The sequence below is a fragment of the Photobacterium rosenbergii genome (assembly GCF_033022775.1).
In the GTDB taxonomy this organism is placed as follows: Bacteria; Pseudomonadota; Gammaproteobacteria; order Enterobacterales; family Vibrionaceae; genus Photobacterium; species Photobacterium rosenbergii_A.
In genome coordinates this window covers 1-55,907 of the sequence record NZ_JAWJZI010000011.1, presented here as the reverse complement: position 1 = coordinate 55,907, position 55,907 = coordinate 1, and the positions used below count along the sequence as shown (strand labels likewise).

The window sequence follows — 55,907 nt, the reverse complement described above, 5'->3', positions numbered from 1 at the left end:
CCTGACTAGCCACTAGCCACTAGCCACTAGCCACTAGCCACTAGCCACTAGCCACTAGCCACTAGCCACTAGCCACTAGCCACTAGCCTCAAGCCACATCTATACCGCCCCTTTGAAACCAAGCTGGCGCCAGGCCTCGTAGCCGATGATTGCCGCGGCGTTGGACAGGTTCAGGCTGCGGCTGTCCGGGTGCATCGGGATGCGCAGGCGCTGCTCGAGCGGTAGGCTCTCGATCAAGTCGGCAGGCAACCCGCGGGTCTCCGGGCCGAACAGCAACACATCGCCGTCTTCGAACTTGGCATTGGTGTGGAAGTTGGTGGTTTTGGTGGTGCAGGCAAAGATCCGGCGCTCGCCGATGTAGGCAAGGAAAGCCTCGAAATTGGCGTGGCGGTGGACGTGGGCCAGGTCATGGTAATCGAGACCGGCACGGCGCAGTTTCTTCTCTTCCAGATCGAAACCCAGTGGCTCAATCAGGTGGAGGTTGGCCCCACAGTTAGCGCAGAGGCGGATGATGTTGCCGGTGTTCGGGGCGATCTCCGGTTCGTAAAGGGCGATATCAAACATAGTAGACAATCCGTGGTGACAATCGCGCTATTGTAGCGGAAAGCAAGCGCAAGAGCACAGTGGTCAGTTCGGAAGGAAATACGGCCCTGTCACGATTGGCGAAGGGCCGGGTATTGGTATTATTTGGAAAGCGGCAGGGTGATGGATACTTTTAGGCCGCCCAGTTTGCTGCGCGAAGCCTTGATAGTGCCGCTGTGCTGGCGGATAGCGCTTTCGGTGATGGCAAGGCCGAGGCCGGTGCCGCCGCTGCTGCGGTCCCGCGCGGTCGAGACGCGGTAGAACGGGCGGAAGATATCCCCCAGCTCATTGTCAGGGACGCCTTCGCCGTTGTCTTCAACCGTGATACACAGGCGCATTGCCTGGGTAGTAAAGCGGATAGTGATCTTGTCATCCCCGTACTTGATGGCATTGCGCACCACATTTTCCAGCGCGCTGATCAGCAGGTTGGGATTGCCGTGCAGCGGCCACTCTTCCAGCGTGGTATAGCTGAGTGCCTTGCCACACTGCTCAGCTTCGAAGCGGGCGTCTTCGAGCATGTCATACCATAACGAGGCCGCATCCGTTTGCTCCCGTTGCTCATGGCTATTGACCTGCATCCGCGACAGTTCCAGCAGCTCGCCGATCATGGTTTCCAAGCGTTCGGCCTCGGTGTCGATCCGGGTCAGCTCGTTGCTCTCGCCCTGTTTGCGTTTGGCCAGCGCGGTGGCCATGCGCAGGCGGGTCAGCGGCGAGCGCAGCTCGTGGCTGATATCGGACAGCAGGCGTTGCTGGCCGCCTATCATATGGTTGATAGCCTGCACCATCTGGTTGAAGCTGGCGCCTGCCTGCTTGAACTCCTTGGAGCCGGATTCGAGCTTGGGATCGGCCTCGAATTCCCCCTTGGCAACTCGCTCGGCAGCATTCTGCAGGCGGCGGGCGGGCAGCGAAATCGCCCAAGCCAGCCACAGCAGCAACGGGGTGCTGACCAGCATGGTCAGCAGCAGGAGCTGGAAGGGCTTGTCTAGGATCTGGATGAAAAACGGCGGTGGCTCCCTGACAATCCGACCGATGTACATCAGCAGGGTATCGTCCTTGTGCCTGACCTCGAACGGCCCGGCCATCATCCAGCGGCCGTAGAGCTTCTGTTTGGGATGACTCGGGCTGTCAGCCATGGTGATGAAGTTACGCAGTGCCTTGCTGTTGCGCCGGGGTGAGATCACATCGCCATCGGTGGTGGTAAAATAGAGCTGGAATCCCTTGTGGCGCTTGTCGTCAGTGAAGCGGCTGAGCTTCCTTTCCAGCGAGCCGCCGTCGTGGGAGATCTGGCTGGATATGCTGGCTGCTGATTCCTGGAACCGCTCTTGCTGCGGTTGGGGGATCGTGTGCTGGGTCCGCGGGTCTAGGTTGGGCAGCAACAGCAGTATCAACACCACCAGCAGCAGAGTGAGCCAGAACACCGCAAAAATACGGCCATACAGGCTGGAAAAGCGCGGCAGCTTCATTAAACGTCCTCGACCAGTAGGTAGCCCTTGCCACGCAGGGTCTTGATCCAAGGCTTGCCGTCATCACGCTCGGGCAGTTTCTTGCGCAGGTTAGAAACGTGCATATCGATGGCACGGTCGAACGGTGCCAGTCTTTTGCCCAGTACTTCCAGGCTGAGCTCGTTCTTGGCGATGATTTTGCCCGGATGCTGGACGAAATAGCTCAGCAGGGCCAATTCAGTACCCGTCATTTCAATGGGATTGCCGTGGCAAATGACTTCCTGTCGACCCGGGTAGATTTCGATGTCCTGATAAGTCAGGCATTCGGGGCCAGCTTTGGTGGTGTTGCTCTTGCTTTGGGTTCGGCGCAGGATCGCGCGGATGCGGGCCAGCAGCTCACGGTCGCTGAAGGGCTTGGGCATATAGTCATCGGCACCCAGCTCAAGCCCGAGCACGCGGTCAATTTCTTCGCCCTTGGCGGTCAGCATCAATACCGGGGTTTCATGCTTTTCACGCAGGCGGCGCAGCATCTCGGTGCCATTCATCACCGGCATCATCACATCCAGTAAGATCAGGTCGATACTGTCGTCGACCTTGGCCAACCCTTGCTCGCCATTGTTGGCTTCTACTACCTCGAAACCTTCCATATCGAGAATATCGGAAAGCAGGGAAGTCAGTTCGGTATCATCATCAACAAGAAGGATTTTGGCCATAGTGTCTACCTTTAATAAGCAACAGCGATAAGGTAAGTATCCCTAATCGTTGCAGGGTCGCCAAGTAAAACTGGTTTAGCTTTACGCAGTTTTACGTTTGCCAGACAGCCCTTTACCTTGCAGGGGGTAAGCTATATCCGTACTTGAGATTACGGCGCTGCAATAGCAGCCTTTATTGGAGAAGAACATAATGATGACTTTCAAGAAAACAATGGCGCTAGCAATTGCCCTTCCTCTGGCCCTGGGCTCTGCTTCAGCACTTGCTTACGGTGGCGGCAAGCACCATAACGGCCACGGCGGTAAAGGTGGCTGCGGTATGGATGACAGCCGTATGTTCCGCCAACTTGATCTGACTGATGCGCAGCAAGCCGAGTTGAAAGAGCTACGCCAAGCCAACAAAGAAAACATGCGCGGAAAAATGGGCGAGCGCCATGCTGAAATGCAGGCCCAGCACCAGAAAATGCAGCAACTTGTGTTGAGCGAAGACTTCAATGAAGCAGAGGTTCGCGCCCTGGCCGAAGAGATGTCCCAGCAGCAGGTCGAACGCCGCGTTTCTATGCTCAAGCAGCGCCATGAAATGATGCAGGTGCTGACTGCCGAGCAGAAGACTAAACTGCAGGAGTTGCAAGCTGAGCGTGCACAGAAGTGCCAGGCCAAAATGGAGCAGCGCATGGAGCGCAAGCAGTCTAACTAATTGCTGACAACCGATTTACGAAAGCCGCCCAAGCAAATGGCGGCTTTTTTGTTGCCTGTTGTTGGGCGCAGCGGGTTTGTAAAACATCGATTTGAATGATTTTGTTATTAATTTTCGTCATAAAACAGCTATACTGCGGGGTATTGCCCAGCCCTGTGCATTATGTCAGGTGTGATTATCATGGATGAGTTCACAATCACCCGCGGTCTTCCTCCTCATTTGGCACAACTGGAGGCTCCGGTGCCAGCCGTTATACTGAATAGGTATGGTATTCGGCTAAGCGCAACATTGCTTGCGGCACCAGCCTATAGGCTAACTGTTTTGCCGATCCCGGTAGCCCTATGAGGCGGCGATCATTCCCGCGTCATGGTGAAGTTGCAGGCTATCGTGATATGAATCAACAAAATTTTTTATCAAAATTGTAATACTCCTACATTAGTAGGAAAGTTACAGTTTCGTGAGTTAGGGCCGTGATGGCCCGTGTGTCGGGAGGGGAACCCCGGCCGCTCATGTCGGATTTGAATTTTCATTTCCCAAAGTCAGAGGGTAACCATGATTAAGAAGATTGGTGTATTGACCAGTGGTGGTGACGCACCTGGTATGAACGCGGCAGTTCGCGGTGTTGTTCGCGCAGCATTGTCTGAAGGCCTAGAAGTATACGGTGTCTACGACGGCTATCAGGGCCTGCACCAGAACCGTATTGAAAAACTGACTCGCTCAAGCGTATCAGACGTCATCAACAAAGGTGGTACATTCCTAGGCTCTGCGCGTTTTCCTGAGTTCAAAGAAGAGAAAGTGCGCCAGCAGGCTATCGAAAACCTGAAGATCCACGGCATCGACGCGCTGGTTGTGATCGGTGGTGACGGCTCGTACATGGGTGCGAAGAAGCTGACTGAAATGGGCTACCCATGTATCGGTCTGCCGGGTACTATCGATAACGACGTTGCAGGTACTGACTACACTATCGGTTACCTAACGGCACTGAACACCGTTATCGACGCGATTGACCGTCTGCGTGACACGTCATCTTCGCACCAGCGTATTTCTATCGTTGAGGTGATGGGCCGCCACTGTGGCGACTTGACGCTGATGTCTGCGATTGCTGGCGGTTGTGAGTACATCATCACACCGGAAACTGGCTTGAACAAAGAAGAGCTGCTGGCGAAGATCAAAGAAGGGATCTACAAAGGCAAGAAGCACGCTATCATTGCACTGACTGAATTGATGACCGATGCCAACGAACTGGCGAAGTACATCGAAGACGAAACAGGCCGTGAAACCCGTGCAACGGTTCTTGGTCATATCCAGCGTGGCGGCCAGCCAACAGCCTTCGACCGTATCTTGGCATCTCGCATGGGTGCATACGCGGTTGACCTTCTGATGGAAGGCCAGGGCGGTCGTTGTGTGGGCATCCAGAACGAGAAGATGGTTCACCACGATATCATCGACGCAATCGAGAACATGAAGCGCCCAGTTCGTAAAGATCTTTACGACTTGGCTGACAAGCTGTTCTAAGGGGATTCCCTTAAAGTAAAAAAACCGGCCGCGGCCGGTTTTTTTGTGCCGATATTGAACAAGCAGCAATAAAAAAGCTACCCGGAGGTAGCTTTTTCATCAAACTGTGTCAGTCAAAGAAGTGAATTACTTCTTCGCTTCAGCAGCTGCTTTTGCGATAGCCGCGAAGCTTTCAGCGTTAAGGGCAGCACCGCCTACTAGCGCGCCGTCGATGTCTGGCTGTGCGAAGTAAGCTGCCGCGTTTTCTGGCTTAACAGAGCCGCCGTACTGGATCACAACTTTCTTAGCCATTTCTTCGCTCTTCTCAGCGATGTGAGCACGGATAGCCGCGTGGATGCGCTGTGCGTCATCAGCAGTTGCTGCTTTACCTGTACCGATAGCCCAGATTGGTTCGTAAGCGATGATCGCACCTTCAAGCGCTTCAACGCCCTGAGTGTTGATCACAGCGTCGATTTGACGCGCACAAACAGCTACTGTTTCGCCAGCTTCGTTCTGTGCTTCAGACTCACCGATACATAGTACAGGTGTTAGGCCGTGCTCTTTTAGGAACGCGAACTTCTTAGCCACGAACTCGTCTGACTCGTTGTGGTATTCACGACGCTCAGAGTGACCGATGATGATGTGGCTTGCACCAAAGTCTTTCAGCATTTCTGGAGAGATGTCACCAGTGAATGCACCGCTCGCGTTAACGTCAACGTTCTGTGCACCTAGGATGATTTTGCTCTCACCTTTGCCGATCAGTTGCTCAGCCAGGTCAAGGTACATAGCTGGTGGCGCAACGGCAACGTCTACACCTTCAACGCCTTTAAGTTCAGCATCAAGGCCTTTAAGAAGGTTAGATACCATTTCTTTGCTACCGTTAAGCTTCCAGTTACCCATAACCACAGGATGGCGCATAGCTTTTCTCCATATCAAATTGACTTAAAAAATACTCAATAGCTTAGTATACAGCTCTTGGGCGTAACCCGTTAGGCGGTGCTGAACACTAGGCTATAAAGTATCACCGGACTGTTTGGCTTGCGGTCTTATCTGTTAACACTTCAGCAGCGCCAACATTACCACAGCTTAGGAAATCAATTTCCTGTCCGAAATCATATCTGTGCTCGGTTGTACCCTTTTCCCCGGCAAAAGTGAACCGCTGCGCGGGAATTTTTTTCATCTTGATGCTATTCGCATCAGGCAGAGTAGAAAAAAGACAGTGATCCGTGATTGAAATATAGCCTGTATCTTTGGCGCTGTGGGACAAGATCCGCTAATGTTGATGCCCATTTCAGGATAAAGCCATGCCAAGCATGACTTTTCCCAACAAAAATAAGTGAAGTGTAAGGCGCAAGGAGGAGCGGATGCCTAACTTAGTGATGGAATACGCCGAACCCGTTGTTGAGCGGGTCAATATCCCGGGTCTGTTGGATGATTTACATACGGTGTTGCTCGAGTGTGGGATTTTCGAGCCGGATTCGGTGAAATCACGCAGCTACCGCTGCCATAACTGGCAGGTGGGTGAAAACCGCGATCTCGAGACCTTTATCCACATTGAGCTGAGTATGCTGTCGGGCCGTAGTGCCGAGACCAAGCGTGAACTTTCCCGTGCCTTGATGACGGTACTGGAACAGCATGCCAGCACCATCAACAGCCTGACCATTGATATCCGAGATATGGACAGCGACTGTTTCCTCAAGGTCAGCTGCTAGGCTGACTTGTCATGTGAGTCCGGCCGGGCAAAGGGTTTTATCTCGGCCTGGTGCTCGGTCAGGGTCTCCGGCGCGTTGAGGGCCTGGGCAAAGCGCTTGAGCTGCTGCTGCAGTTCGGCCATCAGCATGATGTTGGTATGATTCGGATTCTTGCCTTTGGCGATGACCTGATTGATGTGGCTCATCTGCGCCCGCAACCGCGGCTGCATGTCGGCGCTGGCATTAATGATGATTTCCTCGCTCATTGCCAGCCGCAAGGCGTCGAGCTTCTCCGGCTCGTTCTCGGCCATGGCTTTCAACTCATCGAACGGTGGCAGTGTTTGCATCGTGCTTCCCCTTGTTCCAACCTCTCTCGGACTGACGGCATTTGGTACAAACGCCATGCAATAAAGTTAGTTGTCAATAAGCTCGGAAAGCTGACTCAGGAGTGAGACAAAAAGAAGTTAAGTCCTAGGGGATTGCTTGTGATAAAAGTAGAACAGGTGCAAGCCCGGGAGTGGGCCTGCAAAAAGTGGTCCGAGAACCTGATTACCAGTAATGCTCCATGGTGATGTTTCCCGGTTTGCGGCGTAGGTTTTTGGTGAAGCCTTTCCCTTCTAAAACCGCTTTGGTCTCCCTCACCATCTCCGGGTTACCGCACAGCATAATTTGGCTTTGCTCAGGCGTCAGGCTTAAGCCGACATGGCGCTCCAGCATGCCGTCTTCGATGGCATGCGGGATCCGGCCCGGCAGTGCAGGCGGCGCTGGTTCACGGCTGACAAAGGGCTGGACAATCAGCTGCTCAGGATATTGCTCTTTGAGCGCGTTGATCTCGCCCTGATAGCTTAAGTCGGCCGAATAGCGCACCGCATGGACCAGCACTATCTTGCGAAAGCGCTTCCAGGCATCGGTCTCGCGTAAAATTGAGAGATAGGGCCCGATAGCGGTGCCTGTTGCCAGCAGCCAGAGCTGTTCGGCATCGGGGACCTCCTCAAGGGTAAAGTAACCGTTGGCACGGGCAGAGATATACACTTCCTGGCCCGGTTCGAGGGCGTGCAGCCGGGGTGACAGCAGGCCATCGGCCACCCTTGTGGCATAGACTTCGATTTGGTCGCTCGAGGGAGGGTTAACGAAAGAGTAGGCGCGCTGGATCATCTTGCCGTCAATCTCCAGCCCTAGCTTGGTGAACTGGCCAGCTTTGAACGGCTCAATATTGGCTTGCAGCACCAGGCTGAACAAGTCATTGTTCCAATGTCGGTTATTGATAACTTTCGCAGGGATCCAGTCAGCCATAATAGTCTCCTCGTTATGATTTTATTATTCGATACGCGCAGCGCCTCTCTCCGGCAATGATGTGCTCTTGCCTATTAACTTGGTATTCGTTGCCCAGTAAACGTTGGAAAACCGCCAGCTCGGACTGGCAGAGGGATGGGCAGCGTTGGGCCGCGTGGCAAATAGGGCAGTGGTTTTCGATCAGCACGAAATCTTCGCCATCCTGGTGAAGTTCGGCCATATAACCTTCCCGCTCCCTGAGTGTAGTCAGGATCTGCAGTTTTTCTGCGATATTTTCTACCCCGGCCAGCTGGGCTTGGTATTGTTCAAAGGTTTGATCCTCCCGTCGATCGACAACCTTGCCCAGCCCCTCCTGGCCAAACAGCTCCTCGACAGAATCAAGCATTTGAATAATAAGATCGCCATGGCGGTCGGCGAAGCGACGGTGGCCTTTCTGGGTCAGGTGCCAATGGCGTGTAGGTCGGCCGACTTTGGCCTTGATATCTTCGAAGTCGACCAGGCCATCTTCTTCCAGTCCCTGCAGGTGTTGGCGTACCCCCATGGTGGTGAGCTGGAATTCCTCGGCCAGTATCTTGGCGGTGACCGGGCCCTCGCGCTTCATCCGGTAGAGTATTTTGTCGATGGTTTTCATAGTTACCTATGGTCACAAGTTGGCTTAGTTAATTATGTAGCCAGCTTGCTAAATAAAGCAACAACTTTACAAAGTCAAAATGTGCTTAAGCTCTGCAAGTGGAGCTGGGGAAGAAAGGCGACAGGAGAAAAATGCGCTGGAGGTTAAAAATAGAAATAAAAAAGCGCGCCAAGTGGCGCGCTAGAGAGTTTTTCCGAAGCCTCAAAGGATATGGCCCTTGATAGCGTCGTCTTTGCGATCCAGATAGTGGGTCGACTTGATGCGGCGGATAGTACGGCACTTACCGCGGATCAACAGGGTTTCTGTGGTCGCGATATTGCCCTGGCGGCTGATGCCATCTAGCAGATCACCCTTGGTGATACCCGTGCCGGCGAAGATCACGTTGTCGCTCTGCGCCATGTCTTCCATGCGCAGTACTTTGTTTGGCTCGATGCCCATCTCGCGGCAGCGGTCGATTTCCATCTGGCCATGGTCGCGGTTTTCCGGCGTGTCGCCTTTGACTTCGTGGCGAGGCAGCAGGCGGCCGTGCATGTCACCGCCCAGCGCGCGAATTGCAGCCGCAGAAACAACACCTTCCGGAGCGCCACCGATGCAGTACATGATATCAACTTCGCTGTCAGGCATACAGGTCAGGATAGACGCTGCTACGTCGCCATCTGGCACGGCGTAGACACGGATACCCATCGCCTGCATCTCGGCAATAACAGCGTCATGGCGAGGTTTTGCCAGGGTGATCACAACCAGGCTGTCCAGAGTCTTGCCCAAGGCTGCTGCTGTTGCTTCCAGGTTTTCAGCCAGCGGCTTGCTCAGGTCAATCGCGCCTTTGGCACCCGGGCCAACAACCAGCTTTTCCATGTACATGTCAGGTGCTTTGAGGAACGAGCCCTTCTCGCCAGCAGCCAATACTGCCAGGGCGTTGTTCTGGCCCATTGCCGTCATGCGGGTACCTTCAATTGGGTCTACCGCGATATCTACCGCGTCGCCGCCGGTACCGACTTTCTCACCGATGTAAAGCATAGGCGCTTCATCAATTTCGCCTTCACCGATTACGATTTCACCTTCAATCTCGGTTTGGTTAAGCAGAGAGCGCATAACCTCAACCGCAGCACCGTCTGCTGCATTCTTGTCGCCACGGCCTAGCCATTTGTAGCCAGCCAGTGCAGCGCCTTCAGTGACACGAGAAAATGCCATCGCCAAATCGCGTTTCATGATTACTCCAGAAATAGAAATCAGTGGGCTAGGGCCTGTAGGCTACAGGCCCGAATAAATCTGGCGGCGATTCTAACACAGGTTGCAAGGAAACGTTTGCGTTAGCGCAAAAATGTTTATTTCTTGACGGTTCGCCGTCAGTCGACGAAAAAAGCCTGCTTGCGCAGGCTTTGGTAGGGGGAACTTGGGTAACGCTTGAAGCGTGCTTTAGGCGCGTGAGTTAGATGTCGTCTTCGACCGCCCAACCCTTGGCACACTCGACTGCGCGCTTCCAGCCGTTGTAACGGCGATTACGCTTACCATCGTCGTTGCAGGCGATGAACTTGCGATCCAATACTGCTTTGTCTTTCAGCTCATCAATGCTGCCCCAGAAGCCAACCGCCAGACCGGCAAGGTAGGCAGAACCCAGTGCGGTCACTTCGGTCACCACCGGACGATGGACTTCGGTATCTAGGATGTCTGACTGGAACTGCATCAGGAAGTTGTTGGCAACGGCACCACCATCGACACGCAGGGTACCCAGCTTGATGCCGGAGTCAGCCTGCATCGCATCCAGTACGTCACGGGTTTGGTAGGCGACACTTTCCAGTGTTGCACGGATGATGTGGTTACTGTTGACGCCGCGAGTCAGGCCGACGATAGCACCACGGGCATACGGGTCCCAGTATGGCGCGCCAAGGCCGGTAAATGCAGGAACGACATAGACACCATTGGCACTGCCGACTTTTTCGGCGAAGTACTCGGAGTCTTTGGCATCATCAAGCAATTTCACTTCGTCGCGCAGCCACTGGATAGAGGCGCCACCCATAAATACCGCACCTTCCAGGGCATAGGCGACTTCACCGGTCGGGCCGCAAGCCAAGGTGGTCAGCAGGCCGTTGTGCGAGGTCACTTTTTCCTTACCGGTGTTCATCAGCAAGAAACAGCCGGTCCCGTAAGTGTTCTTGGCCTGGCCTGGTTCCACACACATCTGGCCGAATAGGGCAGCCTGCTGGTCACCGGCAATACCTGCGATTGGGATACGGGTACCGCCTTTACCACCGATGTTGGTTTCGCCGTAGACTTCAGACGACGATTTCACTTCCGGCATCATAGAAAGCGGGATATCTAGCGCTTTGAGGAGCTTCTCGTCCCACTCCAGGGTATTGATATTGAATACCATGGTGCGCGAGGCATTGGTGTAGTCGGTAACGTGGACACGTCCCTGGGTCATCTTCCAGATCAACCAGGTATCAACGGTACCGAACAATAGGTTACCGGCTTCGGCCTCTTCACGAGCACCTTCGACATTGTCGAGGATCCACTTGATTTTAGTGCCTGAGAAATAAGGGTCGACAACCAGACCGGTGTTGTCGCGGATATACTCTTCAAGGCCGGCTTTTTTCAGCTGTTCACAAGTATCGGCGGTACGACGGCACTGCCATACAATGGCGTTGTAAACGGGTTTACCGGTGTTCTTGTTCCAGACAATGGTGGTTTCACGCTGGTTGGTAATACCGATACCAGCGACTTGGTCCGAGCGGATCCCTGCTTTGGCCAGTGCTTCAACCAGTGTTGAGCTCTGGGTTGCATAGATTTCTAGAGGATCATGCTCGACCCATCCAGCCTTTGGATAAATTTGGGTGAATTCACGCTGTGACGAGCACACAATGTTGGCGTTGTGATCAAGCACCACGGCACGGGAGCTGGTCGTACCCTGATCGAGTGCAACAATGTACTTTTGCTCAGTAGTCATAACGGTTTCCTCTCATTGTCATTATATAAGGGTAGTAGAGTGTGGTGTTCGGATCGGCCTGTGCGGGGGCAGGCCGATAATGTTCTCTTTTTATGAATTTGTTACTAGGCGTTTGCTGCTTCTTCTGCCGTGTCTTCGCACTGGTTAGGTAGGGTGCAGCGGTTGCCTGGCAAGTAGGCGCCGATGGCTTTCGGATATAGCCAACCACCGAAGGCGGCACCCATGATTGGAGCAAGGATAGGTACAATCATGTACGGGATATCTTTACCGCCAGTCAGTGCCATATCACCCCAGCCAGCTAGGAAGGCGAAGAACTTAGGGCCAAAGTCACGGGCCGGGTTCATCGCAAAGCCGGTTAGTGGGCCTAGCGAACCACCGATAACCGCAATCAAGATACCGATCAGCAAAGGTCCCATCGCGCCGCGTGGCGCACCGTTTTTCTCGTCGCCAATCGCCAGAATGGCAAACATCAGCACTGCAGTGATCACAAACTCCACCGCGAAAGCACCGGCAAATGACAGTGCCGCATGTGGGTAGGTAGAGAAAATACCGGCAGTCGCCAAGCTGGCTTCGCTACCTCGAACGATACCGTTGGCAGCTTCGAACTCAACAAAAAGGTTGCTGTATAGGCTGTAGATCAGCGCCGCGGTACAGAATGCACCCAGCAGCTGGGCAACAATGTACGGCAGTACTTTGCGTTTGTCGAAGCCGTGGAAAAGGGCAAGAGCAATGGTAACGGCAGGGTTGATATGGGCGCCGGACACGCCAGCGGTGCAGTAGATGGCGATGGCAACGCCAAGGCCCCACATTATGCTGATCTCCCACTGGCCGAACTCGGCGCCGGTCAGTACCAAGGCGGCGACACAGCCGACGCCGAAGAAGATCAGAAGCCCAGTACCAATGAACTCGGCCAGGCATTCGCCGAGCAGGGTATGTTGTTTTTGGGTAGTCATGTTCAGTCCTTTTGTCAATGTCGTAGGGGTATAGCTTTTTTTGTATTTATGTGGGGCTAATGTACTCGAATCTACAAAGAATAAAATTGGACTGCGCGAAAAGTGTGCGTTCGAGCATAAAATGATTTTAATTTTTGCGCGTTCGCGCAAACGGTTGCCATTTTGCGGGAAATTTCCCCATTGCTACTGGTTGCGTAATTGGTGGGGTGGGGCAAAAATGTGCTTTGATGGTATGTGTTTGTTTCTAGAATAAAAAATCCGACCTAAAAAGGTCGGATGTGCCAGAGGGGCAAATTCTTGGAAAATTCCAAGAGAGATACGATCAAGATAAAAATTAGCACGCTGTTGGTGCATTAAAATAGAGTTTGATCGCAATTCTACGCATTTGACGAAGAGGCCGGATGAATTTTGCACGGCTTGCACATTTCTTTTGCCACACATTTCCTTATTGCCCTGATAAGCGCCTGCAATGGCAGGGAAAGCAAGGATTTGATTAAATTCGTGCAAAATTTCCCCATTTACGACAAAGCATGGTATTTGTAGATGTCAGAAGGCGGTAGCCTCGTTAGAATAGGTGGTAATTAATCGTAAACGTGCCTGTGGGACGTTGCCTTAAACGGTTAGGGCAAACTGATAGGCTGAATACAGGTGGACAATATGTCATTAGAAATGTTGGAAAAGCTGGAAGCCAAAGTACAAATGGCTGTTGATACAATTTCTCTGCTACAGATGGAAATTGAAGAACTAAAAGAAAAAAATGATAGCCTGGCTGGTGAAGCACAGGCACTGCGTTCAGGTCGTGAAGAGCTGGAGCAAGAGAACAACAAACTGCGTCATGACCACCAGGCGTGGCAGGAGCGTGTTCGCGCGCTACTGGGCAAAATGGAACACGTGGAATAATCATGTTCCCACTGGCAGCCAATGTGGTGCCAGTTCTCAGAAACAAAAACAGAGCCGATTGGCTCTGTTTTTTTATGTCTGCAAAATAGCTGCTATTGCGGTAATGACTAGTCGATATCCAGCGGCTCTGGTGAGAGGATCACCCCGGTGTTGTCGGCATAGATATGATCTTCTGGCAGGAAAGTCACTCCGCCAAAATTAACCGCGACATCCATCTCGCCGATACCGTTTTCATCGGCACCGACCGGAATTGAGGCCATTGCCTGGATGCCGATATCCAGCTCGTCGAGATCATCGACGTGGCGGACACAGCCATAAATGATCAACCCTTCCCACTCGTTGTCAGCCGCCAGCTGTGCTAGCTCGGCGTCAACCAGAGCCCGGCGCAGCGAACCGCCGCCATCAACCAGTAATACCCGGCCAGCCCCGCCTTCTTGCAGTGCGGTGCGGATCAGGCTGCTGTCTTCGAAGCATTTAACGGTAGTAATTTGGCCGCCGAAGGAGCTACGACCGCCATAGGAGCTGAACATGGGTTCGACGACGTCAACTTTGTCGAGATAGATATCGCATAACTCGGACGTATTGTATTCCATAAGCGCGCTTCTTCTGTGGCAATTGAAAAGGGTTGTCTTGGCCGCCACCAAGGGCGGCCAAACTTAACTTGTTGAAAGTATAACCAGTTATTTAGCCTTCGTACAAGGATATATCCCTGTAAGAGCTAGGGTTAATTAGGCTGCTGCCAGCACCACACCGGCAGCGAACAACACGTTGGTCAGCAGTGCGCATTTGACCATGGTTGCCATCATCGGGCGTAGGGCTGCGCCGTCTGTCGATTGCAGTACCTGCTTACCGTGCTTGAACAGCAATGGTGCGCTGAGAATAAACAACCAACCGAACGGCGAGTGCAGCTCTAGCATGGCAAACAGTGCCAGGCAAAGTACGCTGCCAACCAATAGGAACAGGTGATACTTGCGGCCCCATTCCGGCCCCATGCGTACCGCGAGGGTCAGCTTGCCGCATTCTCGGTCATTGTCGATATCGCGCAGATTGTTGATGTTCAGTACGCCTACCGCCAACAGGCCACAGGCGGTCGCCGGCAGCATAATGATCGAATCAATCTGGCCGGCTTGTAGGTAGTAGGTCCCTGCTACGCCCAACCAGCCAAAGAACATCAAGACTGACAGATCACCCAAACCACGGTAGCCATATGGCTTGTTACCCACGGTGTAGGCAATGGATGCTGCAATCGCCATCAGGCCAAGCAGCATGAAACCCACCATATCCTGCAGGTTGTTGGTGGCGATGAAAATCAGGCTCAGGCCACTGATAGCGGTCATGATGATATTGAGGATCATCGCCTTGCGCATCGCGGTCGGGGTGACGAGGCCTGACTGGATCGCACGCTGGGGGCCCAGACGTTGATCGTTGTCCGTTCCTTTCACCGCATCACCGTAGTCATTGGCGAGGTTGGAGAGAATTTGCAATAACAGTGCGGTCAGCAGGGCCAAGCCTGCAATAACTGCGGAGAAACTTCCTTGCCATCCTGCTACTGCACTGCCACAAACAATTGAGGCGATGGCTAGAGGCAGGGTTTTCGGTCTTGCTGCATCGAGCCAAATTGCGAGAGAAGATGATTTCATAATGTGATCTTAAACCGATAAACGAGTAGGTGCCTATTATGGCGTAACTGTAGCAGGGGGCAACTTTATCGCCACTTTGTTTGTTTGAGAACAAAAAAACGGCACCCATTTGGGTGCCGTTTGCGAAAAGATTTGAGGCCGGATTACAGGATAAAGCGGCTTAGATCTTCGTCTTCGACCAACTCGCCCAGGCGGGAAGTCACGTAGGCATCATCGATCACAATCTTGTCGCCAGACTTTTCGGAAGCGTCGTAAGAGAGCTCTTCCATCAAGCGCTCCATCACAGTGTGCAGACGGCGGGCACCAATGTTTTCGGTACGCTCGTTGACCTGCCAAGCAGCGTCAGCCAGCTTGTTGATACCGCTTTCGTCGAACTCGATATCGACAGATTCGGTTGCCATCAGGGCCTTGTACTGCTCGGTTAGAGACGCATTTGGCTCGGTAAGGATACGCTTGAAGTCATGACTGGTCAGGGCTTCTAGCTCAACACGGATTGGCAGGCGGCCTTGTAGCTCAGGGATCAGATCCGATGGTTTGGCAACTTGGAAAGCACCAGATGCAACAAATAGGATGTGGTCAGTACGAACCATGCCGTGTTTAGTCGAGACAGTGCTGCCCTCAACCAGTGGCAGTAGGTCGCGCTGGACACCTTCGCGAGATACATCTGGGCCTGACGTATCGCCACGCTTACAGATCTTGTCAATTTCGTCTAGGAATACGATACCGTTGTTCTCAACCGCGAAGATAGCCTGCTCTTTTAGCTCTTCTTGGTTGACCAGTTTCGCAGCTTCTTCTTCGGTCGCGGCTTTCATCGCGTCCTTGATCTTCATCTTGCGCTTCTTGGTGGTGTTGCCCGCCAGGTTCTGGAACATGCCCTGAAGCTGGTTGGTCATCTCTTCCATGCCAGGAGGTGCCATGATCTCCACGCCCATTTGCGGCGCGGCAACATCAATTTCGATTTCCTTGTCGTCCAGCTTGCCTTCGCGCAGCTTTTTGCGGAATGACTGACGTGCCGATGAGTTGTTGTCGGCTTCTTCGTTCTGGCCCCAGGCATCACGTGCTGGTGGCAGCAGGATATCGAGGATACGATCCTCCGCCAGCTCTTCGGCGCGGAAACGGACTTTATCCATTGCCTGCAGGTGGGTCATCTTCACCGCGACATCAGTCAGATCGCGGATAATGGTTTCCACTTCTTTACCGACATAGCCCACTTCGGTGAACTTGGTCGCTTCGACCTTGATGAACGGCGCGTTGGCCAGCTTTGCCAGGCGGCGGGCGATTTCGGTTTTACCGACACCGGTCGGGCCGATCATCAGAATGTTTTTCGGGGTTACTTCTACCCGCAGCTCTTCAGGCAGCTGCATGCGGCGCCAGCGGTTACGCAGGGCAATGGCCACCGCACGCTTGGCTTTGTCCTGACCGATGATATGACGGTCAAGCTCGTGGACGATTTCGCGAGGGGTCATTTCAGACATAGCCATTCCTTATTATTCTTCAAGCTCTTCAATGGTGTGGAACTGGTTGGTGAAGACGCAGATGTCACCGGCAATGGTCAGTGACTTCTCGGCGATTTCACGAGCGCTGAGGTCGGTATTCTCAAGCAGGGCGGTAGCTGCTGCCTGGGCAAAGTTGCCACCAGAGCCGATAGCGATCAGATCGTTTTCAGGCTGAACCACATCACCGTTACCTGTGATGATCAGTGAGCCCGTTTCATCGGCAACGGCCAGTAGGGCTTCCAGTTTGCGCAGCATACGGTCGGTACGCCAGTCTTTAGCCAGTTCCACCGCCGCTTTTAGCAGGTGGCCTTGGTGCATTTCCAGCTTACGCTCGAAACGTTCGAATAGGGTGAAGGCGTCCGCTGTGCCGCCGGCAAAGCCAGCCAGAACTTTGTTGTTGTATAAACGGCGCACTTTGCGGGCGTTACCTTTCATAACGGTGTTGCCAAGGGAAACCTGGCCATCACCAGCGATAACGACTTTACCGTTTCGACGAACAGATACGATAGTTGTCACGGTCTTACCTCTTTTGGTCTGCTCCGGCCAATATGCCGGTCTCGATATAATGCAGATCTGGGGACGGGGTGAAGAAGTTTCAAGGGGGAAAAGAAAAGGATGCAGTGGTGGAATTTAGCGGCGGCTTGTAGCTGGATAAAATTTTAAGCTCTACCTGCCAGGGATGGCTGGTTGAAGCTACACGGATGTATTAATGCGTGATTAAAATTTTAATCCAGCTACTAGCGGGATTGGGTGACGCTGTTATTCCCAGAACCAGATCGCACACGGTTCGATACCGGCACGGCGAAGCTGGTTGCGATCGCTCTCGGCCTTACGCTTTTGCGGATAAGGGCCAAGGACCACCCGGTACCAGTTGCCTTTTTCGCCTTGGCTGACCTTGATTTGGCTGGTCAGTCCCTGGAAGGCAATCATAGCCTTGCGCTCTTCGGCTTGGTTCTGGCTACGGTAGGCACCACACTGCATCAGGTATGGCCGGGTAGGGGCTTGCTCTTTTTTCGCCTCAACCTGTACTTCTTTGTTTTCCAGTTCTTCGATGTAGCGCCATTTCTCCTCCGGTTTCGGCGGGAGGGGTTTGGCTGCCTTCGGTGGCGTCACCGGTGCCGGTTTTACTGGCTTCACGGGTTCGGGCTTGGTGGCCGGAGTGCTCTGTTGCGGCGGTGATTGCGGGGCCGGGTTCGAGGACAGGAAATAGAGCCCATAGCCGAGCGCTCCAACCAAACACACGGCAATAGCAGCCCACTTGAACGGGAACCCATTGCTTGGGGCTTGCTTGCGGTTGCCACGGGGTTTCTTGGCGGCGGCTCGGCCGCGTTTGACGTAATCTTTGGTAGCCACGGTGTCGATCAGTATCAGGTGAGTAGGATTAACCTATGGTACAAATTTGCGCCAGCGCTGACCAGACCTTGCGATGCATCCTGACTTTCAGGTTGCACCGTAAGGCATGGGTTTTGTGAGCTTGCCCCCAAAATCAGGTGGTTTTCTGACTTTGAGTTAATTTGCCGGCGGCGCAGCACTCTCACGGATCACCAGCTTGGCATCAAGCAGGCGTGAGCCGGAAGCAATGTCTTTACCCTTGAGAATATCGAGCAGCATCAGCATTGACTGGCGGCCGATCTCATAGCGAGGCTGGGAGACCGTGGTCAGTGGTGGATCGCAGTATTCGGCAAACTGGATATCATCGAAGCCGACAATCGACAGATCCTGCGGTACGCGGAAGCCCAGGCGCTTGGCCTGCTGCATGGCACCAATGGCCATCACATCGTTGTGGCACAGCAGGGCCGTTGGTGGCTCTGGCAGTGACAGCAAGGCAGTAACGGCACGGGCGCCTCCGGCAAAGCTGAAGTCACTCTTGACGGTATAAGCCGGATTCAGCTCTGCACCGGCACGGCGAAGTGCCTGCTGGTAGCCTTGCGAGCGGAATTGACATAACGCAGCACTGTCAGGCCCTGCTATTTGGGCAATACGCTTATGGCCCATCTGGGTGAGGTAATTGACAGCTTCGAAAGCGGCAGTCAGGTTATCGATATGGACGGTAGGCAGTTCGAGCTCTGGGGCGAACTCACAGGCCATGACCATCGGCGGCAGGTTTTTCTGCTCGGGTTTGCTGACATCAAAGGGCAGGTCGGTGCCGAGTAACAGCATACCGTCGGCTTGCTTGGTGAATACTAGGTTTACAAACGAATTTTCGCGGGTTTTTTGCTGTCCGCTGTCGCCAAGCAGGACAAGGTAGCCATGTTCCATTGCCGCTTCTTCGATACCGCGGATGATCTCGGTGAAATAGGGATCACAGATATCGGGTACGATAGTGACGATGGTTTTAGATTCGTTGCGACGTAGATTCCTAGCCAGTGAATTGGGTGAATAGCCAGCATCCATGACAGCCTGTTCGACCTTTTTACGGGTTGAGGCTGACACTTTTTCCGGGTTCATCAGGGCACGGGAAACCGTGGCCGTCGAGACACCGGCGAGCTGGGCAACATCCTTCATTGTCGCCATAGTTAAGGTTCCTCTCTATTATTTTTCTCTCTTTTGCCGCTGGGGGATCATGGCCAAAACGGCCGATACCTGAGCCAGCGAGCTTGTTATTGTAGGCTGTCTGCCGGGGATTAAACATGCTTTAAACAGCATAAATTACATCCGATATGTGACGCACGTCGCATTGTTCATTTTAAGTTAAATCCTGCGGCTCGACATCAATTGACCAGCGGATCTTCTTGGCAAGGGGGAGCAAAGCAATCGCCGGCTTGGCAACGGACAGCCATTGCTGCAATGCCTTGCGGCTTGGTGCTTGCAGCAGCAATTGCCAGCGGTAGCGGCCTGCCCGGCGCGATAGCGGGGCGGGGTTAGGACCCATTACCATGGTGTCCTGGTTGGCGATCGGACTGGATTCGAAAATACCGCGTACCTGTTGAAAAAACTGCTCGACCAGCTCGCTTTGGTTGGCTTCGGCACGTAGCAGGGCCAGGTAGGTAAATGGCGGCAGCCATGCCTGCCTGCGCTCGCTCAGCGCCCCGCTGGCAAAATTGTCATACCCTTTATATAGCAGCGCTTGCAGCAGGGGATGTTCGGGGTGGTGGGTTTGCAGGACCACTTCACCGGGTTTACTGGCGCGGCCAGCCCGGCCGGCCACCTGGATAAACAACTGGGCGAGGCGTTCGCTGGCGCGGAAGTCATTGCTAAACAATGCGCTGTCGACGTCGAGCAGGGCAACCAGGGTCACATCGGGGAAGTGGTGCCCCTTGGCCAGCATCTGGGTACCAATGAGTATTTGGTATTCGTTATTGCGGATCGCCTCGAGGTAATTCTCAAGGCTCCCTTTGCGCCGGGTACTGTCGCGGTCGATGCGAACCGTTTTGTAGGTTGGAAACAGGGCTTCGAGCTGCTGCTCGAGCTGCTCGGTGCCGACTCCCACCGCATTGAGCTGGGTTGAACCGCATTGGCCGCACTGGTGCATCATCGGGCGCTGCGTCCCGCAGTGGTGGCAGCGCAGCTCGCCGCTTTGCTGGTGGAAGGTATAGTAGGCATCACAGCGCTTGCACTCGGCCAGCCAGCCACAGTCATGGCAGATCACCGCAGGTGAAAAGCCGCGCCGGTTGAGGAACAGCATGACCTGGTTACCCGCATCCAAGTGCTGACGCATGTTGGCGATAAGCGGGGCAGAGAGGCCTGCTTCGAGGTATTGTCCTTTGAGATCGAGTACACCATGGCTGGCGGCCTGGGCATTACCTGCACGGCGAGACAGGGTAAGGTGATGGTATTTGCCGCTTTTGGCATTGTGCAAAGTCTCCAGGGCCGGTGTGGCCGAGCCGAGGATGATCGGGATATTGGCCTGGCTAGCCCGCATGACGGCTAGATCCCTGGCATGGTAGCGGAGGCTATCCTGCTGTTTGTAGGAGGCATCATGTTCCTCGTCGACTATAATAATGCCGAGGTTGGCAAACGGGGTGAACAGCGCCGAACGGGTACCGATGATGATCCCGGCTTGGTTATCGCGCCCAGCCAGCCAAGCAGATAGCCGCTCGGTGTCGTTGAGCCCGGAATGGATGGTTTCCAGCGGCACATTGAAACGGCGACGGAAACGGTTGATGGTCTGTGGCGTCAGGCCGATTTCCGGGACCAGGATCAATGCCTGCTTACCGGCTGCCAAAACAGGCTCGAGCAGGTTGAGGTAGACCTCGGTCTTGCCCGAGCCCGTTACTCCCTCGAGCAGGTAGCAGCCGAAATCCGGGTTGGCATTGACGCTGGCAATGGCCAGCGCCTGTTCCTCGTTGAGCCGGGGCTTTTCTTCATTAATCGCAAATTCTTTCTGCCAGCTGTGATTGGCTGGAGCCTGTTCAATGGCTTCTATCCAGCCTTTGTCTGCCAGCGTTTTCAACGTTGCGCTGCTGACTTCTTCGGCAAGCAGGGCTTCGTGGCTCAATGCGCCCTGGCGCAGCATGGTCAGCGCCTGTACCTGACGCGGAGCACGCTTGAGGGCTGTCAGGGGCTGGTTGTAGCCGACTTCGGTGAGCTGCCACATCTTCAGTGCCGATGGGGCGGCTTCGCGGCCTTTTCGCAACAAGGCGGGTATGGCATTGGCCAAGCTGTCGCCCAGCGGGTATTGGTAGTACTGGCTGGCCCAGGTTAGCAGTTTGAACAGGCTTGGCTCCCATAGCGGGGCGCGATCCAATACGGTATAGATTGGCTTGAGTTGCTCTACGGGAAAATCGGATGTTGTGGTTAGGGCCATCACAACCCCAACTAGCTGCTGGCGCCCGAACGGAACCTTGACCCGAGCGCCGACGACAGGCTGCTGGCCCTGCTTGACCAGGTAATCAAATTGCTTGTCCAGGGGAACAGGAAGGGCCACTCGGGCAATGTTGGGCGTCATATCTAACCGCTAAATCCGCATGTACTAAGATAGAGAAGTGTACCTTGCCCAGCCTCGGGCGGCAAAGCGGCGAAAAAAGGCGCATATTGGTTGATCTGGGAAGTATGATTGATTACTATACGCCGCCTGAATTTGGCGTATTGGTAATGTAACCGTTACGCTCTTTTATTAACGACGTGTGGTGCCCGGCTTAGGATCGGGAGAGCGACACGGCCTTACTTTTGAGGTTATCCCATGAAACAAGGTATTCACCCAGAGTACACTGCAGTAAACGCTCGTTGTTCTTGCGGCAACACTTTCGTATTTAACTCTACTATGGGTAAAGACATCAACCTTGATGTATGCGACAAGTGTCACCCTTTCTACACTGGTAAGCAGCGTCAGGTTAGCTCTGGTGGTCGTATCGACAAATTCAACAAGCGTTTCGGTGCGCTTTCTAGCAAGTAATTGCCAGATGAATTTCGAAAAAGGGGATGCGCATGCATCCCTTTTTTTATGCCTGCTCTAACCCTGCTTTTATTCCATTGTTTCGCTTGTTTTATTCCTTATCTGCATACCAGAACCTGCAATAGTGGTGAATCCGTCTTGCTGCTTTTGATCCCGCCGCGCTATTCCCCCCATTGATGTTGAACATTCGCTCCTGGAATCATTGGATCGACCAGATGTTCGGTGCTAGGATTTTGTGCTGCCATAGAATATGATCTATGTCCAAATTCCAAAATAAAGTCACCTCCAGTCAGGATTTCGAACACTATGTCTGAAGATTTTCGCCAACAGGCCCTTCACTACCACGCATACCCAGTACCAGGAAAAATTGCTGTCGAGCTCACCAAGCCAGCCAATACCGTAGAAGATCTCGCTCTTGCTTATAGCCCGGGCGTGGCTGAGCCGGTACGTGAAATCGCGCAAAACTCAGAAAATGTCTACAAGTACACAGGTAAAGGCAACATGGTTGCCGTTATCACCAACGGTACTGCTATCCTTGGCTTGGGTAACCTTGGCCCGCTGGCTTCGAAACCTGTGATGGAAGGTAAGGCGCTGCTGTTCAAACGCTTTGCTGGCCTGGACTCGATTGATATCGAAGTGAAGCACCGCACCATCGACGAGTTCGTTGATACGGTGGCGAATATTGCTGATACGTTCGGTGGTATCAACCTGGAAGATATCAAGGCCCCTGACTGTTTTGAAATCGAAAAACGCCTGATTGAGCGTTGCCATGTTCCTGTTTTCCACGATGATCAGCACGGCACGGCGATTGTGACGGCAGCTGGTATGCTCAATGCTCTGGAGCTTCAGGGTAAGAACATCAACGAAGCCGTGATTGTTTGTCTGGGGGCGGGTGCTGCGGCTGTAGCGTGTATGGAACTGCTGATTAAATGTGGTGCCCAGCGCGAGAAAATCTACATGCTGGACCGCAAGGGTGTTATCCACACCCGTCGTGACGATATCAACGAGTACAAGCAGCTGTTTGCCAACAACACGGATAAGCGTACGCTGGAAGATGTGATTGAAGGCGCGGATATCTTTGTTGGTGTATCTGGCCCGGACCTGCTTGCGCCTGAAGCGCTGAAGCTAATGGCCGACAAGCCAGTGGTGTTTGCGTGTTCTAACCCAGATCCTGAAATCAAACCTGAGCTGGCCCATGCGGTACGCGATGATTTGATCATGGGTACTGGCCGTTCGGATTACCCGAACCAGGTGAACAATGTTATCTGCTTCCCGTTCATCTTCCGTGGTGCACTTGATGTCCGTGCCAGCGAAATCAATGACGAGATGAAGTTGGCCGCCGTTGATGCCATCCGTGCACTGGCCAAAGAGCCGGTACCGGCAGAAGTGGTTGCCGCCGCTGGTGCTGACAAGCTTGAGTTCGGCCCGGAATACATTATTCCTAAGCCAATGGACCCACGCCTGCTACCACGTGTTGCCAAGGCAGTTGCCCAGGCTGCAGTCGATTCGGGTGTTGCCCAAATTGACATGCCGGTTGGCTACATGGAAGCGAAATAATTTCCGTATTGAGCCAAGCAAATAAAAACCAGCCATTTTGGCTGGTTTTTTTATGGTCATAATACGCTGGCATTATGAGGAGAAAGTGATGGTTTCACTTACTCGTTGATGTCTTCGTAGGTGATCCCCATCTCTTCCATCAGCGCTTTGGCTTCGGCTGGAAGATCGTCTGGGCGATCTTTACGGATGTCGTCATCGGTAGGAAGCGGCTGGCCGGTGTAAGCGTGCAGGAAGGCTTCGCACAGCAACTCACTGTTAGTCGCATGGCGCAAGTTATTGACCTGACGGCGGGTACGCTCATCGGTCAGGATTTTTAGAACCTTCAATGGAATCGAAACTGTAATTTTTTTTACTTGTTCGTTTTTCTTACCGTGTTCCGCGTAAGGGCTGATGTATTCGCCATTCCACTCTGCCATTTTTTACCTTCTCAGCGATATAAAAGTGATGAAATATAGTATGCCTGAATTTTAGCGGGATTTACCGCCATAAGCAAAGACATATAGACGTCTAGAAGTGTTGACGTCTCCGGTGTTTGTCGCTATGTTGTTGCATAAAAGTTATTCGGCAGGGCCACCCTGACAAGGAAAGTAAATATGAGTGACAAGAAGCTAGCTACCGTCGCTGTTCGCACCGGCATCGAATCCGATACCCAGTACAATGCTGTGGTACCTCCTCTCTATTTAACCTCGACCTACAGTTTTTCGCAATTGGGCGAGGTGCCAGAATTTGATTATTCCCGCTCGGGCAACCCGACCCGAAACACCTTGGCTGATGCCCTGGCAGAGCTGGAAGGAGGCGCTGGCGCAGTGGTGACCAGCTGTGGGACGGCGGCAATCAACCTGTTGGCTTCTGCGCTGATTGGCCCGGACGATTTGATTATTGCCCCGCATGACTGCTACGGCGGTACTTATCGCTTGTTTAATACCCGCGCAGCCAAGGGTGATTTCAAAGTCCGCTTTATTGATCAGACCGATCCGGCTGCAGTTGCCGAAGCACTGGCCCTCAAGCCCAAGTTGATTTGGGTCGAAACCCCGTCGAATCCATTGTTGCGCATTGTTGATATTGCAGAAATTTGTGCTTCAGCCAAGCAAGTTGGCGCGCTGGTGGCGGTAGATAATACTTTCCTGTCTCCGATCCTCCAGCAGCCGATTGCCCTTGGTGCCGATTTTGTTGTCCACTCCACCACTAAATATATCAATGGTCACTCAGATGTCGTCGGTGGGGTACTGATCTCCAAGCAGGCTGAGCAGGCCGAGGAGATTGCCTGGTGGGCAAACTGTATTGGTGCCACCGGCGCGCCGTTTGATGCCTACATGACGTTACGCGGCCTGCGTACACTGGCGCCGAGAATGCGTATGCATGAAGAAAACAGCCGCCAGATCCTGACTTACCTGCAACAGCAGCCGCTGGTAGGAACCATCTACCACCCGAGCCAACCAGAGCATCCGGGCCATGCGATAGCACTCAAGCAGCAACAGGGCTTCGGGGCCATGTTGAGCTTCGAGATTGCCGGCAGCATGGTACAGCTTGAAGTGTTTGTTAAAACACTTAACTGTTTCTCATTGGCGGAATCGCTGGGGGGAACGGAAAGCTTGATCTGTCACCCGGCGAGCATGACCCACCGTGCCATGTCAGATGAGGCTCAGGCCGAGGCAGGGCTTAAGCCTTCCCTGTTGAGATTGTCGGTTGGTCTTGAAGATCCTGAGGATTTGATTGCCGATCTGGAGCAGGCTTTCAATAAAGCGGCGGAGGTAGCATAAATGAGTCATCCTGTTACGCGTCAATTGCATAAGTTTGGCGGCAGCAGCCTAGCGGATCCTGAGTGCTACCTAAGAGTGGCCGAGATCTTGCGCGAGTATTCCAGCGAAAACGATCTGGTTGTTGTATCGGCAGCAGGCAAAACCACCAATCGCCTGATTGAGTGGCTTGAGTTGCTCGACAGAGACGGTCGTCAGGCCCATGAGGCCCTGCAGTCTCTGCGCAGCTTTCAGCAGTCATTGATCGAGTCCCTGCTCGACGGCGAAACAGCGGATGAGCTACTGACCCAGCTGCATCTTGAACTGGGTGTGCTTTCAGGTATGGCGGAAAAGCCACTGTCAGAGGCAGAGCAGGCCAAGGTCTTGGGCCATGGTGAACAATGGTCGGCTCGTTTGTTGGCAGCTTTGCTGACCAAGCTGCAGCTTCCGGCTGTCAATCTTGATTCGCGCTGCTTCTTGCGTGCCGAGCGTGCTGCTCAGCCGGAAGTTGACCGTGCCCAGTCCTGGCCGTTGCTCAAGGAGCAGTTGGCTCAGTACAGCCAGCAACGTGTTGTGATCACCGGTTTCATGGCGCAAAACAGCGTGGGTGAGACGGTGCTGCTTGGCCGCAACGGCTCAGACTATTCTGCAACTGTTATCGGGGCTTTGGCTGATGTCGATAGGGTAACCATCTGGAGTGATGTGGCCGGTGTTTACAGTGCCGACCCGCGTAAGGTCGCCGATGCCTGTTTGCTGCCATTGCTTCGCTTAGATGAAGCCAGCGAGCTGGCCCGTTTGGCGGCGCCAGTTTTGCATAGCCGTACCTTGCAGCCGGTCGCGCAAAGTGCGATTGATCTGACGTTGCGTTGCAGCCACCAGCCAGAGCAGGGTTCGACACGGGTGGAGCGGGTTCTGGCATCGGGACGCGGTGCCAAGATCATCACTTCGCTTGATGAGGTCTGCCTGATCGAGCTGTCGGTGACCCGCGCCCATGATTTTGCGCCGATTGCTACCGATATCGAACGCTTTTTGCAGCGAACTCAGTTGCAGCCGCTTGCCAGCAGCTTCGAGCCGGATAAGGGCAGGGTACAGCTGGCTTATACCGCCGAGGTCGTTAACAGTGTTCTAGCCCAACTCCAGGACAGTGGTATTGCCGCCGAGCTGCGCTTGCGCGAAGGTTTCTCGCTGGTCGCAGCGGTAGGGGCCGGCGTGGTGAACAACGCGGTGCATTGTTATGGGTTCTATCAGCAGCTTAAAGGGCAGGCGCTGGAGTTTATTGCTGAGTCTGAATCAGGGTTGAGTTTGGTGGCGGTATTGCGTAAGGCCGATACCGATAGTTTGATCCAGGGTATTCACCAAAGCTTGTTCCAGGCCCAGAAGCGAATTGGTTTGGTGCTTTGTGGCAAGGGGAATATCGGCAGCCGTTGGCTTGAGCTGTTCGAGACCGAAAAAGCGACTTTGGAAAAGCGTCATGGTATGAGCTTTACCCTGATTGGTGTGGTTGATAGCCGCCGTCACTGGATTGACTTCGACGGAATTGATGCTGGCCGTGCCCAGCATAGTTTTGATGACGAGTCGGTTGAGTACTGTGGTGATGAGTGGTTGTCGGTGCTGGCCCACAATACCTATGACGATGTCATTGTGCTGGATGTTACCGCCAGCAGTGATTTGGCTGCGCGTTACCCGCAGGTGGCAGAGTCGGGTTTGCACCTGATCTCGGCCAATAAGGTAGCAGGCTCGGCTTCGGGTGAAAGCTATCATCAGGTGCTTGATGCGTTTGCCAAGAGCAGCCGTTTCTGGCTCTACAATGCAACGGTGGGAGCGGGCTTGCCGGTTAACCATACGGTGCGTGACTTGCGCGAAAGCGGTGATGAGATCATTGCCTTGTCGGGTATTTTCTCCGGCACGCTATCATGGCTGTTCCAGCAATATGATGGTTCGGTACCATTTTCCCAGCTGGTTGAGCTGGCTTGGCAGCAGGGGCTGACCGAGCCGGATCCGCGCCATGATCTGGATGGCAGTGATGTGATGCGCAAACTGGTGATCCTCGCCCGAGAGTCAGGCTTGTCGCTTGAGCCTGAGCAGGTCAAGGTGGAAACTTTGGTGCCTGATACATTGGCATCGCTCGGAGTGGATGACTTCTTCGAGCAATCTGTCGAGCTCGATGAGCTGCTCCACGAACGGCTGCGCAAAGCGCAGAAAGAAGAGAAAGTCCTGCGTTATGTCGCAAGGCTGGATCGCCACGGCAAGGCGGTGGTTGGCATTGAGGCGCTGTCTCGTGAGCATGCCCTGGCCAATTTGCTGCCGTGCGACAACATCTTTGCTATCGAGAGTCGCTGGTACCGTGATAACCCGCTGGTGATCCGTGGGCCGGGTGCAGGCCGTGATGTGACGGCAGGGGCGTTGTTATCTGATATCAACCGCTTGGCGGCGATGCTATAAGTTGCATTTTCGGAGTGAGATCTTACGGAATTTATACAGTGCAAATTACTGCCTTTCTTGTGATGAACGGTGACTAACACTGGGTGGTAATTGAATCGCCAGTATTAGCCTCTGTGAGAATGCGCTATACCCTAAAAGCTCGCTATTAGCGGGCTTTTTTGTTATCTGCCAATGTTGAAGTTCCTGCAATTTGAAGTTGAAAAATATTCATGATCATCATGTTGACATTAAATTGGTTACAAGACATCCTGTAGACATATAGACGTCTAAACGCTTGTTTGGATGGCGTCAGTTTTAGGGAGCGGCCGAGAGCCAACAAGAGTAAGGAATGGATTATGGGGTATTCATACGCAAGCCACTTGGATTCACTGAACCAGAATATTGCGGATATTGATGGCAAGATCAATGTATCATTCGAGTTCTTCCCACCAAGCAGCGAGCAGATGGAGCAGACGTTGTGGAACTCCATTCACCGCCTGAAGACGCTGCAGCCTAAATTTGTCTCGGTAACTTATGGTGCTAACTCGGGTGAGCGTGACCGTACCCACTCAATTATCAAGGATATCAAAGATCAAACGGGCCTCGTGGCCGCGCCGCACCTGACCTGTATTGATGCGACCCGTGATGAGCTGCGCACCATTGCCCGCGACTACTGGAACAACGGCATCCGCGATATTGTTGCCCTGCGTGGTGATCTCCCTGAGCAAGGTGTGAAGCCGGATATGTATGCAGCCGATTTGGTGGAGTTACTGCGATCGGAAGCTGACTTCGATATCTCGGTGGCGGCCTATCCTGAGGTGCATCCCGAGGCCAAGAGTGCCCAGGCTGATCTGATCAACCTCAAGCGCAAGGTCGATGCTGGTGCCAGCCGAGCCATCACCCAGTTTTTCTTCGATGTGGAAAGCTACCTGCGTTTCCGCGATCGCTGTGTTGCTGCCGGTATCGATGTTGAAATCGTGCCGGGTATCTTGCCGGTTTCCAACATGAAGCAAGCCAAACGATTTGCCGATGCTAACAATGTGAAAATTCCGGGTTGGCTGGAAAAGCAGTATGAAGGGTTGGATGATGATCTACTGAGTCGCCAGATGGTCGGTGCTAGCAATGCCATCGACATGGTACGGGTATTGAGCCGCGAGGGGGTGAAGGACTTCCACTTCTATACCCTTAACCGTGCCGAGCTGACCTATGCTATCTGCCATACGCTTGGGGTTCGTGCTAAAGCGTAAGCACGATTATCCGCATAGATATAACAGTACAGATAAAAGAAAAGCCGCATTTAGCGGCTTTTATTATGTTCTTTGATTATAGCTTACAGGGCAACCGGGCTACCTGCTGAATCCATGTCCTTAAGCTCGGCCAATACTTCCTCAGCCCAGTCGATCCATGCCTGGCGGTTGTGGATCGCGCGGCGAAGGGTTAGACGGTCAAGACGGGATTGGCGATCTAGGTTTTTATGGTCAGCAAAATGGATCTTTTCCATTTCGTTGTAATGGTTGATCAGCGTGTGAGACTCTTCAATCAGGCCTTCTAGTTGCTGCTGCATTGGCTCGGAGTTGTGCACACCGCAAACTACCAGCTTGGCAGAAAACTCATCGCGGATGGTTGGGTTGCGCGCAGGCTCTTGGAACCACTCAAACAGTGCCTGACGGCCAAGATCGGTAATGGAATACACTTTACGATCCGGTTTACCCTCTTGCGGTTCAAGTTTACAGGTTACCTGGTTGTTGCCGGCCATCTTGTTTAGCTCGCGATATACTTGCTGGTGGCTGGCTTTCCAGAAATAACCGATGCTGTGGGAGAACTCTTTGGTGATATCGTAACCGGTGGCATCGCGGTTACTCAACACAGTTAAAATAACGTGTGGTAGTGACATCTCTTCTATCCGTTAAAATACTACAAAAAAATAAACTCAATCGGCATGGCCTATGGTGGCCGCAGCGTACCCTTCGCTCATTGGCGTTTTTATAATCGTGCTGTTGCAGTGCCTGATCGAGATCACGTAGCATACACATCAATGGACTAATTTTCGACATCAGGGCCTAAAATCGAGGAAAACTGGTGCAACCAATTGCCCGTCTTGTGATGCTGGTCTATATATTGCGTGTTAATTCCAATTTGTTCTTTGATGCAAAACGTTTTTCATCAAATGATTTCACTGCATGTGGTTTAGTTTAGTTAACTGAGAGTTGGCGAGGTTGTCTCAAAAGTGAGGCGAGTGGAAAATTTGCGGGAAAAAGAAAGGGCTAGCAGGTAGATGTTAGCCCTTTGTGGTTATTTTACGTATTTATTAGCCGGTGTTACGCATACCGGTGGCAATACCGGCAATGGTGACCATCAAGGCTTCTTCCATCATCGGTGATGGGGTTTCCTGACGGCGGGTACGGTAAAGCAATTCGGCCTGCAGCATGTTCAACGGCTCGACATAGATGTTACGTAGGCGGATTGACTCGGCACCCCATGGGTTTTGCTCCATTAGGTGAGCGCTGTTTTCCACGTTAAGTACTGCTTTGATATCTTTTTGCAGCTGATCACGCAGCTTCTGGCCCATCGGCCACAGCGATTTATCAGTGAGACGCTGGTCGTAGTATTCCGCAATGCCGATATTGGTTTTGGTGAAGACCATCTCAAGCATACCCAAACGGGTTGAGAAGAATGGCCACTCGCGGCACATTTCTTCAAGCTGTGCGGCATGGCCCTTGTCAATCGAGAACTGGATGGCTTCACCGGCACCTAACCAAGCTGGCAGGATCAGGCGGTTCTGGCTCCAGGCGAAAATCCAAGGGATCGCACGCAGACTCTCTACGCCACCTTTCGGGTTACGCTTGGCCGGACGAGAGCCCAGTGGCAGTTTGCCCAGTTCAAGCTCTGGGGTTGCCGCGCGGAAATAAGGAACAAATTCCTCATTGCCACGGACTACATCACGGTAAGCGTCGCAGGACACTTCTGACAGCACATCCATCAGCTCGCGCCATTCTTGCTTAGGCTGCGGTGGTGGCATCAGGTTAGCTTCCAAAATGGCACTGGCGTATAGGCTCAGGCTGTTTACCGCCACTTCTGGTAGGCCCAGCTTAAAACGGATCATCTCGCCTTGTTCTGTCACACGCAGGCCGCCTTTCAGGCTGCGTGGTGGTTGAGACAATAGGGCTGCGTGTGCCGGAGCACCGCCTCGGCCAATCGAACCGCCACGACCGTGGAACAGGGTCAGCTCGACGCCTGCTTCTTCACACACTCCAACCAGTGATTCCATGGCATGGTACTGGGCCCAGCCAGCCGCCATCACACCGGCATCTTTGGCGGAGTCAGAGTAGCCGATCATGACCATCTGGTGATTCTGGATGTAGCCGCGGTACCAGTCGATGTTCATCAACTGTTTGATCACGCTCTCGGCGTTGTTGAGGTCATCCAGGGTTTCGAATAGCGGGCACACATCCATACGGAATTTGCAGCCGGCTTCTTGTAGCAGCAAATGAACGGCCAGCACATCAGATGCGGTGCGGGCCATTGAAATCACATAAGCACCCAAGGCTTCGCGAGGCTGGTCGGCGATAGCCTTACAGGTATCGATCACTTCTTTGACTTCGTCAGAAGGTGTCCAGTCGCGCGGCAGCAGAGGACGTTTGGAAGAGAGTTCGCGGACCAGGAAGGCCACTTTGTCTTGCTCGCTCCACTGATCGTAATCGCCTAGTCCCAGGTAGCGGGTCAGCTCGGAGATCACGTTCGAGTGGCGGGTGCTTTCCTGGCGGATATCCAAGCGGACCAGGTGGACACCGAAACACTTGATGCGGCGCAGCACGTCTAGCAGCAGGCCGTCGGCAATGATGCCCATGTCACAGTCGTGAAGTGAGCGGTAGCAGGCGTAAAGCGGGTCCCACAGCTGGCTGACATCGTCGATGATACCGTAGCTTGGTGCGTCGAGGCCCTTGATCTTGGCATCGAGCACATCACGGGTATTGGTCAGCTTGGCGCGCAGATCTTTCAGGATTGCACGGTAAGGTTCGTGCTCATCACCGGCGAGCTCGCGGACTTCATCGTTGCACTTGACCATCGACAGCTCGCTGACCAGCTCCTTGACGTCCTGTAGGTAGAGGTCGGCTGCTTTCCAGCGTGATAGCAACAGCACTTCACGTGTCACTTCAGACGTTACGAACGGGTTACCGTCACGGTCACCCCCCATCCAGGATGAGAAGGTGACAGGTGCGGCATCGATAGGAAGGCCTTCGCCCAGGTGGGCGGTAAGCTTTTCGTCAAACTGGCGCAGGAACTCAGGAACGGCTTGCCATAGCGAGTTTTCAACTACCGCAAAGCCCCATTTGGCTTCATCGAGCGGAGTCGGGCGCTGCTTACGGATAACATCGGAATGCCATGCCTGGGCGATCAGCTGCTCTAGGCGGCGTTCAACGCGCTGGCGTTCGCTGTTGGACAGTTCGCTCAGCTCTAGCTTGGAGAGGCATTTGTTGATCTGTACCAGCTTGTGGATCATGGTACGACGGGCAATTTCCGTCGGGTGGGCAGTCAGGACTAAATCAATGTTGAGGTCACGGACCGCCTGGATTGAATCGAATTTGCTGATGTCCTGCTCGTCCAGCTTGGCGAACAGAGCATCGATAGAGTCTGGGCTGCAGATATGCTCTTCACTGTGGCGCGAGACGGTATGGTACTGCTCGGCAATATTGGTCAGGTTCAGGAATTGGCTGAAGGCCCGGGCAACAGGCAACAGCTGGTCATCCGGCAGGTTCTGCAGTTCGTCGATCAGCTTGGCACGATCGTCTTGGTTGCCTGCACGGGCGGACTTGGACAGTTTGCGGATGGTTTCTACTTTACCTAGCAGTTCTTCACCATGCGCATCCTTGATTGTCGTACCCAGCATGTGACCGAGCATACTGACGTTGCTTCTAAGCGCGCTGTACTTTTCGTTCATATCGCATCCATCTCGTAAATTTATTACATCCAATTAACTCATTAGACAACAATCTAGCCGTGTTCAGGCTTTGAGGTCAACATTGATCGTCATAACTAGTAAGAAAACGACAGTGCATTGATTTTTATCATGTTATGAAACGGAGGGTGTAACAAAGTTTCTCAAAAATGGTCTGATAAGGCACAAAAACTGCGTGCTTGTTGTGCAATATGTCGAGAAAGCTTTCATTTTCGGTGTGATTTAGTGCTTTGTGCTGCAGTGGTTTGGTCCGGGTAAAAAGGAGGTTGCCCCCAGCAGACCGGATTTTTCTTCTTTTGTTAATTTTTTCCGCTCAATGGTTGACACTGATAGTAAATGTCGGTAAACATATTAATTCAAAAGATGTGAATAAAAATATTCATATCGCGTTATGGTTAGCAACCAAGGAATGTTAACCAAGCGGTATCAACAAATGTAACGGAACTGAAATAGGTACGAAGCCCCATGAACCAAGCGACTAGCCAATCACAATACGCCCTCCGACGACGCTGAGTTTCGCTTGGTGCCTCTGCGCACCCCATCCCGAGGCAGCCTTGCTGCTAGCTACACCCCTAAAATCAAAGCACCCACAAACCAAAAGACACGGATTGAATATGTTGAACACCTATATTATCGGTGCCAGCGGCTACACCGGCGCAGAGCTGGCCAAAATGGTACACCTTCACCCAAAACTCAACCTGGCGGGATTGTTCGTTTCGGCCAATAGCCTTGATGCCAATAAGCCGATCAGTGAGTTGCACGGCCAGTTAAAAGGCATTGTTGATTTGCCGTTGCAGCCGCTTTGCGCGCCGCAAGATGTGGCACAGGCTGGTGATATCGTCTTGCTGGCAACCGCCCATGAAGTCAGCCATGACTTGGCGCCGGTATTTTTGGAGTGTGGTTGCCAGGTGTTTGACTTGTCCGGGGCGTTTCGGGTTCAGGGCGATGCGTTTTATACCCAGTTCTATGGCTTTGAACACCAGTTCCCAGCGTGGTTAGAGAAAGCGGTGTACGGTCTTGCCGAATGGAACCATGACGCGATTGCCAGTGCCCAGCTTGTTGCCGTTCCAGGCTGCTACCCAACCGCTTCGCAGCTGGCTTTAAAGCCACTGCTAGAAAGTGGGCTCCTAGATACCCAGCAGTGGCCGGTGATCAATGCGGTAAGCGGTGTCTCCGGTGCAGGGCGCAAGGCGTCGATGACCAACAGCTTCTGCGAAGTCAGCCTGCAGGCATACGGTATTTTCAACCACCGCCACCAGCCTGAAATTGCCACCCACCTGGGCCAGGACATTATCTTTACCCCCCATCTCGGCAACTTCAAACGGGGGATCCTCGCGACCATCGCTGCCAAGTTGGCCGATGGTGTTACTGCCGGGCAGGTCGAGGCTGCGATGCAAACAGCCTATGGTGCTGACGGCGACAAACATGCCGTTCGTTTGCTGGGCCAGCAGGCGGCGAAGCTTCAGAGTGTGGTCGGTACCTGCTTCTGCGATATCGGCTGGCAGGTACAAGGTGGACACATTATTTTAACGTCTGCGATTGACAACCTGCTCAAAGGCGCATCATCGCAAGCGATGCAGTGCATAAATATTCGAAATGGTTTCCCTCAGCTTACAGCGTTGGTATAAGGTTAGGAGAATAGCGATGAGTCAGGTTCCTTTGGTAATAAAGCTCGGTGGTGCCGTTCTGTCTTGCGGTGAGACCTTAGAAAAACTGTTCGGTGCGATCAGCGCTTACCAGAAGCAGGCCCAGCGTCCTTTGGTGCTGGTCCATGGCGGTGGCTACCTGGTCGATGATCTGATGGCCAAGCTGCAACTGGAAACGGTGAAAAAAGAAGGGCTACGAGTCACACCGGCCGAACAAATTCCTTACATCGCTGGTGCATTGGCAGGGACTGCCAACAAGCTGCTGCAGGGGCAGGCGCAAAAAGCGGGCGTACCCGCCGTCGGCTTGAGCCTGGCTGATGGTGGTTTGTGTAAAGTGACCGAACTGGATCCTGAATTGGGTGCGGTGGGCAAGGCCGAGCCGGGTGACAGTAGCTTGGTCAGCCAAATGATGGCATCGGGCTTCTTGCCGATTGTCAGTTCAATTGGCCTTGATGGCAACGGCCAGCTGATGAATGTCAATGCCGATCAGGCGGCCGTCGCTGTTGCGGCTGCGCTGGATGGTGAGTTGGTGCTGCTTTCAGATGTCAGCGGCGTGCTGGACGGCAAGGGCAAGCTTATTAGCGAGCTGACCGAGCCGCAGGCTGAAGCTTTGATTGCCCAGGCGGTGATCACTGACGGCATGGTCGTCAAGGTTCGTGCCGCTTTTGAAGCCGCCAATGCCCTTGGGCGCTCGATTGAAGTCGCGACCTGGCGTTATCCGGATAAGCTGGCGGCATTGTTTGATGGCCAGAGCATCGGAACCAAATTTTCCCCGCAGGCGTAATGCAGGCGGTAAAAGAACACAAATTTAGACACACGTTAGAAACACGGATTGAGATAGCGCCTGAGCGGGAAGACCGTCGAACAGGCAATCAGGAGAGAGTTATGAGCAAAGTAAATAAAGTAGTATTGGCTTATTCCGGCGGTCTGGACACCTCGGCAATCATTCCTTGGCTGAAGGAAAACTATGACTGTGAAGTCGTGGCATTCGTGGCCGATGTTGGTCAGGGTGAAGAAGAGCTGGAAGGCATCGAAGAGAAAGCGTTGGCTTCTGGTGCTTCTGCTTGTTACATCGCCGATCTGAAAGAAGAGATGGTCAAGGATTACATCTACCCAAGCCTGAAAACAGGTGCGGTGTATGAGGGTAAGTACCTGCTGGGTACCTCAATGGCCCGTCCGATTATTGCCAAGGCGCAGGTCGAGTGTGCGCTGGAAGTGGGTGCCGATGCCCTTTGCCATGGTTGTACCGGTAAGGGTAATGACCAAGTGCGTTTCGAAAGTGCCTATGCGGCACTAGCCCCTCAGCTGGAAGTGATTGCCCCATGGCGTGAGTGGGACTTGCGCAGCCGTGAAGCCCTGCTGGATTACTTGGCCGAGCGTGATATCCCTTGTACAGCATCGCTGGAGAAAATCTATTCCCGTGATGCCAATGCCTGGCATATCTCTACCGAAGGTGGCGTGCTGGAAGAGACCTGGAACCAGCCGAATGAACTGTGCTGGGTATGGACCAAGGATCCTGAAGACGCACCGGAAAAACCTGAGCAAGTTTCTATCCTGGTCGAGAAAGGCGAGATTGTGGCTGTTGACGGTGAAGCCATGTCGCCTTACAACGCGCTGGTTTACCTCAATCAGAAAGGTGCCGAGCACGGCGTTGGCCGTATCGATATCGTCGAGAACCGCCTGGTCGGGATCAAGTCCCGTGGCTGCTACGAAACCCCGGGTGGCACCATTATGAATGAAGCCCTACGTGCGGTAGAACAGTTAGTGCTGGACAAAGACTCGTTTGAGTTCCGTGAAAGTATTGGCCTGAAAGCCTCACACCTTATCTACGATGGCCGTTGGTTTACCCCGCTTTGCAAGTCTCTGCTGGCTGCTGCTGAAGAGCTGTCACAAGATGTGAGCGGCGAGGTTGTCGTTAAACTGTATAAAGGCCAAGCTACGGTAGTACAGAAGCGTTCGGCCAATAGCCTGTACTCCGAAGAGTTCGCGACCTTCGGCGAGGACGAGGTTTACGATCACAGCCATGCTGGTGGCTTTATCCGCCTTTACTCGTTGGCAAGCCGTATCCGTGCGCTGAACGAACAAAAGAAATAACCCAGACCACGACATTATAAATAACGAGCAAGTCGAGCAAGATACATAGGAGAAAGGCCATGGCACTATGGGGCGGACGGTTCAGTCAGGCGGCTGACACACGGTTTAAGCAGTTCAACGACTCATTGCGTTTTGATTACCGTTTGGCGGAGCAGGACATCGTCGGCTCGATCGCCTGGTCGAAGGCGCTGCGCCAGGTCAATGTGCTGACGGACGAGGAGCAGCAGCGCCTCGAGTTAGCACTCAATGAGCTCAAGCTGGCAGTGATGGAGGATCCGAAACAGATCCTGCGGTCTGATGCCGAAGATATCCATAGCTGGGTTGAGCAGCAGCTGATAGGCAAGGTCGGCGATTTGGGCAAGAAGCTCCACACGGGGCGTTCGCGTAATGACCAAGTCGCGACGGATCTCAAACTATGGTGCCGCCAGCAGGGGCAGCAGTTACTGCTAATGTTGGATCAGCTGCAGAACCAGCTGGTGACCGTTGCCCGCCAGCATCAGGCGACAGTCTTGCCGGGGTATACCCACCTGCAACGTGCACAGCCGGTGACCTTTGCCCACTGGTGCTTGGCCTATGTTGAAATGTTCGAGCGTGACTACTCGCGCTTGTCCGATGCGCTGGACCGGTTAGATACCTGTCCGCTGGGCTCCGGTGCACTAGCGGGTACCGCTTATCCGATAGACCGTGAGGTGCTGGCCCATAGCCTAGGCTTCCAGCGTGCGACACGCAATAGCCTGGATTCGGTGTCCGACCGTGACCATGTGATGGAGTTGCTGTCGACGGCGTCTATTTCGATGCTGCACCTGTCGCGGATGGCAGAAGATTTGATCTTCTACAACTCCGGTGAGTCTAACTTCATTGAGCTTGCTGATACGGTGACCTCCGGTTCTTCGTTGATGCCGCAGAAGAAAAACCCGGATGCGCTCGAGCTGATCCGTGGCAAGTGTGGCCGGGTCTACGGTGCGATGACCGGCATGATGATGACGGTCAAGGCGCTGCCGCTGGCCTATAACAAGGACATGCAGGAAGACAAGGAAGGCTTGTTCGATGCGCTGGACAGCTGGTACGAGTGTATGGAAATGGCTGCGCTGTGCTTTGAAGGGATCAAGGTCAACAAGGACAGGACACTGGAAGCGGCGATGCAGGGTTACTCCAATGCCACCGAGCTGGCGGATTACCTCGTTGCTAAAGGGATCCCGTTCCGTGAGGCCCACCATATTGTCGGTGTGGCTGTTGTTGCCGCTATCGAGAAGGGCTGTGCGCTCGAAGAGTTGTCACTGGCCGAGATGAAAGCCTTCTCCGAAGTGATTGATGAAGATGTGTATCCGATCCTGACTATCGAGTCGTGCCTTGAAAAACGCTGTGCGCTCGGCGGGGTTGCGCCGAACCAGGTTGATTTTGCCATTGACCAGGCCGAGAAGCGCCTCGAGAAACGCTACTCACCGGTGGTCAAGGTCCGCGGGGCACGCCTGACTGATCTCGATGCCATCGAAGGGATGGTGGCTTACTGGTCTGGCCTGGGTGAGAACTTGCCGCGGATGCGCAATGAACTGGTTCGCGATATCGGCTCGTTTGCAGTCGCCGAGCATCACGGTACGGTCACCGGTTGCGCGTCGCTGTATGTGTATGATTCTGGCTTGGCTGAAATCCGCTCGCTGGGCGTGGAAGCTGGCTGGCAGCATCAGGGACAGGGCAAGGCAATTGTTGATCACCTGATCGAGAAAGCCGGGCAGATGGCCATCAAGAAGGTGTTTGTGCTGACCCGGGTGCCGGAGTTCTTCATGAAACAAGGCTTTGTCCCGACCTCCAAGTCGCTGCTGCCTGAGAAGGTGATGAAAGATTGTGATCGCTGTCCGCGCCAGCATGCCTGTGATGAGGTAGCACTGGAAGTTCGGATGGATCAGGAGCAGGTGATCCCAACAGTGAATGTGGCGTAAGCCACTGCGACAGCGCTTCTGGATAACACATTAATTCTCTTAGTCTATTTGCCCGGCATTTGTGTCGGGCTTTTTTTATCTGCTGGCTTTATACGGTTAGCCTTTATACCCAGCTGCCAGGCGCGGATACCATGGGCCAGCAGCAGTAAAGTCATACTGCTGGCCGCAACAAAAAGCGTAATAGCCTCGATGGTGGTGGGGGAGTGGCGGTAGAAAATGAACCAGCTTGTCCAGCCCAGCGGGCTTAATACCGCTAACTGGCGAATACAACGCCGGCAGCGGCCGAGTTTCTGCCAGAATTCAGAGCGAGTGCAGGTTTGGCATTCCATATGGTTATTCTCCCTTATTGCCCCACGCAGTTTATCTTTGATGACAGCTGCCGGAAACAAAAAAAGCCCTCACAAGGAGGGCTGGTCATTAGTCCAAGGGAGAGTTCGTTTCAGTCAGGTCTTAACAGCCCGGGCCACAGTCAAGGCAGTGCTTGATCATTTCAGGGCCAAGGTGCAATTTGGCGTTCAGATCGCGCAGTGCAGTACGGACACCTTCCTCGATAACCGGGTGGTAGAATGGCATATCCAGCATTTCGGCAACGGTCATCTTGTTCTGGTGCGCCCAGGCCAGGAGGTGCGCGAGGTGCTCGGCATTCGGGCCCATCATTTCGGCACCCAGGAAGCGGCCGGTACCTTGTTCGCCGTAGACATGCAGTATGCCTTTGTTGCGCAGCATTACACGGGAGCGGCCTTGGTTTTCGAACGAGACTTCGCCGGTTTCGAAGCAGCCGCATTGGCCTAGGCGGTCGGTAATGTCTTTGTAGGTTTCACCCACCATGGCAATCTGCGGGTCCGAAAATACTGCCGAGATCTTCGAGCGGCGGTGGCCGGCACGGATATCCGGGAAACGGCCGGCGTTGTCACCTGCGATGCGGCCCTGGTCGGCGGCTTCGTGCAGCAGCGGGATCTGGTTGCTGGCATCGCCGGCAACGAAAATCGACGCGACTGATGTCTGCATGGTGTAGTAATCGGCTACCGGTACCCCGCGGGTATCCAGCTCGATGGTGGTATTTTCGATATCCAGTTTGTCGACGTTCGGGCGGCGGCCGGTTGCGGCCAGTACATACTCGACATTGATAACTTGTAGGACACCTTGTTTGTCTATGTATTGGATTTCGACTTCATCATCGATACGTTTCATACTTTCTATACGCACGTCAGCATCGAGGTAGAATTCTTCATTGAAGGTATTGTTGGCATACGCCATGACTTCTGGATCAGTTAGTGGGCCGACTTGGCCACCCAAGCCAAACATCATTACCTCCACACCAAGGCGCTTGAGTGACTGGCCAAGCTCTAGGCCGATAACCCCCGGGCCGAATACGGCGACGGCTTTTGGCAGATCATCCCAGTTGAACACGTCATCGTTGATAATCAATCGGTCACCCAATTCATTCCATACGGCAGGGTAGGCCGGGCGTGAGCCGGTAGCAATCACAATACGCTTGGCATGAACCGTCGTGTGGTCGTCAACAACTAAGGTGTTGTTGTCGATGAATTTGGCATAACCGGCAATCTTGCCTTCGGCTGGGATCTCGTCAACACCTTCCAGAACAAAGCCAACGAAACGGTCACGTTCACGCTTTACGCGGTCCATGACTTCCCGGCCGTTGATGACGATTTCACCTTGTGGGTGGATACCGAAACCCGGGGCTTTTTCGACCTGGTGAACGCTTTCTGCCGCTGCAATCAGCAGTTTCGATGGCATGCAACCGACGCGGGCACAGGTGGTGCCGTAAGGGCCGCCTTCAATCATCACAACACTGTCGGTATGGGCTTTGGCTGCTCGGTAAGCGCCAAGTCCTGCGGTACCGCCGCCGATCACTGCAACATCAACATTCAGGGTTTTCATATCTTCTCTCCAATCAAGCTTTGCCAGAAATGCCATTGCCAGCCAAGCCTTGCAATTTATGCCGGTCTGGGCCCGCCAGACAGGTCCTATCTGTTGTCAGTTAGATGTTAGCCAAGAAATGCTTCTGGCTCTTTGCTACCACCGATATTTACCGCCTATGGAATACCTGAGGTACTGTGCTGCGGCCTGAGGGGCGCGTAGGCTAAGGGTGGTAGCATCTCTGTAGGTGTGATGATTATGCAACTTTGATATTGATAGCTCTAATCGTTTGGTGTTATGGTTTTGATAGTTAATTTCTATCAAAGTGGTAAGTGATGAATATTCGCGATCTCGAATATCTGGTGGCACTGTCGGAGCACAAGCATTTTCGCAAGGCGGCTGAAGCCTGTTTTGTTAGCCAGCCGACGCTGAGCGGCCAGATCCGCAAGCTGGAAGAAGAGCTGGGGGTGGCACTGCTGGAGCGAACCAGCCGCAAGGTGCTGTTCACTGACGCGGGATTGGCGCTGGTGGCACAGGCGCAGAAGGTGTTGCTGGAGGTCAAGGTACTGACTGAGCTTGCCAGCCAGCAAGGTGGCAGTATGTCAGGGCCGCTGCATATCGGCTTTATTCCGACTGTCGGGCCTTACCTGTTGCCGCATATCATCCCCAAGATAAAAGCCAATTTTCCTGAGCTGGAGTTGTTTCTTCACGAAGCGCAAACCCACCAGTTGGTACAGCAGTTGGAAGATGGCAAGCTAGATTGCATTATTCTGGCAGCGGTGAAAGAAAGTGAGCCGTTTATCGAGTTGCCGCTTTACCATGAACCGATGGTACTGGCAGTGCCGGAAGATCACCCGTGGTCTGCACTTCAGTCGTTACCGATGGAGGAGTTGCATGGCCATACATTGCTGATGCTGGGTGACGGGCATTGCCTGCGGGATCAGGCGATGGGGTTCTGCTTTGCCGCAGGGGCCCAGGAAGACGGCAGCTTCAAAGCGACGAGCCTGGAAACCCTGCGAAACATGGTCGCGGCGGGAAGTGGGATCACCCTGATGCCGAAGTTGGCGACACCGAAAGAGCATCGCCGGGATGGGGTATGTTATATCTCTGCCGAGGATCCGGTACCGAGCCGTTTGATCACCTTGGCTTACCGCCCGGGTTCGCCGCTTAAAGGGCGCTATGAAAAGTTGGCTGAGTTGATCCAGGCACACCTGGAGGAGCAGCTTCCGGCGCCACAGCCAGCTTAAGTTATTGGTAGCTGTAAACAAACAGAAAAAAGAGAGATAAAAAAACAGAGCGCGGTGCGCTCTGTTTTTGTTTTGGATTCAGGCCTTTTAGAATAGCTCGTCAGAGCTATCGGATTCGAAAATCCCCTCTGAAGCAGAATCACTGACCGACTCCGTTGGCTCGGTGCCTTCCTCGAAGTACTCGAACATCGACGTGTAGTCGTTCTGGCTGCTGAGCTTGCCGCTATCACGGTCGATACGGACCTGGATAATGTGCTCAGGTAGCTGCTTGCGCTGAACCGGGACATCTTCCAGGGCTTCTTTCATGAACTCAATCCATGCTGGCTGGGCTGTTTTCGCACCTGCTTCAGCGCCGGAGATCTGGTCCTTGTCCTGGTTGTTGTTCCATGCCGTACGGCCAAGGTTGCGGCTGTGATCATCGAAACCGACCCAGGCGGTTGCCACGATACCCGGAGCGAAACCAGAGTACCAAGCATCTTTCGAGTCATTGGTGGTTCCGGTCTTGCCACCAACATCACGGCGCTTGAGTACCTGGCCACGCCAGCCGGTACCGTTCCAGCCTGTGCCGTGGCGCCAGTCACCGCCACCCCAGATGTTGCTTTCCAGCATTTCACGAACCAGGAAGGCGTTCTGCTCGGTGATCACCTGCTGGGCGTAGTGAGGGCCTGGTGGTTGTTGCTCGTCAGTCAGCTCCTCTTCGCTGATGGCAATATCACTCAGAGTCGGATGCGAAGGTTGCTGCTGGGCAGTAAGACCTTGTTGCTGCTGGCATTCGTCGTTGCATACTACCGTCGGGTTGGCCTGGAAGACCACGTTACCGTATGGGTCTTCAACACGTTCGATGAAGTACGGCTCTACGTAGTAGCCACCGTTGGCAAAGACGGCAAAGCCTTGCGCGACTTCCAGCGGCGTCAGGCTACCGGCACCCAGTGCCAGCGGCTCTGCGCGTGGTAGATCTTTTTTCTTGAAGCCGAAGCGGGTCAGGAAGTCGATGGTCTCATCCAGGCCGACGTTCTGCAGTACGCGAACCGCCATCACGTTTTTCGACTGGGCCAGGCCAATACGCAGGCGAGTCGGGCCGTTGTATGTCGGTGGTGAGTTCTTCGGACGCCACGCGGTGCCCATACTCTGATCCCAGCGGTTGATCGGGGCATCATTGACCAAGCTAGCCAGTGTCATGCCGTTGTCCAGCGCTGCCGAGTAGATAAATGGCTTGATGGCCGAGCCTACCTGGCGAATCGATTGGGTTGCACGGTTGAATTTACTGTGGACGAAGTTGAAACCACCGACCATGGCTTTTACCGCACCGTCTTGCGGCGAGACTGCCACAAACGCGGTATTGGCATCAGGTACCTGGCTCAACACCCAATTTTCGCCGCGCTGCTGAACCCAGATCTGCTGACCGGCAGCCAGGATGTCAGTGGCGGTTTTCGGTGCAGGCCCCTGGCGGTTATCGGTGATGAACTTGCGTGCCCACTTCATGCCATCCCATTCAAGGGTGTGTTGGTCGCCGCCTTTTGCCTGAACCGTGGCCGATTTGCCCTCTACCTGAGTGACGACTGCAGGGATCAGCTGGCCATAGGTTGGCTGCTTGGCTAGGTGGTCGTTGATTTGCTCGTTAGACCACGCCGCTTGCTCTGGCTTCCATAGTGTTTCAACGGCACCGCGGAAACCGTGGCGTTGATCGTAACCTAACAGATTGTCGATGGCAGCCTGTTGGGCAGCATTTTGCAATTTCGGATCGACCGTGGTGAAGACGCGCATGCCTGAAGTGTAGGCATCTTCGCCGTAGCGGTTGATCATCCATGCACGGGCCTGCTCGGCAAAATACGGGGCGCTCAGCTCAATCTCGGCGGTGTGATAACGAGCGACAACAGGCTCGGCGCGTGCTTGGTCAAACTCGGCCTGGGTGATGTGGTTTTCAGCCAGCATACGGCCCAGTACCACATTGCGGCGGGCTGTTGCGCGGCTAACCGAATAAAGCGGATTCATGGTTGACGGTGCTTTAGGCAGGCCGGCAATGACCGCAATCTCGCTCAGTGTCAGCTGGCTGACTTCTTTACCGTAGTAAACCTGTGCAGCGGCACCGACACCGTAGGCGCGGTAGCCCAGATAAATCTTGTTGAGGTAAAGCTCAAGGATTTCATCTTTGGTCAGCAGCTGCTCGATATGGATGGCGATGAAGATCTCTTTGACCTTACGCATTATCTTCTTCTCATTGGAAAGGAAGAAATTACGTGCTAGCTGCTGGGTAATAGTACTTGCCCCTTGCTTGGCCGAGCCTGAGGTGGCAACGACAAAAGCGGCGCGAGCGATACCGATTGGGTCAATACCAGGGTGATCGTAATAGCGGCTGTCTTCTGTAGCCAGGACCGCATTGATCATCTGCGGTGGGATCTCATCAAGTGTCAGCGGGATCCGGCGTTGCTCGCCGAATTGGGAGATCAGTTTGCCGTCAGCGCTGAAAACCTGCATAGGTGTCTGTAATTCAACATTTTTCAGGGTGGCAACATCTGGCAGTTCTGGTTTTACGTAAAGGTAAAAGCCAAAAATTGTAGTGACTCCAAGAATTATGCAAACAATTGCAAGTATGAGTAATCGCTTTATGAACTTCACTTGAGATTTCCCGTTACACCAGCATTCATGCGTTTCATCGCTTCCCACAAGTAGTATAAAGGTAACTAGAGGAAATTTAACGCTAAATTGCTGGTGTTTGTTTTAAATAAGTAATTCGCTGTTCTGTCTAAAAAGGGAGCATAGCACGGTATGTTTCGGAACCCACTAACTATTGGGATTGATATCGGCCATCACAGCATTAAAGCGGTGGTCTTGAGACAGAAAAAGCCTGAGCTCGAGCTTGTTGCCTTTTCCGAAGTGGAATTGCCCGCCCCAGTGTTAAACAAGCAGAATAGCGTAAACAGTCCTGCCCTGTTGTCAGCCGTGCGTAAATTAAAAAAAAGCCTACCGTTCGGTGCCCGGCAGGCGGTAATGGCTTTGCCCGATAGCGCGATTATCAGCAAGGTGATCCAGCTAGATAGCCACCTTACTGAAGAAGAATCCGTCTTTGCGGTAGAACAGGCTATCAGTGCTTCGTCACCTTTTCCTGTCGAGGAGCTCAGGCTGGATTTCTTCCCCATGGTGGGGGAAATGTTCGGCGAGACATTTGCTGAGCCCAGCCAAACCCATCCGGTTCAGGTATATGCCGCGCGCAAGGAAACTATCGATAGTCGGGTAGAGGTGCTTCGCCAGGCTCGGTTTGAGCCGGAAGTTATGGAGCTGCAAACCCATGCCCTGGTTTGGTTGCAGCAATATCAGGCTGAACGGCAAGGTAGCAGTGATGGTAACGACAGTGAGTGGGGCATCGTTGATATTGGCCAGACGGCGACTGCGATTGGGATCCGGGGGCCGGCTGGAACCGTTTACCGGCGCGAGGTGTCATTTGGCTGCGAAACCCTTTCCGAGGCTGAGCATGCCTGGGGCGGTAGCAGCGCCGATAAAGCCGAGCAGTTTACCAAGCAGCTGGCCGATCAGCTGAAACGGCAGTTACAGCTTTACAGCACGACCTACCCTCGCTCGGCTTTGCAGGGGATCTGGCTGTCTGGCGGCGGTCAGGGTTTGGTTATCGAGGAGATGCTGGCAAGGATGTTGTCGGTCTCGGTGCGAAAGATGCAGCCGCTGTCAGGATTTCGCCGCTCGGCCAAGCTGGATTTGGCCCTGGACGGAAAGTCGTTCGGTCAGTTTGCCGTTGCTGCGGGACTGGCGATTCGGGGATGTCACGAATGATAGCAAAGGTCAATTTACTGCCATGGCGGGAAGAGGGGCGAAAACGCTACAGGCAGCGCTTCGGCTGGATGCTGGGGAGCGCGGTGTTTGCCATTGTGCTGCTGGTCGGTATGGGGGGCTGGCTGCTTGATGGCCAGCTTGCACTGCAGAAGGGACGAAATTCCCGAATCGACCAAGAAATCACCTTGCTTGAAAATAAGCTTTCTCTATTGCCTGAAATGGATGTCCAGCGCGAGGCCTTGCTCAAACGACTGTCGGTGATCACCGATATCCAAAAAGGCCGAAATCATATTACCCAGCTGTTGAGCCTACTACCCGGTTTGGTTCCGCAAGGTGTCTATCTCGAAGATATTTCGTTGACGGGAAACCGGGTGAAGTTCAGTGGCCGGGGTGAGTCCAATGGGCATTTGGCCACCTTGTTGGCCAATGCCGAGCAATCCGAATGGGTAAACGATGTCACTATGCATTCGATAGTTCGGGCCAATGAGAAGCAGGCTCTGATCCGGTTCAAGGCTTCGTTTGAGCTGGTTTCAGAACCTGCCGCTGGCAACGTCAAGGAGCGACGATGATAGATTGGCAGGATCTTGAGCTAGATGAAATGCCGGATTGGCCGTTGCCCGCCCAGGTGTTGGTCACCCTGGCTGTGGCTTGTCTGGTTGTGCTGGCAGGCTATTGGTACTGGGTTTCACCGAAGCTGGATGCGCTCGATGGCCTCAAGTCGCAGGAGCTGGAGTTGCGCCAGCATCTTGTTAGGCGGGCCAACCAAGTTGCAGCACTGCCCCGGGTTCGGGAGCAGGTAGATATCCTGCAGGTGCGTTACCAGCAGGTGGTCGAGCAACTGCCTGAAGAAGACGAACTATCGAGCTTGCTGGCCAGCGTCAATGATATCGGGGTGCGAAACGGACTGGAGTTTCAACGTATTGAATGGGCGTCCAGGGCAGAGCATCCTCTGTATTTCGAACTGCCGCTCAATATCAATGTGGTGGGCCAGTATGAAGATATCGGCCGGTTTGCAGCCGATATTGCCCAATTGCCTCGCATTGTCTCACTGAAAGATATCGATTTGCGCTGGAGTAAGCCGCAGCAGGATCTGTTGCAGCTCAAGGTATCGGCGACAACCTATCGCTTCAAGGCCCCGCCGGTGGAGGGATGATGAAAAGCACAGACAAATCCATTTTGGCTCTAGGGCTCTGGCTGGGATTGATGGGGTGCCAAGCCAATGAAGACTCGGTCGAGCTGTTTATCAACCAAACTTACCAACGTGCGGTGGCTCGCGTCGAACCGCTCGACGAGCAACCGGTCTTCAAGGCGGAAGTGTTTGTCATGAGCAGCCAGCGGGTTCCTTTCCAGCAGCCCAAGCCCGAGGTGGCCGTGCCTGAGCGTGAGGATGGCAAGGTGTGTTGGCAACCCGAGCTCAGGCAGCGCAGTTCGCCGCTGGAAAGCTTTTCGCTGGATCAGCTCAGCATGCGCGGGGTGATTGGCGGGGCAGGCAAGGAATGGGCGCTGATATATACCCCTGAAGGTATCCTGGCCAAGGTGCGCGTGGGAAGTTATATCGGCAGGAATCATGGCCGGGTGATGGAAGTGACGGCCGATAAGGTGGCGATAGAACAAATTATGCCGGATGGGGAAGGCTGCTGGTTGAAGCTCCCGGCTACATTGAAACTGGCATCGCTAGAAGTACCAGAGTAGAGATGGAATAGATGACAAGGATTAGGTTGCATGCCCTGAGGATGATATGGGCAAAGAAAGCGGTTCGGGGGCTCTGGTTGGTGTCGGCTGTGCTTGCGTTGCTGGTTAGCTATACGGTAGCTGCCAGTGAGGTTGATCAGATCAGCAGCATTGACTTTACCCGCAATGCCCAAGGGGGTGGTGTGCTGGAGGTGGTGTTGCCCAGCAGCAAGGTAGAGATCGGTGCCAGGCGTTTGGACAAGCAACTGGTGATTGAACTGGCGCAGGCAAAGTTGCCCCAAGAGCTGGTTTATGTGCTTGACGTCAAGGACTTTGGCACCCCGGTGTTGGCGGTTGAGACGTTCCAGAGCGAGAGCGGTAGCCGCTTGGTGTTGTCGGTAAAGGGAGATTACAGCTACGACTACGTGACCCGGGAAAAGGCAGGTGAGTCTCGGCTGTTGGTGACGGTGCAGCCGGCTTTAGTCGCAACGGGTGGTCAGTCGCATGGCGAGGGGATAACCTATGACAGCAAACCCATTTCCATTAACTTCCAAGATGTTCCGGTCCGAAATGTCCTGCAGCTGATTGCCGAATACAATGATTTCAACTTGGTGGTGTCGGATTCGGTACAGGGAAATTTAACGCTGCGTTTGGATAAAGTGCCTTGGCAGCAGGTGCTGGATATTATCCTGCGAGCCAAAGGGCTGGATAAGCGTGAGCAGGGGGCGGTATTGATGGTCGCGCCGAAGGAAGAGCTTGCCCGCAGTGAACAGCAGGCCCTGGAGTCAAAGCGCAAAGCCGAAGAGCTTGCTTCGCTGCGCTCGGAAATCTTCAAGGTAAACTATGCCAATGCCCTTGAACTTGGCGGTTTGCTACAGGGGGCGGAGGATGGTATCAGCATGTTATCAGCCAGAGGCTCGCTGCATATTGATGAGCGGACCAATTCCCTGATCATCAATGATATTCCTGAAAGCTTAGCGAATATTCGCGATATTGTTGCCGCCCTGGACATTCCTGTCGAGCAGGTTGAGATAGAAGCGCGGATTGTCACGGTCAACGAGGGGGATGTAGATGAGCTCGGGGTACGTTGGGGGCTGCTCAACACCAACGGCAGCACCACGATTGGCGGGTCGATTGAAAGCAATCTTAACTCATCGGGGCTACTGGATGATGGCGCATCGGTAGATGATTTTCTCAATGTGAATTTGGCCGCCACCAAGCCCGGGGCGTCGAGTATTGCTTTCCAGGTGGCAAAAGTGGGCGATATCCTGCTGGATTTGGAGCTATCGGCACTGCAATCGGAGCAGAAAGCAGAAATTATCTCCAGCCCGAGGCTGATGACCACCAACAAGAAGATGGCATATATCGAGCAGGGCACTGAAATCCCCTATCTCGAAGCGGCTTCCAGCGGTGCTGTCTCTGTGAGCTTTAAGAAAGCCGTGCTGAGCTTGATGGTGACTCCGCAAATTACATCGGATGGCAATCTGGTGCTGGACTTGATTGTGACTCAGGATAAAAAAGGCGAGGTTGTCCAAACGGGAACCGGGGAGGCCGTGGCTATTGATACTCAGCGCATTGGCACTCAGGTACTGGTCGCCAATGGTGAGACGGTAGTGCTGGGTGGGATCTATCAGCACTCTATTAACAATGCGGTGCGCAAAGTGCCGCTGTTGGGCGATCTTCCTGTGCTAGGCGCTTTGTTTCGCCACAAATTGGAGGAGTTAGGTAAGAAAGAGCTGCTGATTTTTGTCACGCCCAAAATCGTCTATCAGTGATCAGTTTGGCGGCCGGCTGGGGCAATAATCGTCCCAGCATTGCGCCAGAACTGAATAAATCCCCACCTAGCTATTGCCAACAGCGGCCCAGTCCTGAGATAATTTTCGATCTTATCACGAATTAAATGTGAGGAAGTTGGCGCCTCGGGCTTGATTTATCGAAGCCTGCGGGCGGTGTCGTTTTATTAACCGCGCGTAAATATTGCTAAAAATGGCTGAAAAACGAAATATTTTCCTGGTCGGCCCAATGGGTGCCGGCAAAAGTACTATCGGTAGACACCTTGCACAGCAGCTGCATATGGAGTTCTTTGATTCAGATACTGTGATTGAAGAGCGTACCGGTGCTGATATTAGTTGGGTATTCGATGTTGAAGGTGAAGAGGGCTTTCGTGTTCGTGAAGAGAATGTGATTGACGATCTGACCCAGAAGCAGGGAATTGTACTGGCAACGGGTGGCGGCTCGGTGAAGAGCAAAGAAAGCCGTAACCGTTTGTCTGCTCGTGGCATCGTAGTCTACCTAGAGACGACTATCGAGAAGCAGCTGGCACGTACACAGCGCGATAAAAAGCGTCCTCTACTGCAAACTGATACTCCTCGCGAAGTGTTGGAATCACTTGCAGGCGAGCGCAATCCATTGTATGAAGAAGTAGCAGACTATGTGGTTCGTACTGATGATCAGAGTGCCAAGGTCGTTGCTAACCAAATCATCAAAATGCTAGAAGAGCGCTAATCAATAAAGAGAACTGGCCATGGAACGGATCAACGTCAATCTTGGTGACAGAAGTTACCCAATCTCAATCGGCGCCGAGTTATTCGATAACCCGGCGCTATTTTCCTCTGCTATCCAAGCAGGTCGACGCGTTGTTGTGGTCAGTAATGAAACGGTAGCCCCGCTGTATGCCGAGCAAATCATCGGGACTATCCGTTCGCTACAATGCGATGTTGCCTTGCTGTCATTAGCTGACGGCGAGCAATACAAAACCCTTGATACCTTCAATCAAATCATGTCCTTCCTGCTGGAAGGCAATTATGGCCGCGATGTGGTGCTGGTTGCCTTGGGCGGTGGTGTGATTGGTGATGTGGTTGGTTTTGCGGCTGCCTGCTTCCAGCGCGGCGTGGACTTCGTGCAAGTCCCGACCACATTGCTGGCACAGGTCGACTCCTCGGTCGGCGGCAAGACGGCGGTCAACCACCCGCTAGGAAAGAACATGGTTGGGGCCTTCTACCAGCCGAAAGCAGTAGTTATCGACAACCACTGTCTACAGACCTTGCCGGCCCGTGAGTTTGCAGCCGGTATGGCGGAAGTGATCAAGTACGGCATTATTGCTGACGCTGATTTCTTTGTTTGGCTCGAGCAAAACATCGACAAGCTTCAAGCTCTCGATAATGATGCCTTGAGCTATGCCATTGGCCGCTGCTGCCAGATCAAGGCCGACGTGGTTGCCGCTGACGAAAAAGAATCTGGGGTAAGGGCGTTGCTTAACCTAGGCCATACCTTTGGCCATGCTATCGAAGCTGAAATGGGTTACGGCAATTGGCTGCACGGCGAAGCGGTTGCCGCGGGTACCGTCCAGGCTGCCCGTACGGCACAACTGCAGGGGCTTATCTGCTCTGAAGAGGTTGAACGTATCATTCGCTTGTTGGAAAAAGCCAACCTGCCGGTCCATGGTCCGGAAGGCATGGATTTTGATGCTTATATGAAGCATATGATGCGTGACAAGAAGGTGCTTTCAGGCCAGCTTCGCTTGATCCTGCCGACCGGTATTGGCAGTGCAGAAGTCGTTGCTGGGGTACCGGAAGACGTGCTGCGCCAAGCGGTACAAGCCTGATCCTGTAGGTTGCCTATGAGCCGCGGCCTGCATCTGAACCCGCTGGATTTGGACTCCCAAATCCAGCTTCTTTCCCGATTACAGTTCCTGACCCGCTTTAGCTCCAACCTTATACAGGTAACAGGTGCCGAGGGGACAGGCAAGACCTGGCTCTCCCAGCGCTATCTCGAACACTGGGCCGGGGACTTCCATCAGTCTTTGTTGCTTTGCCATCCCAACCAGCAGGACGGCCAACACCGTTCAATCATCCTGCAGCAACTTGCACCCAAAGCCGTTTTCAATGAGCAGGATCCGATAGGGCAAAGTCTCGAACGCCTATTCGAGCAGCAGCCCGTCAATGCATTGATCGTGGTGGATGATGCGCATTTGCTGAGCCAGGAGCTGGTGGCAGAACTGTGGGGGGTGGTGCAGCAGGCGCGCCTATATCCGGGCTGGCAGGTCAATGTCCTGTTGTTCAGCCACACGGGGCGGCTCGATAAATACCTTGGCCAGCTGGTGCAGGGTCAAGGAAATGCACCGTTGGAGGTGGAAATTGGCCTGCTGTCGGAACAAGAAGCCCAGTTGATGGTCGAAATGATGTTCGATGGCGAGCACCTTGATGCGCAGGGAAGGCGCCGGATACGCGAGCATGCTTCAAACTGTACCCCTGTACCGGGTGAGTTGCTCAAGCTCGATTTAACAGAGGATAAGGATATGGCTGAGAGTAAATCCCGCGGTGTGTCGCCAATGGTGCTGCTGGGCGGATTGGTTGTAGTCGCCATTGCGGCGATTGCCTGGTGGTTTGTACCAACATTAGAGGAGCAGCCAACAGCGGGCGGGATCCCGCAGGCGCAGCTGGATAGCTTGCCCGATGAGCCTGCTAATACGGATACTGCTGGCAGTAATACGGCTGAGAGTAATAAGCCGAATGTGCCTGTTGCCTTTGAAGACGATGGTGATGCCTTGCCGCCGGATGTGTCCGTCGAAGGTTTGACTGTTGGCCGTCGTGATCCCAATACCACCCCTCGTGTGGTGGTCCCTTCCGATGTGGTCGATGCCATGCTCGATGAGCAGCAGCTGGGCGGTACTGGCGAGCAAGCAGTCGCTGACCGTCAGGAAAGCTTGCAGCCGGATTTGCCGGAAGGGCAACCGGTGCAGCTGCCAGAGACCGAGCAGGACAAGGAGAGTCTTCAATCAGAGGCGAGCAATATAGAGAAGACCAACATAGAGGCGACCAATGCGTTGCCGGACTCTGCTGCGATTGCAGAGCCGGAAGCAGAGGCTAGCTCGGTGGCTGTGTCAGAAGGTGGGGAAGTGGCGCCTGTCCCGGAAACTGCCAGTTCTGAATCAACTGCCGGTGAGCTAGGCAGCGAGTTGCGCGCTATTGCGCCGGAGCACTACGCGCTGCAGTTGGCGGCGATGCGTTCGTTGCCGACAGCCAAACAGTTTATTCTCGACTATAACATCGAATCCTTGGCTGAAGTGTATGAAACACGCCGTAACGGTGTTGCCTGGTATATTATCGTCACCGGCGATTACCCGGATGTGCAATCGGCACGTATTGCCGAAACGCGCTTGCCATCGCAGCTGCAGTCGGTCGATCCATGGGTAAAATCCTACCGTCAGATCCATACCGAAATGGATCGGGCTAAATAACCCGTTTCTTTGCCAGATATTTCCCTATAGCGGTACAGACACAGATTGAAATGGTGTACAATCCGCCACCTTTCGTTACAAAGTCGGTATTGGTGGTCAGCTGAATGAAAAAGCATCGTGCATTCCTGAAATGGGCTGGAGGTAAATATTCTCTGGTCGAGGAGATCGAGCGCCACTTGCCGCCAGCGCGAAAGCTGGTTGAACCTTTTGTCGGTGCGGGTTCGGTATTTCTCAATACCAACTTCGAGCAGTACTTGCTGGCCGACATCAATCCAGATCTGATCAACCTCTACAACATCCTCAAGGACAACCCCGAGCAGTACGTTCGAGACTCCAAGGCAATGTTTACTCCTGAATATAATCAGAAGGGCGCGTATCTTGAGATCCGTGAAGCGTTCAATAGTACCCAGGATCCTTACCTGCGCTCCCTGTACTTTTTGTATATGAACCGCCATGGTTTCAATGGCCTGTGCCGTTACAACAAGAAGGGCGGCTTCAACGTGCCGTTCGGCTCGTACAAAAAGCCGTACTTCCCGGAAGATGAGCTGTATTTCTTTGCCGAAAAGGCCAAGCGCGCGACCTTTGTCTGTGAGGGCTACCACCAGACATTCTCTCGTGCTCGCAAGGGCAGTGTCATCTACTGCGATCCGCCGTATGCGCCGTTATCAACCACGGCGAACTTCACCTCTTACGCAGGCAATGGTTTTAGCTTGGATGATCAGGCTGCATTGGCCGATGCGGCCGAGAGAGCGGCGACCGAGCGTGATATCCCGGTGCTGATCTCCAACCACGACACGACGTTGACCCGTCGCCTTTACCACGGTGCTGAGCTGTCTGTGGTCAAGGTGAAGCGAACCATCAGCCGCAACGGCGGTGGCCGTAATAAGGTCGATGAGCTACTGGCCTTGTTCAAGCCGTCACAGGCCTAAGCACAGCTTGCCAGCCCGCTAACCATTCGTTACTAGCTGGCTGATAGCAACCAATACCCCGACAAACAACGCGATAGCAGCGATACCGGCCACAATGAATGGCAGCGGGCGCTGCTGGCTGAAATCTATCTCCCTGTTTTTCTCCGACTGCACCCCGAACAGTGCCCCGGCAATGCTTTTTAGCAAGTTGGGGCGGGGCGGTTTGCGCTCAGCCATGGTTTATCTCCGTATATACCCAAGTAACACCGTTACCGTGGTTTGCCATATTTTTTATCTGCCATATACGGCAGCCTGAGGATAAGTGTAGCTGCCCTGTGGCACACCCATGGTGAAATCCGGTAAGACATCATCCTGATGATCGGGTAGAATTGCGCCGACTTCCGATAACGTTTTCGTTTGTACCGTATAGAGGCTGAACATGAAGGACTTTTTGATCGCTCCATCTATCCTGTCTGCAGATTTTGCTCGTCTTGGCGAGGATGTAGAGAAAGTATTGGCAGCAGGTGCCGATGTTGTGCACTTTGACGTGATGGACAACCACTACGTACCGAACCTGACTTTCGGTGCCCCGGTGTGTAAGGCCCTACGTGACTACGGTATTACTGCGCCGATCGACGTACACCTGATGGTGAAGCCGGTGGACCGCATTATTCCTGACTTTGCCAAGGCTGGTGCAACCATGATCACCATCCATGCCGAAGCAACTGAACACCTGGATCGCTCACTGCAGCTGATCAAAGAGCACGGTTGCCAAGCTGGCGTGGTATTCAACCCGGCGACCCCACTGCATTACCTTGACTACATCATGGACAAGGTTGATATGATCCTGCTGATGTCAGTGAACCCGGGCTTCGGTGGTCAGTCGTTCATCCCTGCGACATTGGACAAGCTGCGTGAAGTGCGCAAGCGCATCGATGCATCGGGCCGTCAGATCCGTCTTGAAATCGACGGTGGTGTGAAGGTCGACAATATCCGCGAGATCGCTGAAGCCGGTGCAGATATGTTCGTAGCGGGCTCGGCGATTTTCAGCCAGCCGGACTACAAAGCTGTAATTGATGAAATGCGTGCTGAGCTGGCCAAGGTTGAGCGCTAATGAGCCAGTTGAGTGGTATTGATTTTATTGCTTTTGACCTCGACGGTACGCTGCTCGACAGCGTACCGGACTTGGCCGATGCAGCTGATAAGACCATGCGCGCGCTCGGCCGTGCGGGTGTGACGGTTGAGCAGGTTACGACTTGGATTGGCAATGGGGCTGATATTCTCATCGGCCGCGCCCTGAGCCAGAGTGTTGAAGTTGCTCCGGATCTCGACCCAGCTTTGCACCGTGAAGCAAGGGCTTTGTTTGATCGCTTCTACGAAGAAGGCGGTCATGAAAAGAGTGCGCTTTACCCTGGGGTGAAAGAGACGCTGGCGGCATTCCATGAGGCTGGAGTCCCGATGGCTATCGTGACCAACAAGCCGGCTCAGTTCGTACCGCATTTGCTTGAAGAGCACGGCATCGCCGACTTTTTTGTCGATGTCATTGGTGGTGATACCTTCCCGCTGAAAAAGCCGGATCCGTATGCCCTGAACTGGCTGCTGGATAAACACCAGATCACGGCAGAGAAGATGCTGATGGTCGGTGACTCCCGTAACGATATCTTGGCGGCGAAAGCGGCGTCATGTTATGTTGTGGGGCTGACTTACGGCTACAACTATGGCCAGCCGATCAGCGAAAGTAACCCAGATATTGTACTGGATCACTTCAGTCATCTGGCAGAAGTGGTTAAACTAGGTAGCTAGTACGTTCGGCCTTTTGCCGGGCATGGATTGATATAGTGTCTGCGGCAGATAGCCGCAGCTTTTTTGTGACATAGGAAAATCTCATCATGACCAAACCCATTGTATTGAGTGGCGTACAGCCTTCAGGTGAATTAAGTATCGGTAATTATCTGGGTGCGCTGCGTCAGTGGGAACAGATGCAGGATGATTATGATTGTCAGTACTGTGTCGTAGACCTGCATGCCATCACCGTGCGCCAGGATCCAAAAGCGCTGCACGAAGCAACGTTGGACGCATTGGCGATTTGCTTGGCTGTCGGCGTTGATCCGAAGAAAAGCACTTTGTTTGTGCAGTCTCATGTACCAGAGCATGCCCAGCTTGGCTGGTTGCTGAATTGCTACACCCAGATGGGTGAGCTAAGTCGCATGACCCAGTTCAAGGACAAGTCACAGCGCCATGCCAACGACGTAAACGTTGGCCTGTTCGGCTACCCGGTACTGATGGCGGCCGATATCCTACTGTACGGTGCCCACCAGGTGCCAGTAGGTAGTGATCAGAAGCAGCACTTGGAGCTGGCGCGTGATATCGCGACCCGTTTCAACAACATCTACGGTGATGGTGAAGCGATCTTCCAGGTACCAGAGCCATACATCCCGACAGTCAACGCACGCGTAATGAGCCTTCAGGACGCGACCAAGAAGATGTCGAAGTCGGATGACAATCGCAAGAACGTGATCACCCTGTTGGAAGAGCCGAAGTCGATTATCAAGAAGATCAATAAGGCCCAAACCGACACTGAGACACCACCGCGTATCGCCCACGATATCGAGAATAAAGCGGGTATCTCCAACCTGATGGGGCTTTACTCGGCGGCAACCGGCAAGACCTTTGCTGAAATCGAAGCGCAGTACCAGGGTGTTGAGATGTACGGCCCGTTCAAGAAAGATGTGGGTGAAGCGATTGTGGCAATGCTGGAGCCTATCCAGTCTGAATACCACCGTATCCGTGCTGACCGTGCCTTCCTTGACGAAGTGATGAAAGCTGGTGCTGAAAAGGCGTCTGCCCGTGCTGCGGAAACGCTGAAGAAAGCGTACGCAGCAGTAGGCTTTGTTGCCCGCCCATAAGCTGGGTACAGCTGTAAACACCGAAAACCGGCCTCTGGCCTAACACCGATCAGTTAAGCCATTGATCAGTTGAATGATCCTACGGTTGAGTGAAAATACCCTCAGACATTAAGTTT

Annotated in this window: 52 protein-coding genes; 26 read left to right on the top strand and 26 right to left on the bottom strand. The window is 53.7% G+C overall.

What is annotated here, in order from left to right:
* Positions 1–99 precede the first annotated feature (99 nt).
* The 3 genes from trmL to R2X38_RS19925 all read right to left on the bottom strand — a co-directional run bounded on the left by trmL (position 100) and on the right by R2X38_RS19925 (position 2,737).
* Entirely contained in the window at positions 100–564 is a 465-nt protein-coding gene (trmL, locus tag R2X38_RS19935) for a tRNA (uridine(34)/cytosine(34)/5-carboxymethylaminomethyluridine(34)-2'-O)-methyltransferase TrmL (protein ID WP_317524093.1), read from the bottom strand.
* Between the two features lie 119 nt (positions 565–683).
* Positions 684–2,045 (bottom strand): envelope stress sensor histidine kinase CpxA, encoded by a 1,362-nt coding sequence (gene cpxA / locus R2X38_RS19930; RefSeq protein WP_317524092.1) that lies wholly within the window; start codon positions 2,043–2,045, stop codon positions 684–686.
* Positions 2,045–2,737 (bottom strand): response regulator, encoded by a 693-nt coding sequence (locus tag R2X38_RS19925; protein ID WP_317524091.1) that lies wholly within the window; start codon positions 2,735–2,737, stop codon positions 2,045–2,047. Before R2X38_RS19925 ends, cpxA begins: the two co-directional genes overlap by 1 nt.
* 190 nt (positions 2,738–2,927) lie before the next feature.
* Here R2X38_RS19925 and R2X38_RS19920 point away from each other — a divergent pair, with 190 nt between their 5' ends.
* A complete protein-coding gene (locus R2X38_RS19920) occupies positions 2,928–3,431 on the top strand; it encodes a CpxP family protein (protein WP_317524090.1) in 504 nt (167 codons plus the stop codon).
* 552 nt (positions 3,432–3,983) lie between these two features.
* Positions 3,984–4,946: a 6-phosphofructokinase gene (gene pfkA, locus R2X38_RS19915; protein WP_317524089.1), complete on the top strand. Its 963-nt coding sequence runs from the start codon at positions 3,984–3,986 to the stop codon at positions 4,944–4,946.
* 126 nt (positions 4,947–5,072) lie between these two features.
* Here the strand turns inward: pfkA and tpiA are convergent, their stop codons facing one another.
* Positions 5,073–5,843 carry a triose-phosphate isomerase gene (gene tpiA, locus R2X38_RS19910; RefSeq protein WP_317524088.1) on the bottom strand — a complete coding sequence of 257 codons (771 nt, stop codon included), beginning with the start codon at positions 5,841–5,843 and terminating at the stop codon, positions 5,073–5,075.
* 446 nt (positions 5,844–6,289) lie between these two features.
* Between tpiA and R2X38_RS19905 the strand changes: the two genes are divergently transcribed.
* Positions 6,290–6,637: a 5-carboxymethyl-2-hydroxymuconate Delta-isomerase gene (locus R2X38_RS19905; protein ID WP_317524087.1), complete on the top strand. Its 348-nt coding sequence runs from the start codon at positions 6,290–6,292 to the stop codon at positions 6,635–6,637.
* Here the strand turns inward: R2X38_RS19905 and R2X38_RS19900 are convergent.
* The 7 genes from R2X38_RS19900 to R2X38_RS19870 all read right to left on the bottom strand — a co-directional run bounded on the left by R2X38_RS19900 (position 6,634) and on the right by R2X38_RS19870 (position 12,944).
* Positions 6,634–6,963 (bottom strand): DUF3135 domain-containing protein, encoded by a 330-nt coding sequence (locus R2X38_RS19900; RefSeq protein ID WP_317524085.1) that lies wholly within the window; start codon positions 6,961–6,963, stop codon positions 6,634–6,636. The two genes, R2X38_RS19905 and R2X38_RS19900, sit on opposite strands and share 4 nt — an antisense overlap.
* A 202-nt stretch (positions 6,964–7,165) precedes the next feature.
* Complete coding sequence (locus tag R2X38_RS19895; RefSeq protein ID WP_317524084.1) at positions 7,166–7,909, bottom strand: ferredoxin--NADP reductase; 744 nt, start codon at positions 7,907–7,909, stop codon at positions 7,166–7,168.
* Positions 7,910–7,922: 13 nt separating this feature from the next.
* Positions 7,923–8,540 carry a helix-turn-helix transcriptional regulator gene (locus tag R2X38_RS19890; RefSeq protein ID WP_107298995.1) on the bottom strand — a complete coding sequence of 206 codons (618 nt, stop codon included), beginning with the start codon at positions 8,538–8,540 and terminating at the stop codon, positions 7,923–7,925.
* A 201-nt stretch (positions 8,541–8,741) separates the two neighbouring features.
* Positions 8,742–9,749 (bottom strand): class II fructose-bisphosphatase, encoded by a 1,008-nt coding sequence (gene glpX, locus R2X38_RS19885; protein ID WP_317524083.1) that lies wholly within the window; start codon positions 9,747–9,749, stop codon positions 8,742–8,744.
* Positions 9,750–9,969: 220 nt separating this feature from the next.
* Positions 9,970–11,484, bottom strand: coding sequence for a glycerol kinase GlpK (gene glpK, locus R2X38_RS19880; protein WP_317524082.1), 1,515 nt, complete (start codon positions 11,482–11,484; stop codon positions 9,970–9,972).
* A 104-nt stretch (positions 11,485–11,588) separates the two neighbouring features.
* Positions 11,589–12,437, bottom strand: a complete 849-nt coding sequence (locus tag R2X38_RS19875) for an MIP/aquaporin family protein (protein ID WP_317524081.1) — start codon at positions 12,435–12,437, stop codon at positions 11,589–11,591.
* Between the two features lie 183 nt (positions 12,438–12,620).
* Positions 12,621–12,944, bottom strand: a complete 324-nt coding sequence (locus R2X38_RS19870; RefSeq protein WP_317524080.1) for a hypothetical protein — start codon at positions 12,942–12,944, stop codon at positions 12,621–12,623.
* Positions 12,945–13,094: 150 nt separating this feature from the next.
* On the opposite strand from R2X38_RS19870, the gene zapB reads away from it, so the two are divergent.
* Positions 13,095–13,337: a cell division protein ZapB gene (gene zapB / locus R2X38_RS19865; RefSeq protein WP_039458641.1), complete on the top strand. Its 243-nt coding sequence runs from the start codon at positions 13,095–13,097 to the stop codon at positions 13,335–13,337.
* A gap of 107 nt (positions 13,338–13,444) precedes the next feature.
* Here zapB and rraA read toward each other — a convergent pair whose 3' ends face one another.
* The 7 genes from rraA to priA form a co-directional block, all read right to left on the bottom strand.
* Entirely contained in the window at positions 13,445–13,930 is a 486-nt protein-coding gene (rraA, locus tag R2X38_RS19860) for a ribonuclease E activity regulator RraA (RefSeq protein WP_317524079.1), read from the bottom strand.
* A 135-nt stretch (positions 13,931–14,065) separates the two neighbouring features.
* Complete coding sequence (locus R2X38_RS19855; RefSeq protein ID WP_317524078.1) at positions 14,066–14,977, bottom strand: 1,4-dihydroxy-2-naphthoate polyprenyltransferase; 912 nt, start codon at positions 14,975–14,977, stop codon at positions 14,066–14,068.
* Positions 14,978–15,120: 143 nt separating this feature from the next.
* Positions 15,121–16,452: an HslU--HslV peptidase ATPase subunit gene (gene hslU / locus R2X38_RS19850; protein WP_317524077.1), complete on the bottom strand. Its 1,332-nt coding sequence runs from the start codon at positions 16,450–16,452 to the stop codon at positions 15,121–15,123.
* Positions 16,453–16,464: 12 nt separating this feature from the next.
* Entirely contained in the window at positions 16,465–16,989 is a 525-nt protein-coding gene (hslV, locus tag R2X38_RS19845; protein ID WP_107299002.1) for an ATP-dependent protease subunit HslV, read from the bottom strand.
* A gap of 243 nt (positions 16,990–17,232) precedes the next feature.
* Positions 17,233–17,826: an SPOR domain-containing protein gene (locus tag R2X38_RS19840; protein ID WP_317524076.1), complete on the bottom strand. Its 594-nt coding sequence runs from the start codon at positions 17,824–17,826 to the stop codon at positions 17,233–17,235.
* 156 nt (positions 17,827–17,982) lie between these two features.
* Positions 17,983–18,987 carry a DNA-binding transcriptional regulator CytR gene (cytR, locus tag R2X38_RS19835; RefSeq protein WP_317524075.1) on the bottom strand — a complete coding sequence of 335 codons (1,005 nt, stop codon included), beginning with the start codon at positions 18,985–18,987 and terminating at the stop codon, positions 17,983–17,985.
* A 172-nt stretch (positions 18,988–19,159) separates the two neighbouring features.
* On the bottom strand, positions 19,160–21,361 hold the full coding sequence (gene priA, locus R2X38_RS19830) for a primosomal protein N' (RefSeq protein WP_317524074.1): 2,202 nt from the start codon (positions 21,359–21,361) through the stop codon (positions 19,160–19,162).
* A 234-nt stretch (positions 21,362–21,595) separates the two neighbouring features.
* Between priA and rpmE the strand changes: the two genes are divergently transcribed.
* Positions 21,596–21,808, top strand: coding sequence for a 50S ribosomal protein L31 (rpmE, locus tag R2X38_RS19825; RefSeq protein WP_008988141.1), 213 nt, complete (start codon positions 21,596–21,598; stop codon positions 21,806–21,808).
* Positions 21,809–22,114: 306 nt separating this feature from the next.
* Positions 22,115–23,365 carry a malic enzyme-like NAD(P)-binding protein gene (locus R2X38_RS19820; protein ID WP_317524073.1) on the top strand — a complete coding sequence of 417 codons (1,251 nt, stop codon included), beginning with the start codon at positions 22,115–22,117 and terminating at the stop codon, positions 23,363–23,365.
* A 98-nt stretch (positions 23,366–23,463) separates the two neighbouring features.
* Here R2X38_RS19820 and metJ read toward each other — a convergent pair whose 3' ends face one another.
* Complete coding sequence (gene metJ, locus R2X38_RS19815) at positions 23,464–23,781, bottom strand: met regulon transcriptional regulator MetJ (RefSeq protein ID WP_068330548.1); 318 nt, start codon at positions 23,779–23,781, stop codon at positions 23,464–23,466.
* A 177-nt stretch (positions 23,782–23,958) separates the two neighbouring features.
* Between metJ and R2X38_RS19810 the strand changes: the two genes are divergently transcribed.
* The 3 genes from R2X38_RS19810 (at position 23,959) to metF (ending at position 28,769) form a co-directional block, all read left to right on the top strand.
* A complete protein-coding gene (locus tag R2X38_RS19810; RefSeq protein WP_317524071.1) occupies positions 23,959–25,125 on the top strand; it encodes an O-succinylhomoserine (thiol)-lyase in 1,167 nt (388 codons plus the stop codon).
* The gene (locus R2X38_RS19805) at positions 25,126–27,543 is read left to right on the top strand and encodes a bifunctional aspartate kinase/homoserine dehydrogenase II (protein WP_317524070.1); all 2,418 of its coding nucleotides are present in this window, start codon (positions 25,126–25,128) and stop codon (positions 27,541–27,543) included.
* A gap of 335 nt (positions 27,544–27,878) precedes the next feature.
* Positions 27,879–28,769, top strand: coding sequence for a methylenetetrahydrofolate reductase (metF, locus tag R2X38_RS19800; RefSeq protein WP_317524069.1), 891 nt, complete (start codon positions 27,879–27,881; stop codon positions 28,767–28,769).
* Between the two features lie 83 nt (positions 28,770–28,852).
* Here metF and R2X38_RS19795 read toward each other — a convergent pair whose 3' ends face one another.
* Positions 28,853–29,416 carry a PadR family transcriptional regulator gene (locus R2X38_RS19795; RefSeq protein WP_039469043.1) on the bottom strand — a complete coding sequence of 188 codons (564 nt, stop codon included), beginning with the start codon at positions 29,414–29,416 and terminating at the stop codon, positions 28,853–28,855.
* 414 nt (positions 29,417–29,830) lie between these two features.
* Entirely contained in the window at positions 29,831–32,461 is a 2,631-nt protein-coding gene (gene ppc / locus R2X38_RS19790) for a phosphoenolpyruvate carboxylase (RefSeq protein ID WP_317524068.1), read from the bottom strand.
* 632 nt (positions 32,462–33,093) lie between these two features.
* Here ppc and argC point away from each other — a divergent pair.
* The 4 genes from argC (at position 33,094) to argH (ending at position 38,156) form a co-directional block, all read left to right on the top strand.
* Positions 33,094–34,107, top strand: coding sequence for an N-acetyl-gamma-glutamyl-phosphate reductase (gene argC, locus R2X38_RS19785; RefSeq protein WP_317524067.1), 1,014 nt, complete (start codon positions 33,094–33,096; stop codon positions 34,105–34,107).
* Between the two features lie 10 nt (positions 34,108–34,117).
* Positions 34,118–34,909: an acetylglutamate kinase gene (gene argB, locus R2X38_RS19780; RefSeq protein ID WP_317524162.1), complete on the top strand. Its 792-nt coding sequence runs from the start codon at positions 34,118–34,120 to the stop codon at positions 34,907–34,909.
* Between the two features lie 101 nt (positions 34,910–35,010).
* Complete coding sequence (locus R2X38_RS19775) at positions 35,011–36,219, top strand: argininosuccinate synthase (protein WP_317524066.1); 1,209 nt, start codon at positions 35,011–35,013, stop codon at positions 36,217–36,219.
* Positions 36,220–36,278: 59 nt separating this feature from the next.
* On the top strand, positions 36,279–38,156 hold the full coding sequence (gene argH / locus R2X38_RS19770) for an argininosuccinate lyase (protein WP_317524065.1): 1,878 nt from the start codon (positions 36,279–36,281) through the stop codon (positions 38,154–38,156).
* A gap of 44 nt (positions 38,157–38,200) precedes the next feature.
* On the opposite strand, the gene R2X38_RS19765 is transcribed toward argH, so the two are convergent.
* Together R2X38_RS19765 and R2X38_RS19760 are read right to left on the bottom strand one after the other, a co-directional pair.
* Positions 38,201–38,485 (bottom strand): DUF3624 domain-containing protein, encoded by a 285-nt coding sequence (locus tag R2X38_RS19765; RefSeq protein ID WP_317524064.1) that lies wholly within the window; start codon positions 38,483–38,485, stop codon positions 38,201–38,203.
* A gap of 121 nt (positions 38,486–38,606) precedes the next feature.
* Complete coding sequence (locus tag R2X38_RS19760) at positions 38,607–40,058, bottom strand: dihydrolipoyl dehydrogenase (RefSeq protein WP_317524062.1); 1,452 nt, start codon at positions 40,056–40,058, stop codon at positions 38,607–38,609.
* Positions 40,059–40,372: 314 nt separating this feature from the next.
* Between R2X38_RS19760 and oxyR the strand changes: the two genes are divergently transcribed.
* Positions 40,373–41,284, top strand: a complete 912-nt coding sequence (oxyR, locus tag R2X38_RS19755) for a DNA-binding transcriptional regulator OxyR (protein WP_317524061.1) — start codon at positions 40,373–40,375, stop codon at positions 41,282–41,284.
* A gap of 87 nt (positions 41,285–41,371) precedes the next feature.
* On the opposite strand, the gene R2X38_RS19750 is transcribed toward oxyR, so the two are convergent.
* Complete coding sequence (locus R2X38_RS19750) at positions 41,372–43,900, bottom strand: PBP1A family penicillin-binding protein (RefSeq protein ID WP_317524060.1); 2,529 nt, start codon at positions 43,898–43,900, stop codon at positions 41,372–41,374.
* A gap of 150 nt (positions 43,901–44,050) precedes the next feature.
* Here R2X38_RS19750 and pilM point away from each other — a divergent pair, with 150 nt between their 5' ends.
* From pilM to dam, 9 genes are all read left to right on the top strand, one after another.
* Positions 44,051–45,067, top strand: coding sequence for a type IV pilus assembly protein PilM (gene pilM, locus R2X38_RS19745; protein ID WP_317524059.1), 1,017 nt, complete (start codon positions 44,051–44,053; stop codon positions 45,065–45,067).
* Entirely contained in the window at positions 45,064–45,636 is a 573-nt protein-coding gene (locus R2X38_RS19740; RefSeq protein WP_317524058.1) for a PilN domain-containing protein, read from the top strand. The genes pilM and R2X38_RS19740 overlap by 4 nt, the downstream gene beginning before the upstream one ends.
* On the top strand, positions 45,633–46,220 hold the full coding sequence (locus R2X38_RS19735) for a type 4a pilus biogenesis protein PilO (protein ID WP_317524057.1): 588 nt from the start codon (positions 45,633–45,635) through the stop codon (positions 46,218–46,220). Before R2X38_RS19740 ends, R2X38_RS19735 begins: the two co-directional genes overlap by 4 nt.
* Entirely contained in the window at positions 46,220–46,759 is a 540-nt protein-coding gene (locus tag R2X38_RS19730) for a pilus assembly protein PilP (protein WP_317524056.1), read from the top strand. The genes R2X38_RS19735 and R2X38_RS19730 overlap by 1 nt, the downstream gene beginning before the upstream one ends.
* A gap of 11 nt (positions 46,760–46,770) precedes the next feature.
* On the top strand, positions 46,771–48,513 hold the full coding sequence (locus tag R2X38_RS19725) for a type IV pilus secretin PilQ family protein (RefSeq protein ID WP_317524055.1): 1,743 nt from the start codon (positions 46,771–46,773) through the stop codon (positions 48,511–48,513).
* 211 nt (positions 48,514–48,724) lie between these two features.
* On the top strand, positions 48,725–49,243 hold the full coding sequence (gene aroK, locus R2X38_RS19720) for a shikimate kinase AroK (protein ID WP_317524054.1): 519 nt from the start codon (positions 48,725–48,727) through the stop codon (positions 49,241–49,243).
* Positions 49,244–49,262: 19 nt separating this feature from the next.
* A complete protein-coding gene (gene aroB, locus R2X38_RS19715; RefSeq protein ID WP_317524053.1) occupies positions 49,263–50,342 on the top strand; it encodes a 3-dehydroquinate synthase in 1,080 nt (359 codons plus the stop codon).
* Positions 50,343–50,357: 15 nt separating this feature from the next.
* On the top strand, positions 50,358–51,977 hold the full coding sequence (locus tag R2X38_RS19710; protein WP_317524052.1) for an AAA family ATPase: 1,620 nt from the start codon (positions 50,358–50,360) through the stop codon (positions 51,975–51,977).
* A 104-nt stretch (positions 51,978–52,081) separates the two neighbouring features.
* On the top strand, positions 52,082–52,906 hold the full coding sequence (gene dam, locus R2X38_RS19705) for an adenine-specific DNA-methyltransferase (RefSeq protein WP_317524051.1): 825 nt from the start codon (positions 52,082–52,084) through the stop codon (positions 52,904–52,906).
* Between the two features lie 18 nt (positions 52,907–52,924).
* Here dam and R2X38_RS19700 read toward each other — a convergent pair whose 3' ends face one another.
* Entirely contained in the window at positions 52,925–53,122 is a 198-nt protein-coding gene (locus R2X38_RS19700; protein WP_317524050.1) for a DUF2970 domain-containing protein, read from the bottom strand.
* Positions 53,123–53,176: 54 nt separating this feature from the next.
* Positions 53,177–53,326, bottom strand: a complete 150-nt coding sequence (locus R2X38_RS19695; protein ID WP_317524049.1) for a hypothetical protein — start codon at positions 53,324–53,326, stop codon at positions 53,177–53,179.
* Between R2X38_RS19695 and rpe the strand changes: the two genes are divergently transcribed.
* From rpe to trpS, 3 genes are all read left to right on the top strand, one after another.
* Positions 53,325–53,999: a ribulose-phosphate 3-epimerase gene (rpe, locus tag R2X38_RS19690; protein ID WP_039469006.1), complete on the top strand. Its 675-nt coding sequence runs from the start codon at positions 53,325–53,327 to the stop codon at positions 53,997–53,999. The two genes, R2X38_RS19695 and rpe, sit on opposite strands and share 2 nt — an antisense overlap.
* Complete coding sequence (locus R2X38_RS19685; RefSeq protein ID WP_317524047.1) at positions 53,999–54,688, top strand: phosphoglycolate phosphatase; 690 nt, start codon at positions 53,999–54,001, stop codon at positions 54,686–54,688. Before rpe ends, R2X38_RS19685 begins: the two co-directional genes overlap by 1 nt.
* Positions 54,689–54,774: 86 nt before the next feature.
* Complete coding sequence (gene trpS / locus R2X38_RS19680; RefSeq protein WP_187461868.1) at positions 54,775–55,791, top strand: tryptophan--tRNA ligase; 1,017 nt, start codon at positions 54,775–54,777, stop codon at positions 55,789–55,791.
* Positions 55,792–55,907: the final 116 nt, after the last annotated feature.

Excerpts from the sequence above, each read along its gene's own strand:
- trmL (WP_317524093.1), bottom strand. The coding sequence starts at position 564 with ATGTTTGATATCGCCCTTTACGAACCGGAGATCGCCCCGAACACCGGC.
- cpxA (WP_317524092.1), bottom strand. The coding sequence starts at position 2,045 with ATGAAGCTGCCGCGCTTTTCCAGCCTGTATGGCCGTATTTTTGCGGTG.
- R2X38_RS19925 (WP_317524091.1), bottom strand. The coding sequence starts at position 2,737 with ATGGCCAAAATCCTTCTTGTTGATGATGATACCGAACTGACTTCCCTG.
- R2X38_RS19920 (WP_317524090.1), top strand. The coding sequence starts at position 2,928 with ATGATGACTTTCAAGAAAACAATGGCGCTAGCAATTGCCCTTCCTCTG.
- pfkA (WP_317524089.1), top strand. The coding sequence starts at position 3,984 with ATGATTAAGAAGATTGGTGTATTGACCAGTGGTGGTGACGCACCTGGT.
- tpiA (WP_317524088.1), bottom strand. The coding sequence starts at position 5,843 with ATGCGCCATCCTGTGGTTATGGGTAACTGGAAGCTTAACGGTAGCAAA.
- R2X38_RS19905 (WP_317524087.1), top strand. The coding sequence starts at position 6,290 with ATGCCTAACTTAGTGATGGAATACGCCGAACCCGTTGTTGAGCGGGTC.
- R2X38_RS19900 (WP_317524085.1), bottom strand. The coding sequence starts at position 6,963 with ATGCAAACACTGCCACCGTTCGATGAGTTGAAAGCCATGGCCGAGAAC.
- R2X38_RS19895 (WP_317524084.1), bottom strand. The coding sequence starts at position 7,909 with ATGGCTGACTGGATCCCTGCGAAAGTTATCAATAACCGACATTGGAAC.
- R2X38_RS19890 (WP_107298995.1), bottom strand. The coding sequence starts at position 8,540 with ATGAAAACCATCGACAAAATACTCTACCGGATGAAGCGCGAGGGCCCG.
- glpX (WP_317524083.1), bottom strand. The coding sequence starts at position 9,749 with ATGAAACGCGATTTGGCGATGGCATTTTCTCGTGTCACTGAAGGCGCT.
- glpK (WP_317524082.1), bottom strand. The coding sequence starts at position 11,484 with ATGACTACTGAGCAAAAGTACATTGTTGCACTCGATCAGGGTACGACC.
- R2X38_RS19875 (WP_317524081.1), bottom strand. The coding sequence starts at position 12,437 with ATGACTACCCAAAAACAACATACCCTGCTCGGCGAATGCCTGGCCGAG.
- zapB (WP_039458641.1), top strand. The coding sequence starts at position 13,095 with ATGTCATTAGAAATGTTGGAAAAGCTGGAAGCCAAAGTACAAATGGCT.
- rraA (WP_317524079.1), bottom strand. The coding sequence starts at position 13,930 with ATGGAATACAATACGTCCGAGTTATGCGATATCTATCTCGACAAAGTT.
- R2X38_RS19855 (WP_317524078.1), bottom strand. The coding sequence starts at position 14,977 with ATGAAATCATCTTCTCTCGCAATTTGGCTCGATGCAGCAAGACCGAAA.
- hslU (WP_317524077.1), bottom strand. The coding sequence starts at position 16,452 with ATGTCTGAAATGACCCCTCGCGAAATCGTCCACGAGCTTGACCGTCAT.
- cytR (WP_317524075.1), bottom strand. The coding sequence starts at position 18,987 with ATGGCGACAATGAAGGATGTTGCCCAGCTCGCCGGTGTCTCGACGGCC.
- priA (WP_317524074.1), bottom strand. The coding sequence starts at position 21,361 with ATGACGCCCAACATTGCCCGAGTGGCCCTTCCTGTTCCCCTGGACAAG.
- rpmE (WP_008988141.1), top strand. The coding sequence starts at position 21,596 with ATGAAACAAGGTATTCACCCAGAGTACACTGCAGTAAACGCTCGTTGT.
- R2X38_RS19820 (WP_317524073.1), top strand. The coding sequence starts at position 22,115 with ATGTCTGAAGATTTTCGCCAACAGGCCCTTCACTACCACGCATACCCA.
- metJ (WP_068330548.1), bottom strand. The coding sequence starts at position 23,781 with ATGGCAGAGTGGAATGGCGAATACATCAGCCCTTACGCGGAACACGGT.
- R2X38_RS19810 (WP_317524071.1), top strand. The coding sequence starts at position 23,959 with ATGAGTGACAAGAAGCTAGCTACCGTCGCTGTTCGCACCGGCATCGAA.
- R2X38_RS19805 (WP_317524070.1), top strand. The coding sequence starts at position 25,126 with ATGAGTCATCCTGTTACGCGTCAATTGCATAAGTTTGGCGGCAGCAGC.
- metF (WP_317524069.1), top strand. The coding sequence starts at position 27,879 with ATGGGGTATTCATACGCAAGCCACTTGGATTCACTGAACCAGAATATT.
- R2X38_RS19795 (WP_039469043.1), bottom strand. The coding sequence starts at position 29,416 with ATGTCACTACCACACGTTATTTTAACTGTGTTGAGTAACCGCGATGCC.
- ppc (WP_317524068.1), bottom strand. The coding sequence starts at position 32,461 with ATGAACGAAAAGTACAGCGCGCTTAGAAGCAACGTCAGTATGCTCGGT.
- argC (WP_317524067.1), top strand. The coding sequence starts at position 33,094 with ATGTTGAACACCTATATTATCGGTGCCAGCGGCTACACCGGCGCAGAG.
- R2X38_RS19775 (WP_317524066.1), top strand. The coding sequence starts at position 35,011 with ATGAGCAAAGTAAATAAAGTAGTATTGGCTTATTCCGGCGGTCTGGAC.
- argH (WP_317524065.1), top strand. The coding sequence starts at position 36,279 with ATGGCACTATGGGGCGGACGGTTCAGTCAGGCGGCTGACACACGGTTT.
- R2X38_RS19765 (WP_317524064.1), bottom strand. The coding sequence starts at position 38,485 with ATGGAATGCCAAACCTGCACTCGCTCTGAATTCTGGCAGAAACTCGGC.
- R2X38_RS19760 (WP_317524062.1), bottom strand. The coding sequence starts at position 40,058 with ATGAAAACCCTGAATGTTGATGTTGCAGTGATCGGCGGCGGTACCGCA.
- oxyR (WP_317524061.1), top strand. The coding sequence starts at position 40,373 with ATGAATATTCGCGATCTCGAATATCTGGTGGCACTGTCGGAGCACAAG.
- pilM (WP_317524059.1), top strand. The coding sequence starts at position 44,051 with ATGTTTCGGAACCCACTAACTATTGGGATTGATATCGGCCATCACAGC.
- R2X38_RS19740 (WP_317524058.1), top strand. The coding sequence starts at position 45,064 with ATGATAGCAAAGGTCAATTTACTGCCATGGCGGGAAGAGGGGCGAAAA.
- R2X38_RS19735 (WP_317524057.1), top strand. The coding sequence starts at position 45,633 with ATGATAGATTGGCAGGATCTTGAGCTAGATGAAATGCCGGATTGGCCG.
- R2X38_RS19730 (WP_317524056.1), top strand. The coding sequence starts at position 46,220 with ATGAAAAGCACAGACAAATCCATTTTGGCTCTAGGGCTCTGGCTGGGA.
- R2X38_RS19725 (WP_317524055.1), top strand. The coding sequence starts at position 46,771 with ATGACAAGGATTAGGTTGCATGCCCTGAGGATGATATGGGCAAAGAAA.
- aroK (WP_317524054.1), top strand. The coding sequence starts at position 48,725 with ATGGCTGAAAAACGAAATATTTTCCTGGTCGGCCCAATGGGTGCCGGC.
- aroB (WP_317524053.1), top strand. The coding sequence starts at position 49,263 with ATGGAACGGATCAACGTCAATCTTGGTGACAGAAGTTACCCAATCTCA.
- R2X38_RS19710 (WP_317524052.1), top strand. The coding sequence starts at position 50,358 with ATGAGCCGCGGCCTGCATCTGAACCCGCTGGATTTGGACTCCCAAATC.
- dam (WP_317524051.1), top strand. The coding sequence starts at position 52,082 with ATGAAAAAGCATCGTGCATTCCTGAAATGGGCTGGAGGTAAATATTCT.
- R2X38_RS19700 (WP_317524050.1), bottom strand. The coding sequence starts at position 53,122 with ATGGCTGAGCGCAAACCGCCCCGCCCCAACTTGCTAAAAAGCATTGCC.
- rpe (WP_039469006.1), top strand. The coding sequence starts at position 53,325 with ATGAAGGACTTTTTGATCGCTCCATCTATCCTGTCTGCAGATTTTGCT.
- R2X38_RS19695 (WP_317524049.1), bottom strand. The coding sequence starts at position 53,326 with ATGTTCAGCCTCTATACGGTACAAACGAAAACGTTATCGGAAGTCGGC.
- R2X38_RS19685 (WP_317524047.1), top strand. The coding sequence starts at position 53,999 with ATGAGCCAGTTGAGTGGTATTGATTTTATTGCTTTTGACCTCGACGGT.
- trpS (WP_187461868.1), top strand. The coding sequence starts at position 54,775 with ATGACCAAACCCATTGTATTGAGTGGCGTACAGCCTTCAGGTGAATTA.